The sequence below is a fragment of the Dorea hominis genome, assembly GCF_014287705.1.
GTDB classification, from domain to species: Bacteria; Bacillota; Clostridia; order Lachnospirales; family Lachnospiraceae; genus Dorea_D; species Dorea_D hominis.
This window is the reverse complement of the sequence record NZ_JACOOY010000014.1, coordinates 1-57,671: the sequence shown is the minus strand read 5'-3', so window position 1 is coordinate 57,671 and position 57,671 is coordinate 1. Positions and strand designations below refer to the sequence as shown.

53 protein-coding genes, 1 tRNA gene, 5 pseudogenes and 1 riboswitch (1 of these 60 running past the window's edge) are annotated in these 57,671 nt (G+C 41.1%); of the genes and pseudogenes, 46 read left to right on the top strand and 13 right to left on the bottom strand.

Annotation, left to right across the window (positions count from 1 at the left end; all coding sequences use genetic code 11):
- The 7 genes from H8S07_RS10880 to H8S07_RS10850 all read left to right on the top strand — a co-directional run.
- Positions 1-42 carry the final stretch of a hypothetical protein gene (locus H8S07_RS10880; RefSeq protein WP_021860756.1) on the top strand. The gene continues 126 nt to the left of window position 1, outside the view, so the window shows 42 of its 168 coding nt (coding positions 127-168); the start codon falls outside the window, past its left edge; it ends in the stop codon at positions 40-42.
- Positions 26-682 (top strand): stage V sporulation protein AA, encoded by a 657-nt coding sequence (locus H8S07_RS10875; protein WP_118519545.1) that lies wholly within the window; start codon positions 26-28, stop codon positions 680-682. The genes H8S07_RS10880 and H8S07_RS10875 overlap by 17 nt, the downstream gene beginning before the upstream one ends.
- Positions 642-1,061 carry a stage V sporulation protein AB gene (locus H8S07_RS10870; RefSeq protein WP_118519544.1) on the top strand — a complete coding sequence of 140 codons (420 nt, stop codon included), beginning with the start codon at positions 642-644 and terminating at the stop codon, positions 1,059-1,061. Before H8S07_RS10875 ends, H8S07_RS10870 begins: the two co-directional genes overlap by 41 nt.
- A 4-nt stretch (positions 1,062-1,065) precedes the next feature.
- Positions 1,066-1,545 (top strand): SpoVA/SpoVAEb family sporulation membrane protein, encoded by a 480-nt coding sequence (locus tag H8S07_RS10865; protein WP_118519543.1) that lies wholly within the window; start codon positions 1,066-1,068, stop codon positions 1,543-1,545.
- A 2-nt stretch (positions 1,546-1,547) separates the two neighbouring features.
- A complete protein-coding gene (locus tag H8S07_RS10860; RefSeq protein WP_186856003.1) occupies positions 1,548-2,564 on the top strand; it encodes a stage V sporulation protein AD in 1,017 nt (338 codons plus the stop codon).
- 78 nt (positions 2,565-2,642) lie between these two features.
- Positions 2,643-2,999: a stage V sporulation protein AE gene (gene spoVAE, locus H8S07_RS10855; RefSeq protein WP_118519593.1), complete on the top strand. Its 357-nt coding sequence runs from the start codon at positions 2,643-2,645 to the stop codon at positions 2,997-2,999.
- A gap of 166 nt (positions 3,000-3,165) precedes the next feature.
- Positions 3,166-4,800 (top strand): Na/Pi cotransporter family protein, encoded by a 1,635-nt coding sequence (locus H8S07_RS10850; protein WP_118519542.1) that lies wholly within the window; start codon positions 3,166-3,168, stop codon positions 4,798-4,800.
- 154 nt (positions 4,801-4,954) lie between these two features.
- Here H8S07_RS10850 and H8S07_RS10845 read toward each other — a convergent pair whose 3' ends face one another.
- The gene (locus H8S07_RS10845) at positions 4,955-5,206 is read right to left on the bottom strand and encodes a GNAT family acetyltransferase (RefSeq protein WP_118519541.1); all 252 of its coding nucleotides are present in this window, start codon (positions 5,204-5,206) and stop codon (positions 4,955-4,957) included.
- Positions 5,207-5,220: 14 nt separating this feature from the next.
- Positions 5,221-5,484, bottom strand: a complete 264-nt coding sequence (locus tag H8S07_RS10840; RefSeq protein WP_021860763.1) for a hypothetical protein — start codon at positions 5,482-5,484, stop codon at positions 5,221-5,223.
- A 185-nt stretch (positions 5,485-5,669) separates the two neighbouring features.
- Between H8S07_RS10840 and H8S07_RS10835 the strand changes: the two genes are divergently transcribed.
- From H8S07_RS10835 to mutY, 4 genes are all read left to right on the top strand, one after another.
- Entirely contained in the window at positions 5,670-6,734 is a 1,065-nt protein-coding gene (locus tag H8S07_RS10835; RefSeq protein WP_118519540.1) for a PTS transporter subunit IIC, read from the top strand.
- 68 nt (positions 6,735-6,802) lie between these two features.
- Positions 6,803-7,336, top strand: coding sequence for a cob(I)yrinic acid a,c-diamide adenosyltransferase (locus H8S07_RS10830; RefSeq protein WP_226976675.1), 534 nt, complete (start codon positions 6,803-6,805; stop codon positions 7,334-7,336).
- A gap of 100 nt (positions 7,337-7,436) precedes the next feature.
- Complete coding sequence (locus H8S07_RS10825; protein ID WP_021860766.1) at positions 7,437-8,111, top strand: GTP pyrophosphokinase; 675 nt, start codon at positions 7,437-7,439, stop codon at positions 8,109-8,111.
- Positions 8,098-9,828 carry an A/G-specific adenine glycosylase gene (mutY, locus tag H8S07_RS10820; protein WP_186856002.1) on the top strand — a complete coding sequence of 577 codons (1,731 nt, stop codon included), beginning with the start codon at positions 8,098-8,100 and terminating at the stop codon, positions 9,826-9,828. Before H8S07_RS10825 ends, mutY begins: the two co-directional genes overlap by 14 nt.
- Before the next feature lie 168 nt (positions 9,829-9,996).
- Here mutY and H8S07_RS10815 read toward each other — a convergent pair whose 3' ends face one another.
- The 4 genes from H8S07_RS10815 to H8S07_RS10800 all read right to left on the bottom strand — a co-directional run bounded on the left by H8S07_RS10815 (position 9,997) and on the right by H8S07_RS10800 (position 13,162).
- Positions 9,997-10,665 carry a phosphatase PAP2 family protein gene (locus tag H8S07_RS10815; protein WP_021860768.1) on the bottom strand — a complete coding sequence of 223 codons (669 nt, stop codon included), beginning with the start codon at positions 10,663-10,665 and terminating at the stop codon, positions 9,997-9,999.
- 102 nt (positions 10,666-10,767) lie between these two features.
- A complete protein-coding gene (locus tag H8S07_RS10810) occupies positions 10,768-11,496 on the bottom strand; it encodes a glycerophosphodiester phosphodiesterase (RefSeq protein ID WP_330598561.1) in 729 nt (242 codons plus the stop codon).
- Positions 11,497-11,605: 109 nt separating this feature from the next.
- The gene (locus H8S07_RS10805; protein ID WP_118519538.1) at positions 11,606-12,550 is read right to left on the bottom strand and encodes a diacylglycerol/lipid kinase family protein; all 945 of its coding nucleotides are present in this window, start codon (positions 12,548-12,550) and stop codon (positions 11,606-11,608) included.
- Between the two features lie 3 nt (positions 12,551-12,553).
- The gene (locus H8S07_RS10800; protein WP_021860771.1) at positions 12,554-13,162 is read right to left on the bottom strand and encodes a TetR/AcrR family transcriptional regulator; all 609 of its coding nucleotides are present in this window, start codon (positions 13,160-13,162) and stop codon (positions 12,554-12,556) included.
- 181 nt (positions 13,163-13,343) lie between these two features.
- Between H8S07_RS10800 and H8S07_RS10795 the strand changes: the two genes are divergently transcribed.
- From H8S07_RS10795 to H8S07_RS10765, 7 genes and pseudogenes are all read left to right on the top strand, one after another.
- Positions 13,344-15,500 carry a Tex family protein gene (locus H8S07_RS10795; RefSeq protein ID WP_118519537.1) on the top strand — a complete coding sequence of 719 codons (2,157 nt, stop codon included), beginning with the start codon at positions 13,344-13,346 and terminating at the stop codon, positions 15,498-15,500.
- 56 nt (positions 15,501-15,556) lie between these two features.
- On the top strand, positions 15,557-16,465 hold the full coding sequence (locus H8S07_RS10790; RefSeq protein ID WP_118519536.1) for a YitT family protein: 909 nt from the start codon (positions 15,557-15,559) through the stop codon (positions 16,463-16,465).
- Positions 16,466-16,568: 103 nt separating this feature from the next.
- Positions 16,569-16,693: riboswitch (FMN riboswitch) on the top strand.
- 165 nt (positions 16,694-16,858) lie between these two features.
- Positions 16,859-17,494: an ECF transporter S component gene (locus tag H8S07_RS10785; protein ID WP_021860774.1), complete on the top strand. Its 636-nt coding sequence runs from the start codon at positions 16,859-16,861 to the stop codon at positions 17,492-17,494.
- Between the two features lie 290 nt (positions 17,495-17,784).
- On the top strand, positions 17,785-18,318 hold the full coding sequence (locus H8S07_RS10780) for a helix-turn-helix domain-containing protein (RefSeq protein WP_021860344.1): 534 nt from the start codon (positions 17,785-17,787) through the stop codon (positions 18,316-18,318).
- A 63-nt stretch (positions 18,319-18,381) separates the two neighbouring features.
- Positions 18,382-19,461: pseudogene (locus tag H8S07_RS14785) on the top strand (ABC transporter ATP-binding protein); the annotation flags it as partial.
- 498 nt (positions 19,462-19,959) lie between these two features.
- Positions 19,960-20,796 (top strand): ABC transporter permease, encoded by an 837-nt coding sequence (locus H8S07_RS10770; protein WP_118287943.1) that lies wholly within the window; start codon positions 19,960-19,962, stop codon positions 20,794-20,796.
- Positions 20,797-20,799: 3 nt separating this feature from the next.
- Positions 20,800-22,689 (top strand): extracellular solute-binding protein, encoded by a 1,890-nt coding sequence (locus tag H8S07_RS10765; RefSeq protein WP_118287942.1) that lies wholly within the window; start codon positions 20,800-20,802, stop codon positions 22,687-22,689.
- Positions 22,690-23,038: 349 nt separating this feature from the next.
- On the opposite strand, the gene hydF is transcribed toward H8S07_RS10765, so the two are convergent.
- The 3 genes from hydF to hydE form a co-directional block, all read right to left on the bottom strand.
- The gene (gene hydF / locus H8S07_RS10760; RefSeq protein ID WP_186856001.1) at positions 23,039-24,319 is read right to left on the bottom strand and encodes a [FeFe] hydrogenase H-cluster maturation GTPase HydF; all 1,281 of its coding nucleotides are present in this window, start codon (positions 24,317-24,319) and stop codon (positions 23,039-23,041) included.
- Between the two features lie 103 nt (positions 24,320-24,422).
- Positions 24,423-25,844, bottom strand: coding sequence for a [FeFe] hydrogenase H-cluster radical SAM maturase HydG (gene hydG, locus H8S07_RS10755; RefSeq protein WP_118287940.1), 1,422 nt, complete (start codon positions 25,842-25,844; stop codon positions 24,423-24,425).
- 26 nt (positions 25,845-25,870) lie between these two features.
- Positions 25,871-26,920, bottom strand: coding sequence for a [FeFe] hydrogenase H-cluster radical SAM maturase HydE (hydE, locus tag H8S07_RS10750; RefSeq protein WP_118287939.1), 1,050 nt, complete (start codon positions 26,918-26,920; stop codon positions 25,871-25,873).
- Between the two features lie 254 nt (positions 26,921-27,174).
- On the opposite strand from hydE, the gene H8S07_RS10745 reads away from it, so the two are divergent.
- From H8S07_RS10745 to H8S07_RS10695, 11 genes are all read left to right on the top strand, one after another.
- The gene (locus H8S07_RS10745) at positions 27,175-28,032 is read left to right on the top strand and encodes a DUF5685 family protein (protein WP_118287938.1); all 858 of its coding nucleotides are present in this window, start codon (positions 27,175-27,177) and stop codon (positions 28,030-28,032) included.
- Positions 28,033-28,043: 11 nt separating this feature from the next.
- Positions 28,044-28,709, top strand: coding sequence for a J domain-containing protein (locus H8S07_RS10740; protein WP_118287937.1), 666 nt, complete (start codon positions 28,044-28,046; stop codon positions 28,707-28,709).
- Positions 28,700-29,227 carry a hypothetical protein gene (locus tag H8S07_RS10735; RefSeq protein WP_118287936.1) on the top strand — a complete coding sequence of 176 codons (528 nt, stop codon included), beginning with the start codon at positions 28,700-28,702 and terminating at the stop codon, positions 29,225-29,227. Before H8S07_RS10740 ends, H8S07_RS10735 begins: the two co-directional genes overlap by 10 nt.
- 65 nt (positions 29,228-29,292) lie before the next feature.
- Entirely contained in the window at positions 29,293-29,859 is a 567-nt protein-coding gene (locus H8S07_RS10730; RefSeq protein ID WP_118287935.1) for a DNA-deoxyinosine glycosylase, read from the top strand.
- Entirely contained in the window at positions 29,810-30,625 is an 816-nt protein-coding gene (locus tag H8S07_RS10725) for a protein-ADP-ribose hydrolase (protein ID WP_118287934.1), read from the top strand. The genes H8S07_RS10730 and H8S07_RS10725 overlap by 50 nt, the downstream gene beginning before the upstream one ends.
- A 176-nt stretch (positions 30,626-30,801) precedes the next feature.
- A tRNA-Arg gene (locus tag H8S07_RS10720) sits at positions 30,802-30,875 on the top strand.
- Between the two features lie 467 nt (positions 30,876-31,342).
- On the top strand, positions 31,343-32,851 hold the full coding sequence (gene glpK, locus H8S07_RS10715; RefSeq protein ID WP_118287933.1) for a glycerol kinase GlpK: 1,509 nt from the start codon (positions 31,343-31,345) through the stop codon (positions 32,849-32,851).
- Positions 32,852-32,862: 11 nt separating this feature from the next.
- Positions 32,863-33,030: a hypothetical protein gene (locus tag H8S07_RS10710; RefSeq protein WP_021860356.1), complete on the top strand. Its 168-nt coding sequence runs from the start codon at positions 32,863-32,865 to the stop codon at positions 33,028-33,030.
- A 3-nt stretch (positions 33,031-33,033) separates the two neighbouring features.
- Positions 33,034-34,281 (top strand): 6-phosphofructokinase, encoded by a 1,248-nt coding sequence (locus H8S07_RS10705; RefSeq protein ID WP_021860357.1) that lies wholly within the window; start codon positions 33,034-33,036, stop codon positions 34,279-34,281.
- Between the two features lie 382 nt (positions 34,282-34,663).
- Entirely contained in the window at positions 34,664-36,226 is a 1,563-nt protein-coding gene (locus tag H8S07_RS10700) for a hypothetical protein (protein ID WP_186856000.1), read from the top strand.
- On the top strand, positions 36,211-38,019 hold the full coding sequence (locus H8S07_RS10695) for an Ig-like domain-containing protein (protein ID WP_186855999.1): 1,809 nt from the start codon (positions 36,211-36,213) through the stop codon (positions 38,017-38,019). The genes H8S07_RS10700 and H8S07_RS10695 overlap by 16 nt, the downstream gene beginning before the upstream one ends.
- Here H8S07_RS10695 and H8S07_RS10690 read toward each other — a convergent pair.
- The 4 genes from H8S07_RS10690 to H8S07_RS10675 all read right to left on the bottom strand — a co-directional run bounded on the left by H8S07_RS10690 (position 37,983) and on the right by H8S07_RS10675 (position 42,306).
- Positions 37,983-39,080 carry a polysaccharide deacetylase family protein gene (locus H8S07_RS10690; protein WP_186855998.1) on the bottom strand — a complete coding sequence of 366 codons (1,098 nt, stop codon included), beginning with the start codon at positions 39,078-39,080 and terminating at the stop codon, positions 37,983-37,985. The genes H8S07_RS10695 and H8S07_RS10690 overlap by 37 nt on opposite strands.
- 102 nt (positions 39,081-39,182) lie before the next feature.
- Positions 39,183-40,562, bottom strand: coding sequence for an aldehyde dehydrogenase (locus H8S07_RS10685; RefSeq protein WP_186855997.1), 1,380 nt, complete (start codon positions 40,560-40,562; stop codon positions 39,183-39,185).
- 4 nt (positions 40,563-40,566) lie between these two features.
- Positions 40,567-41,775: an iron-containing alcohol dehydrogenase gene (locus H8S07_RS10680; RefSeq protein WP_186855996.1), complete on the bottom strand. Its 1,209-nt coding sequence runs from the start codon at positions 41,773-41,775 to the stop codon at positions 40,567-40,569.
- 78 nt (positions 41,776-41,853) lie between these two features.
- Complete coding sequence (locus H8S07_RS10675; protein WP_118659477.1) at positions 41,854-42,306, bottom strand: MarR family winged helix-turn-helix transcriptional regulator; 453 nt, start codon at positions 42,304-42,306, stop codon at positions 41,854-41,856.
- A gap of 64 nt (positions 42,307-42,370) precedes the next feature.
- Between H8S07_RS10675 and H8S07_RS10670 the strand changes: the two genes are divergently transcribed.
- From H8S07_RS10670 to H8S07_RS10590, 17 genes and pseudogenes are all read left to right on the top strand, one after another.
- Positions 42,371-42,655 carry a hypothetical protein gene (locus H8S07_RS10670; protein WP_330598560.1) on the top strand — a complete coding sequence of 95 codons (285 nt, stop codon included), beginning with the start codon at positions 42,371-42,373 and terminating at the stop codon, positions 42,653-42,655.
- A gap of 60 nt (positions 42,656-42,715) precedes the next feature.
- Positions 42,716-43,477, top strand: coding sequence for a type I 3-dehydroquinate dehydratase (aroD, locus tag H8S07_RS10665; protein ID WP_186855995.1), 762 nt, complete (start codon positions 42,716-42,718; stop codon positions 43,475-43,477).
- Positions 43,478-43,546: 69 nt separating this feature from the next.
- A pseudogene (locus H8S07_RS14960) lies at positions 43,547-43,678 on the top strand (TRAP transporter small permease); the annotation flags it as partial.
- Positions 43,675-43,824 (top strand): annotated as a pseudogene (locus H8S07_RS14955) (TRAP transporter large permease subunit); the annotation flags it as partial. The pseudogenes H8S07_RS14960 and H8S07_RS14955, both read left to right, overlap by 4 nt.
- Positions 43,818-43,991: pseudogene (locus H8S07_RS14950) on the top strand (TRAP transporter substrate-binding protein); the annotation flags it as partial. The pseudogenes H8S07_RS14955 and H8S07_RS14950, both read left to right, overlap by 7 nt.
- 113 nt (positions 43,992-44,104) lie before the next feature.
- Positions 44,105-45,262, top strand: coding sequence for an FprA family A-type flavoprotein (locus H8S07_RS10650; protein ID WP_186855994.1), 1,158 nt, complete (start codon positions 44,105-44,107; stop codon positions 45,260-45,262).
- Between the two features lie 422 nt (positions 45,263-45,684).
- Positions 45,685-47,136: a sugar transferase gene (locus H8S07_RS10645; RefSeq protein ID WP_118519528.1), complete on the top strand. Its 1,452-nt coding sequence runs from the start codon at positions 45,685-45,687 to the stop codon at positions 47,134-47,136.
- Between the two features lie 79 nt (positions 47,137-47,215).
- Positions 47,216-48,361 carry a glycosyltransferase family 4 protein gene (locus H8S07_RS10640; protein WP_118519527.1) on the top strand — a complete coding sequence of 382 codons (1,146 nt, stop codon included), beginning with the start codon at positions 47,216-47,218 and terminating at the stop codon, positions 48,359-48,361.
- A 90-nt stretch (positions 48,362-48,451) separates the two neighbouring features.
- A complete protein-coding gene (locus H8S07_RS10635; RefSeq protein ID WP_186855993.1) occupies positions 48,452-49,678 on the top strand; it encodes a glycosyltransferase in 1,227 nt (408 codons plus the stop codon).
- 80 nt (positions 49,679-49,758) lie between these two features.
- Positions 49,759-50,508: a capsular polysaccharide synthesis protein gene (locus tag H8S07_RS10630; RefSeq protein WP_186855992.1), complete on the top strand. Its 750-nt coding sequence runs from the start codon at positions 49,759-49,761 to the stop codon at positions 50,506-50,508.
- Positions 50,509-50,558: 50 nt separating this feature from the next.
- Complete coding sequence (locus H8S07_RS10625; protein WP_186855991.1) at positions 50,559-51,500, top strand: capsular polysaccharide synthesis protein; 942 nt, start codon at positions 50,559-50,561, stop codon at positions 51,498-51,500.
- Between the two features lie 87 nt (positions 51,501-51,587).
- Positions 51,588-52,580 carry a glycosyltransferase family 2 protein gene (locus H8S07_RS10620; protein WP_118519523.1) on the top strand — a complete coding sequence of 331 codons (993 nt, stop codon included), beginning with the start codon at positions 51,588-51,590 and terminating at the stop codon, positions 52,578-52,580.
- Positions 52,581-52,597: 17 nt separating this feature from the next.
- A pseudogene (locus tag H8S07_RS14480) lies at positions 52,598-53,704 on the top strand (polysaccharide pyruvyl transferase family protein).
- Complete coding sequence (locus H8S07_RS10605; RefSeq protein WP_118519521.1) at positions 53,682-54,950, top strand: O-antigen ligase family protein; 1,269 nt, start codon at positions 53,682-53,684, stop codon at positions 54,948-54,950. The pseudogene H8S07_RS14480 and the gene H8S07_RS10605 overlap by 23 nt, the downstream one beginning before the upstream one ends.
- On the top strand, positions 54,938-55,912 hold the full coding sequence (locus tag H8S07_RS10600; protein ID WP_207722419.1) for a glycosyltransferase family A protein: 975 nt from the start codon (positions 54,938-54,940) through the stop codon (positions 55,910-55,912). The genes H8S07_RS10605 and H8S07_RS10600 overlap by 13 nt, the downstream gene beginning before the upstream one ends.
- Positions 55,913-55,915: 3 nt before the next feature.
- A complete protein-coding gene (locus H8S07_RS10595; RefSeq protein WP_118659497.1) occupies positions 55,916-57,427 on the top strand; it encodes a lipopolysaccharide biosynthesis protein in 1,512 nt (503 codons plus the stop codon).
- Position 57,428: 1 nt separating this feature from the next.
- On the top strand, positions 57,429-57,671 hold a 243-nt coding region (locus H8S07_RS10590), incomplete at its 3' end, for a 4Fe-4S binding protein (RefSeq protein ID WP_186855988.1).

Sequence of the window (57,671 nt, the reverse complement as noted above, 5' to 3'; positions counted from 1 at the left end):
GTAGATAGAAGGTGGGAGGCAGAAAGTGGCATCGAACAGTGAAACAATCTATATTAAGGCAGGTCGTAATACAGAAGTAAAGAAACCGGACATAACATTGGGAGAAGTGCTGGAGATTACATGCGTGAATCCATCAATGGAAGCAAAAGTCCGGTCTCTTCGCCTGTTAAAAGGAATCAACGGTCGTGTAGTGGTATCGGTGCTGAAAGTTGTTTCTATGATACAGGAAGTGTATCCGAACGCAGACGTGCAGAGTATCGGAGAGCCTGATTTTATTGTAACCTATGAAGAGCCGGGGAAAGGCAGCAGATTCATGCAGAGCATAAAAGTCGTGTTTGTGTCCGTGCTGAGTTTTTTTGGTGCGGCATTTTCCATCATGGCATTTAATAACGATGTGGATGCACCCAAACTTTTCGACCAGATATACACACAGATCATGGGGAATAAACCGGATGGCTTTACCATACTGGAACTGACATACAGTCTTGGACTTGCAGTTGGAATATTGATCTTCTTCAATCATTTTGGAAAGAAGAAATTTACCGTTGATCCGACACCGATGGAAGTAGAGATGCGGCTGTATGAAAATGATATTCAGACAACCCTGATTGAAACATATTCGAGAAAGGAGAGGGAGCTTCATGTGGATCAGACAGATTCTTCTTGCGGTCATAGGAAGTAGTGCAGGTGCGGTGGCAGCAGGTGGTCTGTTTGCATTTATCGCAGAACTTGGCGTAATCTCGGATTTCGCAGACCGGACACACACAGGAGATAAGATCCAGTGGTACGAAACATGCGTAATGCTTGGCGGTATTTTGGGCAATCTGTTCTGGCTCTATCAGATACCGCTTCATGGCGGTGTGATACTGCTGGCGGCAGTGGGGATATTTTCAGGGATGTTTGTCGGCTGCTGGGCAATGGCGCTGGCAGAGATCCTGAATCTGTTCCCGGTATTTATGCGGCGTTTTAATCTGGTGAACTGCCTTGCAGGTATTATTTTAGGAATCGCAGCCGGGAAAACACTCGGATGTATATGGATTCTTTTACAGGAGGCGAAATGACAGAATGTTAAATAATGAGGTAAATGACAAAAAAGCGCAGGAAATGAAAAAAGAAAACTACAAAAAATATGTAAAACAGAAAACACCGGTGCATGCACTTGGAACAAATATGTTCCGCGCATTCCTGACCGGCGGAATCATCTGTACGATCGGGGAATTTTTACTGAACTGGTGTGAAAATATGGGAATGACCAAAGAAATCGGTGGAAGCTGGTGTTCATTGATACTGGTATTTTTAAGTGTTCTGCTGACAGGATTCAATATTTACCCGAAGATTGCAAAATGGGGAGGTGCAGGGGCACTTGTTCCGATTACCGGATTTGCCAATTCGGTAGCAGCACCGGCAATTGAATATAAAAAAGAAGGACAGGTCATGGGAATTGGCTGCAAGATCTTTACAATCGCAGGACCGGTGATCTTATATGGAATCTTCACCAGTTGGGTACTGGGTATTGTTTACTGTATTTTCGGGAAAGGAGTCTGAAGATGCAAAGAGGAAAACAGAGTATTATTTTTAAAGAAGGACCATATCTTATAAGCAGTGCATCTGTTGTTGGGAAAAAAGAAGGAGAAGGTCCGCTTGGGGAGTTATTTGATATTATAGAAGAAACTGATCTTTTCGGAGAAGACAGCTGGGAAGAGGCAGAGAGTACAATGCAGAAGGAAGCATGCCAGATTGCGCTCGGAAAAGCAGGTCTTAAACCGGAGGACATCCGGCTGACATTTGGAGGTGATCTGCTACGGCAGGGAATCGTCACATCTATGGGAGCAAGACAATTTGAAATCCCACTGTTCGGTCTGTATGGCGCCTGTTCTACTTCTGGTGAAGCGCTTGCACTGGGAGCTATGTGCGTGGGGGCAGGCTATGGCGAGTATATGCTTGCTGTAACATCCAGTCATTTTGCCTGTGCGGAAAAAGAATTCCGCTTTCCGCTCGGTTATGCCAGCCAGCGCCCCTTGAGCGCGCAGTGGACTGTGACCGGAAGTGGTGCATTCATCATCGGTGCGGATGGAGCACAGAAGAAAAGTCGTGTGAAGATCACTGGAATTACAACAGGAAAGATCATTGATTACGGCTTAAAAGATTCCCAGAATATGGGGGCTTGTATGGCGCCGGCGGCATGTGATACGATCTGGCAGCATCTTAAAGATTTTGGAAGACAGCCCGAAGATTATGACCGGATCATAACCGGAGATCTTGGCTATGTCGGACAGAGTATTCTATTTGACTTGATGAGAAAAAAAGATATAGATATTAAAAAGATGCATATGGACTGTGGAATGCAGATTTTTGATCAGAGTACGCAGGATACACATGCCGGGGGCAGTGGATGTGGCTGTGCTGCGACAACGCTCAGTGCTTATATTCTGCCGAAAATAGAAAGCGGTGAATGGAAGCGTGTATTGTTTGTGCCGACCGGGGCTCTTATGTCTACGGTTAGTTACAACGAGGGAGCGAGTGTGCCGGGGATCGCACATGCGATCGTACTGGAACATGCATAGCATGTGATATAAATGAACGCTTTGGCAGGAGAGAGTATTTCTCCTTCAATTTTACAAAAAAGAAAGGCAGGAAATAAGATGGAATATATCAATGCATTCTGGGTGGGCGGTTTAATCTGTGCGTTGGTGCAGATTCTGTTAGACCGGACGAAACTGATGCCCGGGCGGATCATGGTTCTTCTGGTGTGTACCGGGGCAGTACTTGGCATACTTGGAATCTATGAACCAATTCAGGAATATGCGGGCGCCGGTGCGAGCGTTCCCCTTACAGGATTCGGAAATCTCCTATGGCAAGGTGTCAGAAAGGCGGTTGACGAAGAAGGCGTGATCGGAATTTTTCTGGGAGGTTTCCAGGCAAGTGCGGCGGGAATTGCCGGTGCTTTAATATTTGGATATCTGGCTTCGCTTATATTTGAGCCGAAAATGAAGGAGTAATTGAAAAAGAGATACCAAAAAGATATAAAAAAATCGAAAAAAAGATTGTGTTCTTCTATAACAAATGGTATTGTAAAAACAGTGAGCTTATTAAGAATAAATTAAGAAATTGTAAAAAAATAAGCTTAAAAAACAGCATAAGGGATATATTTGTAGGAGGAAGACAATGAATTATGTAGATATACTGATACCTTTTGTCGGTGGTCTTGGAATGTTTATTTATGGTATGCAGATCATGGCACAGGGACTGGAGAATGCAGCGGGAAGCAAGATGAAATCACTGCTGGAAGTGCTGACGAAGAACAAAGTGATGGGAGTGTTACTAGGAGCTGCTATCACAGCAGTCATTCAGAGCTCTTCAGCGACAACCGTCATGGTCGTTGGTTTTGTTAATGCCGGAATCATGAACCTGACCCAGGCAATGGGAGTGATCATGGGTGCCAACGTTGGTACAACCGTTACCGGATGGCTCGTATCTTCCGTAGAGTGGGCAGAATTTTTAAGCCCGGAGAAGCTAGCACCGATCGCAGTGATTATCGGTGTGGTTATCATGTTGACAGGCAAGAGACGTACATCCAAAGAAATCGCCAATATTATTGTTGGCTTTGGTTTACTTTTTATCGGTATTTCTACGATGTCATCAGCAGTAGAGCCGCTGAAAGAATTTGACGGATTTGTACAGATGTTTGTTACATTAGGAAAGAATCCAATCCTCGGTATTCTGGCTGGAGCGCTTGTAACGGCAGTGATTCAGAGTTCTTCCGCATCGGTTGGTATTCTGCAGAGTCTTGCGGCAGCGGGATTGGTACCATTCAGTGCAGCTATTTATATTATCATGGGACAGAATATCGGTACTTGTATTACAGCAATTTTATCCAGTGTAGGTGCGAAAAAGAATGCGAAGGCAGCAGCACTTATGCACCTGATCTTTAATATCATCGGAACGATTATTTTCAGTATCATTGCAATCGTTTACTTTACCGTGCTGAATCCACAGGCAGGAACAGGAAATATTACACAGACAGAGATCAGTATGGTGCATACATTCTTCAACATTGCAACGACAGTTATGTTATTCCCGGCATCTAACCTGATCGTGAAAATTGCCAAGAAGATCGGCCGTGTGGATGAAGACGCCAATGATCCGGGAACAGTACTTCTCGATGAACGTATGTTACAGACACCGAGTATTGCTCTGCAGTCTGTGATAAAAGAAACCGTTCGTATGGGCGAGATCGTAAGGAGATCCATTGAAGTTGCAAAAGATGTATTGTATACACAGGATCAGGAAGCAATTGATATTTTGAAAAATGATGAGAGTGATGTTGACAGACTCTGTGCGGGAATTACCAATTATACAATCAAATTATCTTCCTTACAGATCAGTGAGAAAGAGCATCAGGAGGCAGCACATCTGTTACAGGTGCTTTCCGATATGGAACGTGTCAGTGATTACTGTGAAAATATCTCTGAGTTTGCAGAGACACTCCGAGATAAGAAAGCATCCTTCTCTGAGACAGCAAAGAAGCAGTTAAAAGAAATGATTGAGGAGACTGCGAAAAGCTATTTCTATGCACTGGATGCATTTAAAGAGCAGAGCCATGAGAAGGCACTGCGCGTTATTGAAAAAGAGACAAAAGTGGATGACCTTGAGGTGAAACTGCGGAGCCGTCATATTAAGAGACTGTCTAATAATGAATGTAATACAGAAGCGGGTATTGTATTCTTAGATACGCTGGTTTGTATGGAACGTATTTCTGACCATGCAAGAAATATCGCAGAAGAAGTACTTGAAGAGTAATCAGCGGATAAAACTCGCAAAGTGTATTTTATCCGTTGTGAGTAAGACATCTGGACTCGAATAAAAAAATTGGGTAAAAAATGTCATGTATCAGCAAGAACCGGTACATGACATTTTTTGTGCCTTTGTTTACATATTACATGAATATCGAATTTTAATCATTATAAGACTTTTCGTGAACTTCCGACAGCCATTCCAAGGCCTGCGTAAGTCCATCTGCGGAAAATTCAAATTTCTTCCATTCTTTCTTCTCATCAGCAGTCTTCTCAAAACAATATGGTTCCGGATAGGTACATGCTTTTAATGTATCCTCATCTTTTTGCAATAAATAGCGCATACCGTGATGAGAACCGGTATAGACTTCTTTCTTTAAAAATTGTAAAGATAATCCGATTGGTTCCAGCATGATAAAACTCCTTTTTATTCTTCTATAATATGGATTTCCAGATAATCAAAATCAATAGAATCTACAAAATTATCCTGATAAAATCTTGTCTTATCGTGGCGTTTAAATTCATCTATCGTAGATTCCAGCCAGATTGGTTTGCTGAGATCAAATTCATAGCAGATCTCTTCCAGTGCGTGAAAGATCTTATGGGTTCTTGTATCATCTGAATCATCACAGATCACAGTGTCCCGAAGCATATGATTGTCTTTAAATTCTTTGCCCCATAAACGAAACATAAGTGTTCCCTCGCTTTCCTGATAATGAAATGAGTATAGTCGTTTTCTGAGAAAAAGTAAACACTTTTAGAGAGTAAACTTTTTATGGAAGTTGCTTTTTGGCAGAAGCTATGATAGGATTTTCCTAAATGACAAGACACATAACAATACAGATGATGTATTGGGTGTAATTATGAGGTGGGAAAATGGAAAAAGTAAAGAAAGTGTTGGATCGGATTTTTATTGAAGGGCTAAGTGCGATGGCGCAGGGCTTGTTTGCAACGCTGATCATCGGCACGATCATTCAGCAGATCGGAAGTTTTATTCCCGGGCAGGCAGGAACGATACTGTTTGTAATTGGCAAAGTAGCTGCGTCTCTGACAGGAGCAGGAATTGGTGTTGCAGTTGCTTACAAATTTAATGAAAGCCCGCTGGTTGTTGTATCTGCGGCAACAGCAGGTATGACAGGCGCATTTGCAAGTAAATTGCTGGCAGGAACAGTTCTGGTTGACGGAGCAATGGTTTATTCAGGTCCGGGAGAACCATTAGGTGCATTCCTTGCAGCGTATGTAGGGATTTATTTCGGACATCTTGTTTCCGGAAAAACGAAAGTGGATATTCTTGTAACACCAATTATAAGCATCGGAACAGGTTCTGCTGTAGGGCTGATCCTTGGACCGCCGATTTCCGGATTTATGGTGTGGCTTGGTTCGGTTATTAACTGGGGAACAGAACAGCAGCCATTTTTGATGGGAATCATTGTTTCTGTACTGATGGGAATGATACTGACATTGCCGATCAGTTCGGCGGCACTGGGAATTATTTTGAATTTATCCGGTCTGGCAGCAGGAGCGGCGACGATAGGCTGCTGTTGTAATATGGTTGGATTTGCCGTGGCAAGCTACAGAGAGAATAAGATTGGAGGACTGCTTGCACAGGGAATTGGAACTTCTATGCTGCAAGTCCCGAATATTGTAAGAAAACCGATAATCTGGTTTCCGGTGATCCTGTCCAGCGCGGTTTTAGGACCGACAGGCACAGTTCTTCTGCATATGACAGGTAATGCAACCGGATCAGGAATGGGAACGGCAGGATTGGTAGGGCAGATCATGACCTGGCAGACGATGATCGCAAGTGAGACAGGAGCGGTTGTATTGTTAAAGATTCTGCTGATACAGATTGTGCTTCCGGCAGTCGTAACACTGGGAATCAGTGAATGGATGCGAAAAAAAGGATGGATTCAATTCGGAGACATGAAATTGGATTTCTAAATGCACAGGACATGAATTCATGGTATACTGTTAAGAGGTAACGAAAGAAGAGAAAACAGAAAGCGGGGATGTTAGCAATGATAGGAACCGGAAGAATTCATGTATATTACGGAACAGGAAAAGGCAAGACAACAGCGGCAGTAGGACAGGTGATCCGGGCAGCGGGGAGCGGACTTAAGGTTCTGATGTTTCAATTCATGAAGAACAATTCTTCCAGTGAGCGTGCAATCCTGGAGCAGATTCCGAATGTAACGTGCCTTCCGGGCAGGGATAAGATCAAATTTTACAATCAGATGAATTCTGATGAACGGGCAGAATTAAAGCATTATAACACGAAAGCATTAGATGAGATAATCAAATTCTGTAGTCCGTTTGACGTATTATTTTTAGATGAGATACTGTGCGCAGTTTCTCTGAATCTTCTGAATGAAGATAAACTGATGAGTTTTCTGGAGCATAAGCCGAGAGGACTGGAGATCATTATGACCGGACATGAAGTGTCAGACCGGATCATCCGTGCTTCCGATTATGTGACGGAGATGAAAAAAGTAAAACATCCATATGACAAGGGACAGTCAGCAAGAGAAGGAATCGAATATTAATCCTTAAAAATCTATTAAAACAGGAACAATTTCTGGCCGCTTATGTTATACTCTTCGGGTGCCGCAAGAAGCTTCGAAGGACGGAAGGAGAGAGGCAATCGTGGAGAATGCAATTAAGAATTACGAAGATGTGGACAGCTGGAAGACCATTATGTTTCTTTATAATTCCGCGTTAAAGGAAGTAGGAACGAAACTGGAGATTCTAAATGACGAATTCCAGCATGTACATCAGTACAATCCGATCGAGCACATTAAGACACGTGTGAAGACACCGGAGAGTATTGTGAAGAAGTTAAAAAGATACGGGTATGAGACATCCATAGAGAATATGGTAAAATACATCAACGATATTGCAGGAGTAAGATTGATCTGTTCATTTACTTCTGATATATACAGATTGGCAGAGATGATTGGAAACCAGAGTGATTTAAAGGTATTATCGATCAAAGATTATATTAAGAATCCGAAAGCAAGCGGCTACAAGAGCTATCACATGCTTGTATCGGTTCCGATTTTCCTGTCAGACAGTGTTGTAGATACAAAGGTAGAGATCCAGATCCGGACGATCGCGATGGATTTCTGGGCAAGTCTGGAGCATAAGATTTATTACAAATTTGAGGGAAATGCGCCGGAATATATCAGCCGGGATCTCAGAGAGTGTGCAGATATGGTGTCAACACTGGATGAGAAGATGCTGTCGTTAAATGAGGCGATCCAGGCGTATGTAGAAGAACAGGAAGAATTAAAAGGACGGAAGAAAAGTGAAGTATCCTAATATTTATCCGGGCAGTTTTATAGACAGACCGAACCGGTTTATTGCTTATGTGGAATGTGCCGGTCGTACAGAGACTGTCCATGTGAAAAATACAGGACGCTGTGCGGAACTTTTGCAGCCGGAGGTACCGGTGTATATACAGAAAAGCGATAACCCTGAGCGTAAGACAGGATGGGATCTTATCGCAGTAGAGAAAGGCGACAGACTTATCAATATGGATTCCCAGGCGCCGAATAAGGTAGCGCAGGAATGGCTCTGCGCCGGTGGACTGGTGCCGGATCCGGTACTTGTAAAGCCGGAGTACACATACGAGAATTCCAGATTTGATTTCTATGTGGAGACGAAGAATCAGAAGATTCTGGTGGAAGTTAAAGGAGTTACATTGGAAGAAGACGGTGTAGTCCGGTTTCCGGATGCGCCGAGTGAACGTGCCGTAAAGCATGTACAGGAATTAAAGAAAGCAAGAAAAGCGGGGTACGAAGCGTACGTCTTGTTTGTGATACAGATGAAAGGTGTACGCTATTTTACGCCAAACAGGCAGACACATCCGGAATTTGCGGAAGCCTTACAGGAAGCCGCGGATGCAGGAGTAAAGATCCTGGCAAGAGACTGTGTAGTGACGACAGACAGCATGACGCTTGCGGATGAAGTTCCGGTTGTGCTTGGACAGCCTGAGCTTCATGAGATGGCAGAACCATTAACCGGATGGTACAGGAAATACCACCGTGACCTTCCGTGGAGACATCACCCGGATCCGTACAGAATATGGATATCAGAGATTATGCTGCAGCAGACAAGGGTAGAAGCGGTGAAGGGATATTATGATCGCTTTTTACAAGCGTTGCCGACAGTGAAGGATCTGGCAGAGGCGCCGGAAGACAAGCTACTCAAATTGTGGGAAGGTTTAGGGTATTACAACCGGGTACGCAACATGCAGAAAGCAGCAATCCAGATCATGGAAGAGTATGGCGGTGAATTTCCGGCAGATTATGAGAAAATCCTTGAACTGAAAGGGATCGGAAGCTATACGGCAGGAGCAATCAGTTCATTTGCGTTTGGAATTCCGAAACCGGCAGTAGACGGCAATGTGTTGCGTGTAGTAACAAGAGTTCTGGCAGATGATGCAGATATTATGAAGCAGAGCACGAAGAAGAGGTTGGAGAAAGCGCTCGAAGAAGTCATCCCGGCAGATGCGGCCAGTGATTTTAATCAGGGACTGATCGAGCTGGGAGCGATTGTCTGTGTGCCAAATGGCGAACCAAAATGCGAAGAATGTCCACTTAAGAATATATGCCGTGCAGAAAAAGAGGGGCTGACAGATAAGTTACCGGTGAAGAAAAAAGCAAAAGCAAGGCGGATTGAGAAAAAGACCGTTTTTCTGTTTGAAGATCTGCAGGAGATTGCTATCCGCAAAAGGCCGGCAAAAGGATTGCTTGCCGGACTCTATGAACTGCCGAATGTAGAAGGGCATCTGACAAGAAAAGAGGCAGAAAACTATTGCCGTTCTATTGGACTTATGCCGGTAAGAATTAAAAAATTACCGGATGCAAAGCACATTTTCAGCCATGTGGAGTGGCAGATGAAAGGTTATCAGATTCAGGTGGATGAGTTGGAGAAGACAAACGAGAAAGGATTTTTGTTCATACATCCGGGAGAGATCCGGGAGAAATATTCCATCCCATCTGCATTTGCAGCATATACGAAGGACATTATATGATACCAGAATACCAAGTTCGGCACGGAACAATACGCGGGTATCAGAAAAAGAAGAGGAGTGTGATTAGAAGATTACACTCCACGAAAATAAAAAAGAATCGCAATTGACAGATTGGTTTATAGAGATCAGTCAACTGCGATTCTTTTTATTTTAATATTATATTTTATCCTAGATCGGCTGCTGTGACAGCTTCGGTGCCCGCTTTGTCTGTGTTACATAGATCAGCGGATAAATCATAAAGGTAAGTGCCACTGCTGCGATCACATCCGTTACAGAGTGCTGCTTTAAGAACATGGTAGACAGAACAATCAGTCCGGCAAGTCCGTAAGAAACAAACTGGATACCGCGGTGTTTTTTCAGTGCCTGGCTGTGTCCGATGGCGATAGCAGCGCCAAGTGAATTATATACATGAATACTTGGCAGTACATTCGTCGGTGTATCGGTGCTGTAAAGCTGTTGTACCAGTCTTGTAAAAACAGTATCGTTCGCAAATGTGTGCGGACGCAGGTTTAATTCATTTGGAAATACTGTGCAGATGATCAGGAAGATCGTCATTCCAGTGAATAAAAATGCTGTAAGCTGGTAATATCCTTTCTTATCCGTAAAGAAGAAATATGCGATCGTTACAGCAATAAATAAAAACCATAACAGATACGGAACAATAAAATATTCTACAAACGGGATATAATCGTCAAGTGGTGAGTGGATCAGATAGTAATGGCTGAATCTGTGCTTCTCCAGATAACAGAACCAAGGCATGTAGATAAAGCTATATAATAAAACCCATGCATGACGATACCGCAGGATAAATTGTTTGATTTTCGTAATGGATTGCATAATTACGCCCCTTTATATAACAAGTCTTATCTAAAGATTAGCTAAGTTTCTCAACGGATTATAACATGAAAAGATAGAATCAACAACAATGTTCATCTATTCTTAATAATTTTCACCATGTTTTTCGAAAATCTGCATATCATAACAGCGTTTGCCTTCCAGCAATGCCTCAGGTGTACGAAGTGTCCAGACAGCTGTAGGTGTTCCAAAGAATTTCCGTAAGAAAGAAACAGTAAATTTAGGAAGGTTTTTCAGTTTATAAGAAATAAAATCCGGTCTGCCAAGAAAATTAAGAAGCAGGTTTTCGGCAAGAAAACGTAAAAACCAGAGTTCTTTCAGAGGATCCTTCGTAAGTCTGGAAGAAAGCTGTCCACGCAGAACTTCCGGAGCATGCCTGCGATACCAGAAAAGTCCCATCGTATTAAAAGACTGAATCATATAATTTCCATGATAACAGGAAAGGGCCTTATGAACATGCTGACAGATAGCGGTGGAACGACCGGGAATTTTCAATTCGATCAGAAGAGGTACCTGTCCGTTTACCAGTGACAGAACATCTTCAAACAGAGGAATCTGTTCTTCCGTATCCTGGAGACGGCATGTTTTCAGCTCCGGAACTGTCAAATCTTCGATCGTGCCGGATTTTTTACAGACACGGTTCAGAGTATCATCGTGGAAAACAACCAGTCTGCCATCTTTGGTGAGATGAACATCCAGCTCAATGCCATAACCGTGGGAAAGCGCCTGCCGGAACGCGGGCATAGAATTTTCTGGAATTCCATTTTCAATACTGTGATATCCACGATGAGCAAAACAGGTTCCACGATACAATTTTAAAAGTTCCTGCCGTTTGCCTGTCCGGGGGAAAAGTAAAAAGAGAACAAATAAACACAGACAAACAATAAAAATGAGTATTCCGTGATACATAAAATACATCTCCTTAACTTAAAATCAGACGAATTTTCTCAGGTTCCAGAGAACAGGTAATTTCTCGTTTTAAATATACCGGTTCTCCGTCTGTATGGACCGCAAGTGGTTTCGGGCTGGTAAAAGTTGCTTTTTTACATTGATATGTATGGATTCCTTTGAAAAATACATGCCATCCTTTAAAAGCGGTTGGCAAAAGCATAAGAATGACAGCTTTCGGGAATCCTTCTACTACAATAACATCCAGAATATCATCAGAAGGATCTGCTTTTGGACAGAAACGGAATCCACCGCCCTCTGTGCGCTGATTCATAGCCGCAGCGAAATAAACTTTGTGAAAAAGTATTTCTTCTGTATCACCGGACAGCTCCGTAAGCCGAATGTGCATATCACAGGGTGTCATGGTGAAAATCTGGGAAAGTGCAACGCCAACGTAGGATAGTTTTCCAAGATGCAGCTTATTAAGAAATCGTTTCAGCGGAGAGACGATTACCTGATGGCAGACAGCGGCATCAAATCCAAGACCGGAACTGACAGCAAAACGGCGCCGGCAATAAGGCTTGCTGTCTGTTTCATATTCTGTCACTCCGATATTTAAGTATGCAAAACGGGAAGGCTTAAGGATATGTTTAAGTGCTGTGAGTGGATCCCGGGAAAGTCCCATGCTCCTTGCAAAATCATTGCTGGACCCAATCGGAATGTATCCAAGTGTGATGCCGGACAGATCGCTGATGCCGTCAATGACTTCATTTAAAGTGCCGTCACCGCCAAGAACAATCAGTGTTTCCAAAGATGGATCGGCACACAAATGAGCGGCAAGCTTCGAGGCATGCCGCTGATATTTAGTGAAAAAGACCTGATAAGAGATCTCGTTCTCTTTCAGATATTGTTCCAGTGTGTTCCAGACAGTCTGACCGAGGCCGCTTCTAGAACCGGGATTTACAAGAAAAGTGTACATGATTTAAAATGCTCCGTTCAGATAAGTCTCCAGACTTCGCTTCATATTTCCTTCAAAATCCGCATGTCCTTCTTTCAGACACCATTCAAAAACGTTACCGATCACGATCATACGGATATCGGTTGTAAGAGCTTCCAGATCTCCGGATATCTGTAAAATTCCGGCATCCATGCATTTCTGCAGATAATTGTGGACCGTAACGATCGGATAAGGACGCTCCGTACGGATGAGCGGGTTCAGAGACTGGTTCTTTGGTGTATAGTAATTCGACATAAATTCTACGCCCAGATCCTGGCAGTAATGTACATAATTCAGATAGACGTAGATGATCGCTTCTTTAGCTTCAGCCGGAGAAGCCGGAAGATCAAGAAAATCCGGATTGATGCTCGGCTGCTCTTCTATATAATAAGAAAGAAGATCGTCTTTTGTTTTGAAATGATGATAAAAACTTCCGTTGGAAACCCCAGCTTCGTCACAGATATTTTTAATCGACAATGCTTCATATCCGTCTTTTTGTAAAATATTTTTGGCAGCGGCGAAAATCCGAGCTTTCGTTTCCATAGACTTCTGCTGCTGCTTGGACAATGGTTTTGTTTGTACTGTTTGATTCATGATGATCAAGAATCTCCTTTTTCTTTTATGATAACCTTAAGTATAACATAATAAATAGCTGTTTTCAATAAAACAGAGTGAACTCTGTATTTACTGTTCCATTGCAAGAAAGAGACATTTTCGCTATAATAAGAAAGATTGTGGAAAGCCACAGAAAGTAACATTCAGAAAGGATATAATTATGGATATCAATCAGAAGATTACAGAAGAATTAGGCGTAAAAAAGTGGCAGGTAGAAGCGGCTGTAAAATTGATCGATGAAGGTAATACAATTCCATTTATCGCCAGATACAGAAAAGAAGCAACTGGTACACTGGACGACGAACAGCTTCGTAAATTATATGAAAGACTGACCTATTTACGGAATCTAGAGGAGAAGAAAGAACAGGTACTGGCAAGTATAGAAGAACAGGGAAAATTGACAGAAGAGCTGAAAGCAAAGATCGTTGCGGCACAGACACTGGTCGTGGTAGAAGATCTCTACCGTCCGTATCGCCCGAAACGAAGAACCCGTGCGACGATTGCGAAGGAAAAGGGACTGGAGCCACTGGCAGCACTGATTACTTTACAGAAAGCAAAAGAGCCGCTGGAGAAGCTGGCAGAAGACTATGTTAATAAAGAAAAAGGTGTAGAGACAGTCAAAGATGCGCTGGACGGCGCGAAGGATATTCTCGCAGAAGCAGTGTCTGATGAAGCGGCATACAGAAGCTGGATCCGTAAGAGAACCATGCAGAAAGGAACTCTTATTTCCACTGCAAAGGACGAAAAACAGGAGTCGGTTTATGAGATGTATTACGAATTTGAAGAAGCACTCAGCAAGCTGGCGGGACACCGCATCCTTGCGCTGAACCGTGGAGAGAAAGAGAAGTTCCTGACTGTAAAAGTAGAAGCACCGCAGGATGATATCTTACGATATCTGGAAAAACAGATCATCCGCACAGATAATCCGTATACGACTCCGGTACTTCAAGAAGTAGCAGAGGACAGTTATAAACGTCTGATCGCACCGGCAATCGAGCGGGAGATCCGGAGTGAACTGACGGAAAAAGCAGAGGATGGAGCAATCGAAGTGTTCGGAAAGAACTTAGAGCAGCTTCTCATGCAGCCTCCAATCACAGGAAGAACCGTGCTTGGCTGGGATCCGGCATTCCGAACCGGATGTAAACTTGCAGTTGTAGATCCGACCGGAAAAGTTATCGGTACAACAGTCATCTATCCTACTGCACCGACAACACCGAAGAAGATCCAGGCGTCCAAAGATTTATTAAAGAAGATCATTCCGAAGTATCACGTATCACTGATCTCAGTAGGAAATGGAACTGCATCCAGAGAATCTGAGCAGTTTATCGTAGAGTTATTAAAAGAGATTCCGGAAAAAGTAGAGTATATCATTGTAAATGAAGCAGGAGCTTCTGTATATTCGGCAAGTAAACTTGCTTCAGAAGAGTTCCCGAATTTTGATGTCGGGCAGAGAAGTGCAGCGTCCATTGCAAGACGACTGCAGGATCCGCTTGCTGAGCTTGTGAAGATCGATCCGAAATCGATCGGAGTCGGACAGTATCAGCATGACATGAACCAGAAGAAATTAAGCGAAGCACTTTCCGGTGTTGTAGAAGATTGCGTAAATAAAGTCGGTGTCGATCTGAATACAGCATCCGCACCGTTGCTTTCCTATATCTCCGGTATTTCTTCTGCGATTGCCAAAAATATCGTTGTATATCGTGAAGAAAATGGCAAATTTACAAACCGGAAACAATTATTAAAAGTAGCAAAGCTGGGACCGAAAGCATTTGAACAGTGTGCAGGTTTTATGCGTATCCAGGACGGAGATAATCCGTTAGATGCTACCAGCGTGCATCCGGAGTCCTATGCGGCAGCAGAAGAACTGTTGAAGAAGCAGGGATTTTCCGTAGATGATATCAAAGGAGGAAAACTGACAGGATTATCACTTACGATCCGTGATAAAAAACGTCTGGCAGAAGAGCTTGGAATCGGTGAGATCACACTGGAAGATATTGTAAAAGAATTGGAGAAACCGGGAAGAGATCCGCGAGATGAGATGCCAAAACCGATCCTCCGCACGGATGTTCTGGAAATGAAAGACCTGACAGAAGGCATGGTATTAAAAGGAACAGTGAGAAATGTCATTGATTTTGGAGCCTTTGTTGACATCGGTGTCCATCAGGACGGACTGGTACACATTTCAGAATTAAGCGATAAGAAATTTGTAAAACATCCACTGGAAGTAGTAAGCGTTGGTGATATCGTGGATGTCAAAGTTTTAAGTGTGGATCTTAAGAAAAAGAGAATCCAGCTGACAATGAAAGGTATTCAATAAAATAATTTTACAAAAGTAATTTAATAAAAAATACAAAAAAGCGAGAGGTGTTTAGTATGCAGAAAAATTGGGGAAAAACATTGTTCACACTTGCCGGAGTATTATTGGGGAATATCATTCTGGCATTTGCAGTTGCAGCATTTATCGTACCAACAGGTATTGTCATGGGAGGCGCAACCGGTATTGCACTTACGATCACACATTATGTGCCGATGTCCCTATCGGTTGTATTATTAGGTGTAAACGTCATATTGTTCCTGTCAGGAGCTTTTATACTCGGAAAAAAATTTGCAGTTACAACGATTGTAAGTACATTTTTATATCCGCTTTGCCTGTCAGTTGTCCAGAAGATACCGGGAATTACAACGCTGACAGATAATCAGCTGCTGTCCGCAATTTATGCGGGAGTGCTTATGGGAATTGGAATTGGTATCATTGTAAGAGTTGGTGCTTCTACAGGCGGAACCGATATCATAGCACTGATCCTGAACAAAGTGGCACATATTCCACTGGCACCGCTTATGTATGTGGTTGATTTTATTGTGCTTTCTTCACAGATCCTCTTTTCTAATTCAGAACAGGTGATGTACGGTATTTTGAATCTGGTGCTGACAACGGTACTACTAAATAAGGTGATGCTGCTTGGAACTTCACAGATACAGTTGTTTATCATATCTGAGAAATACGAAGAGATCCGGGAAGATTTATTATCCAAGCTCGATCTTGGAACAACGATGATCTATATTGAAAACGGTTATCGTCATGAAAAACAGAAAGGTGTTATGTGCATCATTCCGAACCGGAAACTGTATTCCACAAAAGAAATGATCCACAGCATCGATCCGTACGCATTTATTACGATCACACAGATCAATGAAGTGCGAGGTCAGGGATTTACTTTCGAACGTATCCGTTATCAGGAACTTCCGGAAGACCGGAAGTCGGCAGGTGACAGACAGTCTTAGATTTTTGAAAGTCAGACATAATGGATGTTTGTGTGAGATAATACTTCGGAAAAGTTTCACTTGCAATTTAAGAAGTACAGCACTATAATAAAAAACAAAGAGAAAGATTCTTCGGGGTCGGGTGAAAGTCCCAACCGGCGGTATAGTCCGCGACCCGGTATGATACGTACCGGCTGAATCGGTGTAATTCCGATACCGACAGTAAAGTCTGGATGAGAGAAGAGTTATGCATAGAAAAAGCAATATTATTACCCCGGTATTTTGTTTGATACCGGGGTTTTATTGTTGCAATAGGAAATTGATTTTCTTACTATATAAAAACTTCAGCAAGATGTAATGCATAGTTCCGGAAGTTTTCTTTCTAAATATAAGTATTTTAAAGGAGACCAACATATGAGTACAAGTACAAAAACAATGGCAGCAGCACAGACAAAGAACAGGACAAAGATCCGTGTAATGGCACAGGTTGGAATGTTATCTGCAATTGCATTAGTATTAATGCTTTTCGAGATTCCGCTTCCGTTTGCACCATCTTTTTACGAGATCGATTTCAGTGAAGTTCCGGTATTAGTCGGATGTTTTGCAATGGGACCACTGGCAGGAGCAACGATTGAATTCATCAAGATCATTCTGAACTTTGCGGTAAATGGAACCATGACAGCAGGGGTAGGTGAGATTGCTAACTTCCTGATCGGATGCGCATTTGTGGTACCGGCAGGTCTGATCTACAAGAAAAAGCATAACCGCACAGGCGCTATCGTTGGTATGATTAGCGGAACATTATTTATGACAATCCTTGGATGTTTCCTTAATGCATACGTATTATTACCGGCTTATGCAAAAGCGTTCCAGATGCCGATGGATGCACTGGTTGGCATGGGAACAGCAGTGAACAGCCACATTACAAGCGTTACAACGCTTGTAATCTTTGCAATCGTGCCATTTAACCTGTTAAAAGGTGTGCTGGTATCGTTGATCGTATTTTTGATCTATAAGAAGATCAGCCCGATATTCCATATGGGAAGATAGAAGAAAATATTAGATAATGATGAAAAAAAGAAGGACAGAGCCTTGATTTTTAGGGTTCTGTCCTTGCTTGTATTATAATGCAGTTTTCAGCAAGTTGCCATCTGGTGGGAAATACAGGTTTTAATTTTTTTGAAAAAATATCCAAAAAAACTAGAACCAGGCTTCAAAAAATCTGTGAATCTCTTGAAATATTCCCGTAACCGTGTATAATAAACTTTGTTCGGTAATTTTGAACATAAAGTATAGTAATAGAAAACTCCAGAACGAAAATATATCTCGGAGGTGATAGGGTGGATATCGGAAAGAAATTGAAAGAACTGCGTTTGCAAAATGACCTGACGCTGAATGATCTGGCATCCAGAAGCGAGCTGTCAAAAGGCTTTCTGTCCCAGGTGGAGAGAAATCTGACAACGCCGAGTATCGCAACGCTGGAAGATATTCTGGAAGCGCTTGGAAGTAATCTGTCAGACTTTTTCCATGAGGAAGAAGAGCATCAGATTGTATTCGGACAGCAGGATTTTTTTGTGGATGAACAGGAAGGTTTTCAGATTGAGTGGATTGTGCCTAATGCACAAAAGAACCAGATGGAGCCTATTATTTTAACATTGGCGCCACATCAGAAAAGCCGGGAAGTGTCGGCGTTTCAGGGAGAAGAATTTGGCTATGTATTAAAAGGCAGCATAACAATTGTGCGTGGCAAGAAGAAATATAAAGTAAAGGCGAAGGAAACGTTTTATATGGATGGTTCCAGAAGCCATTATTTATATAATCATGGGAGCGGGGAAGCAAAAGTATTGTGGATCACCAACCCGCCGATGTTTTAAACAGACGAGAACGATAAAAGGCTGAGATATTATAGCTGACAGATTATAGAAGGGAGACGTGAGATGGAAGAGAATAAGATCATTGAATTCCGCAACATTGTCAAAAGTTTTGACAGCCAGGTTGTGTTAAAAGGAATCAATCTTGACATTTATGAAAATGAATTTGTAACACTGCTCGGGCCAAGTGGCTGCGGTAAGACAACACTTCTTCGGATTCTGGGAGGATTCCTGGAAGCAGACGAAGGAAGTGTGATTTTTGATGGCGAGGAGATCAGTAATAAGCCGCCGTATGAGCGGGAACTGAACACGGTGTTTCAGAAATACGCACTCTTTCCACATCTGAGTGTTTATGAAAATATTGCATTTGGGCTTAAGATAAAAAAAGTCGGAAAAGACATCATTGACCAGAAAGTCATGAAGATGTTAAAGCTTATCGGACTGGAAGGATTTGAAGACAAGAATACAACACTGCTTTCAGGAGGCCAGCAGCAGCGTGTTGCAATTGCAAGAGCGCTTGTCAATGAGCCGAAAGTGCTGCTTCTTGATGAGCCGCTTGCTGCGCTTGACCTGAAACTCAGAAAAGAGATGCAGTATGAGTTGAAACGGATCCAGCAGGAGGTCGGTATCACCTTTATTTTCGTAACACATGATCAGGAAGAGGCACTTACGATGTCGGATAAGATCGTTGTTATGAAAAATGGTGAGATCCAGCAGATCGGTTCGCCGCAGGATATTTACAATGAACCGGCAAACCGTTTCGTAGCGAACTTTATCGGTGAAAGCAACATTTTATCAGGAACGATGATTGATGATTATAAAGTCATGTTTGATGATATTGTATTTGACTGCGTGGATTATGGATTTAAGAAGAATGAAAAAGTAGACGTTGTCATCCGTCCGGAAGATATTGATATTGTAGATGTAAAAGACGGTAAGATGACCGGAGAAGTTTTGAGTGTGCTGTTCAAAGGTGTTCATTATGAAATCATGGTGGAGACAGTTCCGGGGACCAGCGTTACGGTAAATATGCGTGTCATCCGCAACCACGAAGTGACAAGTGAAGACGGAAAAGAAAAAATCAGTGCAAACAACTTCTATGTTGATGTTGACGATGTGGAAGAAATGGATGATAAAGAGATTATCGCGTTCTCCAATGCGCAGGCATGGGAAGTAGAGACAGATGATTATATATCCATTGCAAAAGTAGAATACGAACTGGAGAAAGAAGAAGGACAGTATCCGGTTACATTTACAACCGCAGATGGAACAAGCATCGAGAGAACAATCTTTGTAGTCAACCAGCCGTTCGTTAAGAATGAAAAGGCAAATGAAGCGGTTATGGCGTTCAACTTCTTCAAAACAGTAGATGAGATCAATGATTCACAGGCATTGGATACAGATCTGAAAACATGGGCAAATGCACAGGGCTGGAAGTTAAGCGATGAAGATCAAAGTGTGGACATCAGTGTAGATTATGACTTTGAACCGGAAGAAGTGACAGAAGGTGTATATCAGATCACATTTTCAACAACCGGTCGCGAATTTAAGATCCATACGACTGATTATTCGGAGGAAGGACAGGAGGTCGGCCTGACATTCTTCCCGGAAGATATTCATGTCATGTCAAAGGTGGTGTACTAGATGAAACGTTTTCAGCAGCTTGCATGGCCGTATATCGTGTGGGCAGTGATGATGCTTGTTCTTCCGATGGCACTGATCGCACTGTATTCTGTAATGAATCAAGGCAACAGCATCATTTCTTTCTCGTTCACACTGGAACATTATGCCAAATTTTTTACCGATCCGGATTTCTTATTAATCCTCTGGCGTTCCATACTGATTGCGGTGAAGACAACCGTTTTATGTCTGCTTCTCGGCTATCCGATCGCATATTATATAGCAAGAAGCACAGAAAAAGTACAGAATATATTGATTTTATGCATTACACTGCCGATGTGGATCAACATGCTTGTGCGAACATACGCATGGATCGGACTTCTGAGCAACGGTGGTATTTTTCAGAAAATACTTGGATTTTTCGGACTTGGAAATGTAGAGCTTCTCTATACAGAGGGCGCCGTACTGCTCGGTATGGTATATAACTTCCTTCCGTTTATGATCCTGCAGATCCAGACGTCCTTAAGCAAGATGGATTATTCGCTGATCGAAGCGAGTGCGGATCTCGGGGCCAGTCCCGCACAGACTTTCCGCAGAATTACTTTGCCACTTTCCATGCCGGGAGTAATTAATGGAATTACGCTCGTATTCCTTCCGGCAGTCAGCTCGTTCTTTATTCCGAAGCTGCTTGGAGGCGGTCAGTATTTCCTCATCGGAAATATGATCGAAAACCAGTTTATCACAGTCGGAGAGTGGAATTTTGGAAGTGCGGTGTCTATGATCATGGCGATTATTATGATGCTTCTGATGATGGCTGTACGGAAAGTGGAGCAGCATAATCAGGGCGGAAAGGGGGTATAAAAGATGAAACAAAAGAAACGACGGATCGGGAAGATCTTGATGGTACTTTCAGTCATCTTTTTCTACCTTCCGATATTATATATGATTATTTTTTCATTTAACGATGGAAAATCACTGACAAGCTTTACCGGATTTTCACTGCGCTGGTACCGGCATATGCTGGATTCCAGCGATATGATGGAGGCGCTCTCTACAACATTCAGTGTGGCGGTGCTGGCTACAATTATTTCCACAATTGTAGGAACAATTTCTGCAATTGGAATAAGTAAGTCAAAAAAAGTTGTGCGTGATCTGATGGATCAGGTCAATAATCTGCCGCTTATGAACCCGGAAATTGTAACAGCGATTGGCTTTATGCTGTTATTTATCACATTCCGTGTGGAAAAAGGCTATGTGACGATGCTGCTTGCGCACATTGCATTCTGTATCCCATATGTCATGCTTTCCGTGATGCCGAAGATCCGCTCACTGGATCCGAACCTGGCAGATGCGGCAATGGACCTTGGGGCGACACCGTGGCAGGCTCTGACGAAAGTTATTGTGCCACAGATCACACCGGGAATCGTGTCCGGAGCGCTGATTGCATTTACCATGTCCGTAGATGATTTTATCATTTCTTATTTCGTAACCGGACAAGGTGTAAAGAACTTAAGTATTATGGTGTATACAATGAGCAAACGTGTGAATCCGAGCATTAACGCCATTTCTACGCTTGTTGTTATGATTATTACGATCGTACTTCTGGTGATCAATATTATGCCAATGCTGGCAAGCAAAAGAAAGAAGACAGATGTAGTCAGAAGAAGGAGAATGTGGATACCGGTCACAGCCGTCTGTGCGGCGCTGGTTGCGGTCATATGTGTTGCGCAGTTCGGTGGAGCACAGAACAAACGTCCGTTTGAAGGACAGACACTCAGGATTTATAACTGGGGAGAATATGTCGGTGAACATATCATTCAGGACTTTGAAAAAGAAACCGGTGCGAAAGTTATGCTGGAGAACTTTGATTCCAATGAACAGATGTACATCAAAGTCGCAAATAAAGAAGCGTATGATATTCTCGTTCCGAGTGATTATATGATTGAGCGTCTGATTTCCGAAGGATATTTACAAAAACTGGATAAATCAAAGCTGACCTGTATGGATAAGCTGAATAAAGCGGTCAAAGGACTGCCATATGATCCGAAAAATGAATATTCGGTTCCGTATTTCTGGGGAACTGTCGGGATTGTCTATGACAAGACAAAGGTATCCGAAGAAGATTTGAAAAAAGAAGGTTATAACATTTTCCTGGATCAGAAATACAAAGGAGATATTTACCTGTATGATTCAGAGAGAGATTCTTTCATGATGGCGTTAAAGTCACTTGGATATTCGATGAATACCAGTGATCAGGGAGAGATTGATAAGGCTTACCAGTGGCTCCTGAAATGCGTGGGAACGATGAAGCCGGAGATCGTGACGGATGAGATCATCGATAATATGGCACAGGCGAGAAAAGCGCTGGGACTTATCTATTCCGGAGATGCAACTTATGTCATGGCGGAAAATCCGAAAATGGGATACTATCTTCCAGACAGCGGAACAAATCAGTGGTCCGATGCGATGGTTATTCCGAAAAATGCCAAAAACGTTGAACTTGCGCATGCATTTATCAATTATGCAAGTGATTACGACGGCGCATATGATAACTCTAGCTATGTTGGCTATACATCTGCCAACAAAAAGGTTATGGAGGATTTACACGGCAAAGGTGGCGAGTTCGAAGGAATCGACGCATATATTCCGAGAACGGATAATAAAAAAGATGAAGTCTTTGAATACAATGAGAAGACGAAGAAGATCATCAGCAATCTGTGGAGCAAAGTGAAGATTGCAGCAAGTAATAAGTAGATAGGTTTTTGGCACATCCAATATATGTAAGTATTGGCAAGGGGAAAGATTGCTGCAGGTAATAAGTGAATAGAGATTCTCGGATTAAGGAATGGACTGAGAAAAGGAATAAGAGCCTGACTTCAAAGTGATAATCCATAAAATAATGGAAATAGCTTAAGAAAGTTCAGGCTCTTATAGTATGCATTATTAATATAACCGGTCGTTAATGTGCTGAAGAATTTGAAAATTATATTTTAACACAGTTCAAACAGTTTCTGTCATATTAATCCCTCGACTGTGAAGAAAAGTCTGTAAATAAGATTCTTCTATGATAATGAAGAGCGAAAAGCTCCCGGTATCAAGGAAATTACAGATCCTCGGAAAATATCGCCGTACTCCGCTTCAGAATTCCTTTCATATATGCAATTGCAGTTCCGTAGTTTGTGATCGGTACACCGGCATCTTCTGCACATTTCAGACGATATTTCATTTCACGCTCATTCAGTGTGCATCCACCACAGTGGATAATTAATTGATACTTATCCACATCCGGTGGAAATTCTGTTCCGCTCTTGAAATCAAATTCCACATTTTCCCCCGTGTATTCACGAATCCAGTTCGGAAGCTTTACCGTCCCGATATCTTCGCACTGACGGTGGTGTGTACAACCCTCACAGATGAGGATACGGTCACCGTCTGAAAGTTTATCAAGTGCACTGGCACCGCGTACAACCGTATCCAGATTTCCTTTATATCTTGCAAATAAGATTGAAAAAGAAGTAAGCGGTATATCGGCAGGTGTCAGCTTGGAGACTTTTGCAAATGCCTGGCTGTCAGTGATGACAAGCGAAGGCCTTGTCCCGTGTTTTTTTAGGGTTTCTTCCAGTTCGGAATCCCTTGTAACAATCGCCGTAGCACCACAGTCTAAAATATCCCGGATTGTCTGCTGCTGTGGGAGAATCAGTCTGCCTTTTGGCGCGGCCTTATCGATCGGAACGACAAGCACAACAAAATCTCCGGGGTGGATCAGATCTGCTACGATCCGGTGGTCATTGTCATCGGACGGGGCAAGGGAAGCAATCTTTTCTTTCAATTCATAAATGTGATCCATATCAGAGGCACTGACAAAAAAAATCAGATCTTCCTGGATACCGTATTTTTCAGCAGTTTGTCTTCGAAGTGCTGTTATGGAAGTATTTGGTGCGGAAGTGACTCTGTAACCGTCTGTATTTTGGATTTGCGTATCACTGGTAAGCAGATCCGTCTTATTAAACACAAGCAGAAATGGAATCTCTTTCGCCTGGATTCGTTTTAAGATAGCCTCATCTTCCGGTGTCATACCAAGAGTGGCATCCATAACAAGAACAGCAATATCTGTTTTATTCAATATCTGATAAGCCTTCTGCACACGGAGCGCTCCAAGTTCGCCCTCGTCATCAAGCCCCGGTGTGTCAATCATGACAACCGGACCAAGCGGAAGAAGCTCCATCGCCTTTAAAACCGGATCAGTGGTCGTTCCCTTTACATCTGATACAATCGCCAGATCCTGCCCGGTCATGGCATTGATCACACTGGATTTCCCGGCATTCCTGCGTCCGAATATCCCGATGTGTACACGCTCAGCGGAAGGTGTATTGTTCATACTCATAAAGAAATCCTCCTTCTGTGGATAAATTGTGTGGATGAGTTGTGGATAAACAAAAGGTAAAAAAAGGGGACGGGGATTTTCTAGAAAAGCCCCGTCCCCTTTTTTAGAATCTAAAATCGCGGCGGTTATCTTCGCGGATAAGTTTTAAATTCTCCAGTACCGTCTTGCGTACCTGCTCATTCGGAACATTCAGCACTTCCTTATCGATCAGCTTGTCACCGATTGCTTTCGTTACCGGTGAAGCGTAGTCCATTAAGTACTCTTCCAGTGTCATAAGTGCATTCGGGTGGCAGCAGTTCTGGATCTGTCCACTCTTGCACAGAGACATGAAGCGGTCGCCGGTTCTTCCGGCACGGTAACAGGCAGTGCAGAAACTTGGGATATAATCCATCTGCATCAGCCACTGTACGACTTCGTCCAGCGTACGGTTGTCAACGACATCAAACTGTTCGGATTTTGCATCTTCCGGTTCCGGTTCACAATATCCACCAACGCTGGTTTTGGAACCACCACTGATCTGAGAAATACCAAGGTGAAGAACACGTTCACGGGTGTTCATTCCTTCACGTGTGGAAATGATCATGCCTGTGTACGGAACCGAGATGCGGATACATGCAACAATTTTTGCAAATGTATCATCATCGATTCCATTTGTAAATGAGCTGGAATCAATATCATCTGCATCACGCAGTCGCGGCACACTGATCGTGTGCGGACCAACGCCGAATGCAGCTTCCAGATGTTCTGCATGCATCAGAAGTCCGGCAAATTCATAGCGGTATTTATCCAGTCCGAAGAGCACACCGATACCAACATCATCTACACCGCCTTCCATGGCACGATCCATAGCTTCTGTATGATAGTTGTAATCGTGTTTCGGTCCTGTCGGGTGTAACTGCAGATAACTTTCTTTGTGATAAGTCTCCTGGAAAAGAATGTAAGTACCGATTCCGGCTTCTTTTAACAGACGGTAGTTATCGACTGTCGTTGCGGCAATATTAATATTGACACGGCGGATTGCACCGTTTTTATGCTTGATATCGTAAATCGTTTTGATGGATTCCAGATAATAATCCATTGTATTGTGCACAGGATCTTCACCCGCTTCCAGTGCCAAACGTTTGTGCCCCATATCCTGCAGTGCGATAACTTCTCTGCGGATCTCTTCTTGTGTTAACTGCTTTCTGGCAATGTGTTTGTTTTTCATATGGTACGGACAGTAAGTACAGCCGTTGATACAGTAGTTGGATAAATATAACGGTGCAAAAAGTACAATACGGTTTCCGTAAAAATCTTTTTTGATCTGTTCGGCGAGCCGGAAGATTTTCTCATTCAGCTCGTCATCCTGACAGGCTAACAGAACAGAAGCTTCTTTGTGAGATAAGCCCTTTCTTAAAGAAGCTTTTTTGATCAATGATTCGATCAGTTCTTTGTTGTTTTTGTTTTCATCTGCATAAGCAAGTGTTTCTAAGATTTCCTCGTGGTTGATAAAATCATCCGCGCATTTTGAATTTACATCATACATGATATGTTCCTCCATAAAATAAGTTGTTAAATGTTCAACGAGTCACCTCTCGAAGTGACAATATTGTAACCGATAGATTTCATGCGACGTTCCAGACAGAAACGACATTCTGCAGCTTCATCTCCGGTACAGATTTTGTTATCGTACAGTGAATAATCCTTGCGGACACTCACCGGCGACAGATTTGGCATTACGACATTGGCGCCTGCCTGGATCCCCAGTTCCCGTCCCTTCGGATGGATCGTGCCAAGCGCTGTTGTGGCAGGAAGCAGCACTTTCGGGAGCATCAGTCTCAAAAGTCCCAGCATAAAAAGTGTCAGTTCCAGCGTTCCGGCTTTTTCATCGGCAAATGGCGTATCGTGGTGTGGAATAAATGGTCCGATGCCGATCATATGTGGATTCAGCTTCTTAATAAATAGAAGATCCTCAGCCAGATGTTCCGCTGTCTGATACGGTGAACCGACCATAAAACCGGTTCCCACCTGATAACCAATGTCTTTTAAATCCCACAGACATTGCTGACGGTTCGCGGCACTTAGCGAAGCAGGATGCAACTTTGCATAATGAGCAGCATTTGCAGTCTCGTGACGGAGCAGGTAGCGGTCAGCACCTGCGTCATAATAAGCCTGATAGCTTTCACGGGATTTTTCACCGATGGAAAGCGTCAGTGCGCAGTCAGGGTATAATTCCTTGATCCGGGAAATGATGTGTACCAGCTTCTCATCTGTGTAAAATCCATCCTCACCGCCCTGCAGGACAAAGGTGCGGAAACCAAGCTCATAACCGGTCCCGCAGCAGGAGAGAATGTCCTCTTCGCTTAAACGGTACCGTTTTGCGTTAGAATTACTCTTTCGTATACCGCAGTAAAGGCAGTCGTTTTTGCAATAATTGGTAAATTCGATCAGTCCCCGGACGTATACGTCGTGATCGTAATAGTGGTGCCGTTCTTCGCGGGCAAGTGCGAAGAGATATTCGGCAAGTTCGGCATTTCGCCCCTCAATCAGCTCTACCCATTCCTCTTTCGTAAGCGCCTGTTCTTTTTTCAGTTTGTCGATCAGCATTTTCAAATGTTCCATAATTTTACACTAAAAAACCTGACGCACATGGCGTCAGGCAGAGTTAGCTTAAAAAGGGGTTACAAGACTCCTTTCTTTAAACGGCATTGAAAATGCACTTACGTTCTGAACGCCTTTTTGCGCAGGGTTACTCCTTTGCAATTAGTACGAATGTATTGTGATTATACCATGAACATAAAACTTTCACAATGAAAATATAGTCACTTTCCACAAAATCTGTTATAATACCAGTCAGCATAAGCAGGAGAAAAGAAATGTTTGGATATGTAACGGCTTACGAACCAGAGCTGAAAGTAAAAGAATTTCATAAATATAAAGGGTATTACTGCGGACTCTGTCAGCAATTGAAGAGAGATTATGGGCATCTCGGACAGCTTACGCTGACCTACGATATGACATTTTTGATCATTATACTGACTTCTTTGTATGAGAAAGAGCCGGATGTAACCAGAGGCAGATGCAAGGTTCATCCATTTAAAAAGCAATTATTTTTAAATAATGAATTTACTGAATATGCAGCAGATATGAATCTGATCCTGGCATATTATCACCTGGTTGATGACTGGGAGGACGAGCACAAAGCTTCTGCGTTGATCGGGAGCAAGGCATTAAAACGCCGTGTGCAAAAGGCAATTCAAAAATATCCAAGGCAGTGCCGGGTGATCAGAGAAGAACTGCAGAACTTAAGCATTTATGAGAAGAACGGATCGACGATGATTGATGAGCCGGCCGGATGTTTTGGCAGGCTTATGGCAGAAATCTTTATCTATAGAGAAGATCACTGGGCAGAAAAATTAAGATGCATGGGATTTTACCTTGGTAAATATATTTATATTATGGATGCTTATGACGATTTGGATAATGATTTGAAAGAAGGCAGCTATAATCCACTGAAAAATATCTGTAGGGAGCCGGATTATGAAGAACGCTGCCGGAATATGCTTTGCATGATGCTCGGTGAAGCAAGTGCGGCATTTGAACAGCTCCCGCTGCTCGTAGACATAGACATTTTACGAAATATATTATATGATGGAGTGTGGAAGCGTTACAGAAAGCTTCAGAAGCAAAAAGAAAAGAAGACAACAGAAGACCAACAAGACAGGAAAGAATAAGAGGTTAGAAAATGAACAAAAATCCATATGACGTACTCGGTGTATCACCGGAAGCCACGGATGACGAAATAAAAAAAGCATACAGAGAACTTTCAAGAAAGTACCATCCAGATGCGAATGTAGACAATCCGCTCAAGGATCTTGCAGAAGAGAAATTCAAAGAAGTGCAGGAAGCGTATGACACGATTGTAAAAGAACGTGAAAATGGTGGCGGTTATCATTACGGATATGGGAATGCCGGAAGTTATACTACAGGAAGCGGTAGCTATGGAAATAGTGGCTATGGCGGTGCGGGCGGTACGACTAGTGTAGAGCGTCAGGCAGTTTATAATTTTATCAATAATCGTCGTTATCAGGAGGCACTGAACCTGCTGAACCGTATGGAAGATCGAAATGCAGAATGGTATTATTTGAGTGCGGCAGCGAATGCGGGTATGGGAAACAATGTCCTTGCGCAGGAGCATGCAGCAAAAGCAGTAAATATGGAACCAAATAATTTACAGTATCGTCAGCTTATGAACCAGTTAAGCTATGCCGGCAGACAGTATCAGTCAAATCCGTACGGTGGCGGTTATGGCTCTGCGGGAACTTGCAGTACCGGAAATTTTTGCTGTGATCTCTGGCTTGCGGATACTATGTGTGAATGTATGGGAGGCGATCTTTGCACATGCATGTAAGAACGCGAAAACTGGCATTTGCAGGCCTGATGCTTGCAGTGACCATTGTGTGCCTGTATCTGGGCAATATCATAGAAAGCAATACGCTGTTCCTTCTTGCCGGGGCATCGTATTTTGTTGGAATTGTATATCGGGAGGCAGGAGCGAAGATGAGTTTGGCATTTTATGTGGGCGCACTCATTCTTGGCTTTTTTGTGACACCGAATAAATTTTACATCCTTACTTACGCGGCAATGGGATTGTATATTTTATTTAACGAGTGGGCATATTTCAAAATCCGCAAAAAAGAAAATATACGCAGACAGTCAGTGGCTTTCTGGATTGTCAAGTATCTGGTATTTAATGTTATGTATCTTCCGGGTATCTGGTTTTTTCAGAAATTATTATTTGCAAGAACGCTTCCGGTATGGATGTTTGCGGGTGTTGTGGCAGCAGGACAGATTACGTTTTTCCTGTATGACAGAGCTTATGAATATGTACAGGGCAGCTTGTGGAATAAGATAAGAAATCGGTGGTAATAGAGCCGGGCTTTAGCAGAAAAAAGATAAGACCCCGTGGTAAATGTACGAAAGGGGAAGCAATCATGGCAGCAAAAAAAGAAACGGAATACATTACACATGCGTTTGAACCGGTATTTGACAGCCATTCAAAAATATTAATGCTTGGGACGATGCCGTCTCCAAAATCGCGGGAAAATGGATTTTATTACGGACATCCGCGCAATCGATTCTGGAAAGTCATTGCGGATGTATGTAAAGAGCCGATACCGGAGACGATCGAAGAGAAGAAAGCACTTGCGTTGAAGCACGGAATTGCCATATGGGATGTGCTGGCAGGATGCGAGATCCACGGCGCGGATGATGCCTCTATAAAAAATCCGACACCAAACGATATGCACCGGATACTGGATTATGCACCAATCGAACAGATTTATGCAACCGGAACAAAGGCAGCGCAGTTATACAGACGCTACTGTGAAGCGCAGACAGGAATGGAAATCATACAGCTTCCGTCCACCAGCCCGGCAAACTGTAGGACGAGCTATGAACAGCTGTATGAAGCATACGCCGGGATACGACTATATTTACGGAGTGATATTCATGACAAAAGAAGAAAAAGTCAGCCGTTTAATTCAATATTTAAAAAATGAAAACAGAAGCTACGATACCCTTGCAGAACCGGTGGATTCTGTGGGAAAACGCAGACTCTTAAGAAGTCTGATGAATGTCCGTTTCCCAGGACCGGCTTTAAATGGTTATATGGAATTACAGGATGAACTGCTTACAGAAGAAGCACAGGAAAAAGGCCTTGTAAAGGTCGAAGAACTGCCGACGGCGGCAGAAGAATTCGGAATCGGGCAGGTGCGTAATGCAGATCGGATGAGCCTGTGGCGCGGTGATATTACGAGACTTCAGGCAGATGCAATCGTTAATGCAGCAAACAGTCAGCTTCTCGGATGTTTTGTTCCATGTCATGGTTGCATAGATAATGCGATCCATTCGGCAGCAGGAATCCAGCTCCGTAATGCCTGTGCAGAGCTGATGGAAGAACAGGGACACGAAGAGCCGACCGGCAAAGCAAAGATCACACCGGGCTATAATCTCCCGGCGGCGCATGTCATCCATACAGTAGGACCGATCGTCGGACTCAAGGTAACAGAAAAACAAAAAGAAGAATTAAAATCCTGCTATGTAAGCTGTCTGAAACTGGCAGAAAAAGAAGGACTGAAAAATATTGTATTTTGCTGTATATCAACCGGAGAATTCCATTTTCCGAATAAACTGGCAGCAGAGATCGCAGTCGATACAGCAGACCGTTTCCTGACCGGTTCGAAGCTGGAGCGGGTTGTATTTAATGTATTCAAAGAAGAAGATTACAATATTTACAAAAAACTGTTCAAGAAGGCATTATTATAGCATATAAAAGCTGTCTTAAAAGGGCTTATAATAGTTTATAAAAAGCCAGAATGAGAAGCTTTGAAAAAATCAAAAAGAAAATTTGAAAAAATATCAAAAAAGTATTGACATATGAAAGCATATGCAATATAATAAATTTTGCTGTGAGACAGTAACACAGTTACAAAACAGCAAATGTGGGCGTAGCTCAGCTGGATAGAGCGTTTGGCTACGGACCAAAAGGTCGGGGGTTCGAATCCTCTCGCCCACGTTTAAAAGCACTTCAGAGAGAAGTGCTTTTTTTATATAATAGGAAATGCAATTTCCTATTATATAAAAAGCCTCTGGCAGGATGCGCACTGCGGCGTACAATGATGATGTCGCAAGCGGTCTACGTTCCACTTCGGTCGTTGCTAAACGAGCGTCACAGGCGCTCAGCAACGCCGCAGGCGCTAGAATGTGCCAAGGCACATTCTTTGTTCTATTTCATCAGAAACATCACAGGTGGATTCTTCGCCGGTATTTCATAAGAGTAATAAATGAACAGATACAATGGAAACGCACATTGATAATTGTATAAAGGCTTTGTGCTATGGTATAATATCACCATAGCATATATTTAAAGTACATACATCTAAGGTACAAAGTCTTTATGGAATTAGAACTGGTATTGTAGTTGTATTAATATTGGAGAATTCTGTTAACAGCAGGAGCGGAAAATAACGAGAGGCAGAGAAGATGAGTAACGGAAAGAAATATGTCATGGCACTGGATGCGGGGACAACAAGTAACCGGTGCATTTTATTTAATGAAAAGGGCGAGATCAAGAGTCTTGCACAGAAGGAATTTACACAGTATTTTCCAAAACCGGGCTGGGTGGAGCACGATGCGAACGAGATATGGTCCACACAGCTTGGAGTTGCGGTAGAGGCAATGAGCAAGATCAGTGCCGAAGCGGAAGATATTGCAGCAATTGGAATTACGAATCAGAGAGAGACGGTTGTCGTATGGGACCGGACAACCGGAGAACCGATCTGTCCGGCAATCGTATGGCAGTGCCGAAGAACTGCCGAATATTGTGACGGATTGAAAGAACAGGGGCTGACAGATAAGATCAGAGAGAAGACAGGACTGATCATTGATGCCTATTTTTCCGGAACGAAGATTCGCTGGATCTTAGAAAATGTAGAAGGAGCAAGAGAAAAAGCGGAGAATGGGGAATTGCTGTTCGGTACGATCGAGACATGGCTGATCTGGAAACTGACAAAAGGAAAAGTCCATGTAACCGATTATTCCAACGCATCCCGGACGATGTTATTTAACATCAATACATTGTCGTGGGATGAGGAAATATTACAAATACTTGATATCCCGGCATCTATGCTTCCGGAAGTGAAGCCTTCAAGCTGTGTTTACGGTTATGCGGATTCACAGTTCCTTGGTGGGAAGATTCCGATCGCAGGAGCGGCAGGTGACCAGCAGTCAGCACTTTTTGGACAGACTTGCTATCAGCCGGGAGAAGCGAAGAATACATATGGAACTGGATGTTTCCTTCTGATGAATACAGGAGAGAAACCCGTATTTTCCCAGAATGGGCTTGTTACAACAATTGCATGGGGACTGGATGGCAAAGTGAATTACGCATTGGAAGGTTCTATTTTTATCGGTGGTGCGGCAATCCAGTGGTTACGCGATGAGATGCGTCTTATCGATGCGTCCGAAGATTCCGAATATATGGCACAGAAAGTTCCGGACACAGGCGGATGCTATGTTGTACCGGCATTTACCGGACTTGGAGCGCCGCACTGGGATCAATATGCAAGAGGAACGATCGTAGGACTGACACGTGGTGTGAACAAATATCATGTGATCCGTGCCACACTGGAATCTATAGCATATCAGGTCAATGACGTATTAAAAGCGATGGAGGCAGATTCTGGTATTCATCTAAGCAAATTAAAAGTAGACGGAGGCGCAAGTGCTAATAATTTCCTTATGCAGGCAGAGGCAGATCTGACAGGAGCACCGGTAGAACGGCCGGAATGTGTGGAGACAACTGCAATGGGAGCAGCATATCTGGCAGGAATTGCGGTCGGATACTGGAAAGACAAAGAAGATGTCCGGAAAAATCGGGCAGTGGATCATACATTTACACCGGCGATTACAGAAGAAGAACGGAAGAAGAGATTAAAAGGCTGGAATAAAGCAGTCCGCTACGCTTTTGACTGGGCGAGAGATGAGGAGTAGAACGAAAAGATATGGAGAAAAAAGTAGAAGTATTTCATTTTAATTGTGAGGTTTGTAAAAATCATTGCAGTCTGACTGTAGAGGCCGAGGGCGGACAGGTATTTAATGTAACGGGGAACGGTTGTCTGCGCGGATTAGCCTATGCACAGTCTCATCTGCCTGAAGGAAAGGAGAGATAAATTATGAAAGGAAATGTAATTGTAGGACAGTCGGGAGGACCGACAGCGGCAATCAACTCAAGTCTGGCGGGTGTTTACCGCACGGCAAAAGATCGTGGAGCAAAGAAAGTGTATGGAATGCTGCACGGAATTCAGGGATTAATGCAGGAAAAATACATTGATCTGTCGGATCATATCAAGACAGAGCTTGATGCGGAGCTGTTAAAACGTACACCGGCAGCGTTTTTAGGATCCTGCCGTTATAAACTGCCTGCAATACACGAAGATCAGAGCGTCTATGAGAAGATTTTTGCAATCCTGGATAAGCTTGACATAGAAGCATTTATCTATATCGGTGGAAATGATTCCATGGATACGATCAAAAAATTATCTGATTATGCGATCATTACCGGACATCCGACACGTTTCGTAGGCTGCCCGAAAACTATCGATAATGACTTGGCGCTGACGGATCATACACCGGGATTTGGAAGTGCGGCAAAATATATCGGAACGTCTATGAAAGAGATCATCCGTGACAGTTTCTGCCTGGAATACAGCAAAGGGCTGGTATCCATTGTAGAGATCATGGGAAGAAACGCAGGCTGGCTTACCGGTGCTTGTGCACTTGCGGCAGGCGAAGACTGCGAAGGACCGGATATGATCTATCTGCCGGAGCTGCCATTTGACATTGCTGAATTTGGCAGACGTGTGCGTGAACTGCTCGAGAAGAAGCCATCCGTAGTTGTTGCTGTATCGGAAGGAATACGAACAGCAGATGGCAAATATGTATGTGAACTTGGAAACAGCGTTGATTTTGTTGATGCATTCGGTCACAAACAGTTATCCGGTACAGCTTCTTATCTTGCAAGCTATATTGCGGGCGAGATCGGATGCAAGACACGTGCCATTGAGTTAAGCACTTTGCAGAGATCTGCGTCCCACTGTTCATCCAGAGTAGATATTCTGGAAGCTTATCAGGTAGGCGGTGCAGCAGTGAAAGCAGCAGATGAAGGAGATTCCGGTAAAATGGTTGTTCTACAGCGACTTTCCGATGATCCTTATCAGTGTGGAACCGAAGTCAAAGATGTTCACAAGATTGCCAATGACGAGAAATTAGTTCCGAGAGAGTGGGTTACTGAAGACGGAACATATGTCACCGGCGAATTTATTTCTTATGTAAGACCGTTGATCCAGGGAGATGTGTCACCGGTCATGGTAGATGGTATTCCACGTCATTTGTATACACCAAAAGAACTGAGTCAACGCTAGGCATAGATGTATTCTATAAGTAATTGAATATATAAAAATAACTTATTTTATTAAATTGTATGAAAATGCTATAATACAACTAGAATGTGATTGACAATAGCACCTTCTCCAGATGTCTTCCCCGGCATTTGTGAGAAGGCGCTTTTCGTTACTATAGCATCCGGAGGAAGCTGTCGGTAGATTTATGGTTGCGGAAGAAAAAATGCTTGCATTTTAGAAATAAATCCAGTATGATAAGAATCACTCAATAAGTCTTAGAGAGTCAGAGGAAATTCTAAATAATTATTTAGTCAGATCAAAAGAATCAATCAGATTAAAAGAATCAATCAGATTAAAATCCAATACAAAACTCAACATAAAATTTCATAAAAAGGAGAACAACATGGCATATGAACAAGGATACGATGTACTCCGTCTGATCGAACACAGCGAGAGTTGTTATGTCAGTTCAGAGTATGTAAGAGGAAGAACGCTCATCCGTTATATACGGGAAGAAAAAGAGATAGAGAAAGAACAGTTATTTGCATGGATGCGTAAGATGGCAGGAACACTTGCGTGTGTGCACAAGTGCAGGGGTGCACCTTGTTATCAGTATGTGAATCCATACAGCATGATCATAGCAGAAGATGAGGAATTGTATTTCCTTGATCTGAAGGCGGCATCCAACCAGGAGATGTTGATCCGTATGCAGAAGCGGACTATAAGAGAGCATTTCCTGCCGGAGGAAGAAGCCTACTATCAGCGCGCGAGTGTTACATTAGACTTGTACGGACTGGCACGCACGTATCAATATTTACTGGCAGAGACAGAAGTTTTGCCAGATCTTAACAAAAAGGAAATTCTGAAACTGGAAAAGATTATTTCCAGATGTCTGAACCGGCAGTCAAAGAAAGCCTGTCAGTCTGCGCAGGAAATTAAGCGCATGATTCCATCATACAAAAACGAAGAAGAAAAAGAACGATCAAAAGGAAAATATTTTCGTAAATGGCTCTATATAGCTGCAGCAGTAGTTGTAATCATACTTGGGCGAAGTATCTTTGCCGGAAATTCCCATTCTACAAATTCATATTCAGAAAAATCCCATGCTATAAATTCCGGGAACGATGTAAAAGCAGCAGAAACCAAAACAGGGATAGATGAAAAAGAGGCTGCTGCATATACAGCCGGTAAAAAAGAAACCGCAGAACAGATGCAGACTACAGAAATGGAGCTTGGCAGCCTGTATTTTTTGAAACTGGAAGATTATGAGAAGAGCAGACAGCATTTCGAGGCGGCGTGTGCCGGAACAAAGAAGACAGATAAAGAGAGTGGGATCGCCGCAGGGATGGCAGCTGTGTCTGCCTGCCTTGCAGAGAAGACACTTCCGGAGGAAGAACTAAAACAGGCTCTTGAACAGACGGCACTTCTGCTGGAAGAGAAAGAAGATGCCATTTACTACCGGTGTGTACTCAAAGGATATACCTGTCTGGATGCGAAAGAACAGCGGGAAGAATTATTGAGGCTTGGGATACAATATCGGGCACTTGGGGAGAAAGAAGGGCAGGAAGAGGTCACGCAGTGGATGGCAATGGCATATGAACAGAATGGAAAAAAGAGTGACGCTGCAAAAATGTATGAAGAACTGCTTGCAGTGGAAGGGAAAAGAGCAGAGAGAGAAGAATTGTACCGCAAAGTGACAGAGCTTTTTCTGGCAGATAAGAAAAATGATGATGCTATGCGCAGAATCCGGGAAGGAGTGACAGAGTATCCGGATTCCGTGGAATTACAGGTATTAAAATTGCGCGTGACATGCAAAGAGAAAGAAAAAAACCGCAGAGCATGCAGAAAGGCATTAGAAAGAGCTGTGAAAAATCGAACGGACATACAGAAAAATGAAGATTTCCGGAAACTTTTACAGGAACAGGGATTTCAGATGAAAGGAGAAAAAGTATGCGAAAAAGAATAAAAACAATCGGGTGTCTGATACTTGTACTCACGATGATCTATGCACAACAGGCAATGCCGTCTTATGCAGGAGACAAGGCTGTAGGAAAAATCACGATCAGAAGAGAAGCAGAGGCAATAGGTTCAGAATCGGAGCCGTCGCCAGAACCAACGCCGGAACCAGAGCCGTCGCCGGAACCAGAGCCGACACCACCGGAGCCGATTATCAAATTTGAAAAAGAATGTTCAGAGCCGGATGGTGAAAATGGTTATTATGTGACTATTCCGAAAGTGACTCTTCATCATGTCAGTAAACGGGGGGAGACAGTCTTCCGGCTGACACAGGGGGACAAAGTACTGGGAAAAGGAAAACTCACGGAAGAAAATAAGAAATATACCATTCCGAAAGACTGGTTCCGGCAGGGAGAACAGGAACTGGACGTGTGGATGGAAGATGAAAACGGTGAAAAACAAGAGGATTTCCAGTGGCAGAAAACATTCAGAATCGATCTGTCTGCTCCGGAACTTCAAGTATCGGCAGATGGAGGATTTGAAAGCTGGCACAGGAATGAAACGACAGTACATGTAAATGCAAAAGACGAATACAGCGGCATAAAAAACATATCATGCTATGTAAATGGAGAGAAGCAGGCAGAGATAGGAAAGGCAGGTGGAAATTTTGTGATCCGGCAGTCTTCAAGAAATGGCAAACCGGTGCGGGTTCTTTTTGAGACGCGAGATCATGCCGGTAATCAGAACAGACAGGAAAGAAATCTTTATATTGATAATCAGTCCCCAAAAGCTGAAATCAGAGGCGTGACGCCATATATGATCACAAGCAGACCGTTGACTGCTGTGTACAGGGTGCAGGAAGAGAATGTGTTGGATGAATTTCATGCAGAAATAAAATATGAAAATACAAAGGGCAGGAAGCAGTCACAGGAATTACTGGTGTGGGAAGATCATGGAGAGATGAAGAGAAGTGTTCACAGACTGCGTGAAGATGGAATTTACCGGCTGCATATTTACGCAAAAGACGCTGCAGGATACGAAGTAAAGCAGACAGCTCAGGTGATTGTAGATCAGGAGAATCCGGTGATCCGGTATGTGGATACGCTGGATCAGGCAAAACTAAAAAGCTTTGAATGGAATTACAGAAAAGAAGAACTCATACAGGATTTTACCGGTTACGATTATGAAGTAAGGCTGGATGGAAGATTATATTCGATGGGAGAACGAGTGACAAGAGAAGGACAGCACATACTGGAAGTACATGCGACAGACCGTGCCGGGAATACCTCACACGCAAAAGCAGTATTTACAATTGATCATACAGCACCGGAGATTGTGTTTGAAGGCGTAAAGGAAGGAGAAAAGTATGAAGGACATCTTACATTTAAAATTGGAGTTAAAGATGCAGAAGATATACTCCGAAAGGTGCAGATTAATGGAAAAGAACAACAGCATGTTCAAGGGAAAGCAAGGACCAGATTTTCGATTAAGAAAGCAGGTGATTATGAGGTGATCGCAGAGGCAAAAGATCAGACCGGAAATGTGGCAGTGAAAACGATTCATTTTACAGTACAAAAGAAAAAATCTGTGCTGGAGAAGCTGGTTGAGCCATTGATCCGTCCATTTATAAAAGATGATAATGACGATATCAGTTCCAGGCAGATAAAGAAAGAGCAGAAGAAAAAAGAAAGAGAGCAAGCAAAAACACTGCTCCTTCGAAAAGTCGCAGGAACAGTGCTTGGTATTCTGCTTATTGGTGGAGTAATCTACTCAACCAGTTTTTTGAAGCTGTCTAAAGACTGACCTCTTAACATACGTATACGAGGAAGTACAAGTGGATCATCTCCGACTTTGGCACGACCGTATTCGGTTGTAACCGCACATTTGAAACCGGCATCTTTTACAGCCTGGATACAACTGTCATTGTAATCACCGTACGGATAGGCAAAAGCATCGGAATTGCCACCGATGCGGATCGATTTCTGAAGATCAGCAACGGCATCATTGTGGTTCATGACAGGGAAGATTCCGCCGTGTCCGATATTACCGCCACCCCGGTGCATGTTGTAAGAATGGGACTGGAATGTCATATATTCGCTGGCATATTTCTTCACCTTCTTCTTGCCTTCCAGATTACCGATCAGGAAAGAAGTTACCGGGACCTTATATTTGTTGAAAAGCGGTATACCCAGATTTAAGAAACTGTACGCACCATCATCAAAAGTGAGTACAACGCTCTTCTTTGGAAGAAGCAGTTCGCCTTTGACATATTTTCGGACTTCTTCCCAGGTAGGAAAGTAGTAGTTATTTTCTGTCAGGTATTTCAGTTCCGCTTCGAGATCATGAACTTCGATGAAGTTGTTGTTCAACTGCTCTTTCGGTGGATTATTCTTATCATAAACGTAGTGATACATGCAGATCGACAGACCGTTTGTCTTATGATCCTGTTCGGTCGCTGTATTTTCAGCAGTCTGCACATCCTTATTAAAACGTGAGTTTTTCGCTTCTTCTGCTTTCTTTTTAGCAGCTTCCTGCGCTTTCGCTTTTTGTTCTGCAGCCTTAGCCTTTTCTTCCTCTGCTTTTTTTTCTTTGGCTTGCTTTGTGGCTGTAATTTGAGCACGTTCCTGTTTCTGTACTTTCTGTTTATAGAAGATAACAGCACCAAGAACTGCAAGCAGGATCAGAAGAATGACAGTCAGCACACAACGCAGACGCTTCTGGCGGCGCACCTGTGTAGAGACAGCTGATCTGCTATTATGGCGCCTGTGCCCTGAGCTGCTGAGTGAATAATTTTGATTGTGTTGTTTATGGGTGCTTTGCGTTTTATTGCTTTGAATTTTATTTCTCTGGTGTTTGTGTTTCATAAATTTGTCCCCTCTGTCTCCCTGTTTAACCGGAAAAACTCAGCCTAGGAGTGTGTCCACATTATACAATGCAGATATCAATTTTGCAAATGGAGGAAACACTTACCGCAGGAACATATGGATCAGCTTGTCGTGAATCTTGCGGCAAGGCTGGTAGCGCATTGGAAGATCCAACCAGGTTTTCTTATCAACAATACTCTTGTAATGCGAAAAAGTGCGGAATCCATCCAATCCATGATAGGAACCCATGCCGCTCTCACCGAAGCCGCCAAATCCCATATTACTTGTGGCAAGGTGGATGATCGTGTCGTTGATACAGCCGCCGCCGAAACCGCAGTGGGAAGTCACTTTTTTTGCGATAGCTTTATCAGATGTAAACAGATAAAGAGCCAGCGGGTGAGGCATGGAATTTATTTTTTCGATAGCCATATCAAGGTTGTCGTAAGTCAGGATCGGCAGTACCGGTCCGAAGATTTCTTCTGACATGACTGCATCATCGAAAGTAACATTATCCATAAGTGTTGGTGCAATCTTTAAACGACTGCGGTCGCTCTGCCCGCCATATACGACTTTATTCTGTTCAATCAGCCCAAGAATACGGTCAAAATGTTTCTCATTAATAATCTTTCCATAATTTTTATTGGAAAGAGGATCTGATTTGTATTGTTTTTGCATTTGTTTTTTGATCTCGTGGATCAAGTCGATCTTGATGGAGCGGTCACAGTAAATATAATCCGGAGCAACACAGGTCTGTCCGCAATTTAAGAACTTTCCGAAGACAATTCGCTTTGCAGCAAGTTTCAGGTTTGCACTTTTTTCAACAATACATGGACTTTTGCCGCCGAGCTCCAGTGTGACCGGAGTCAGGTTTGCAGATGCCTGGCGCATAACTTCTTTGCCGACAGCCTGACTTCCGGTGAAGAAAATATAGTCAAAATGTTCGCCAAGAAGACAGGTGTTTTCCGCACGGCCACCGGTTACGACAGTCACAAACTGCGGATCAAAGCAGTCAGCAACCATTTTTTTAATGAGTTCGCTTGTATGCGGTGAGTAAGCACTTGGTTTTAAAACGGCAGTATTACCAGCTGCAATAGCGTCTATCAGAGGCTCGATCGTGAGCATGAATGGGTAGTTCCATGGGCTCATGATGAGAGTCACACCGTAAGGGGATGGCTTCTTGTAGCTTCTGGAATGGAACTGTGCGAGTGGAGTCAGGACACGCTTTTCTTTCGCGTAAGAGCGTGTGTGTTTCAACATGTGTGTAAGCTCGCTTAAAACCATACCGGTTTCGCACATATAACTTTCAAAAGAACTTTTCCCAAGATCAAGTGCGATCGCTTTTGCAATCTCAGATTCGTGAGACTGCACATAAGCTTTTAATTTCTTCAGTGCGTTGATGCGAAAATCAATATCTAAAGTTGCGCCGGTGTAAAAATACTCCCGCTGCGCAGTAACAATTTCATGAATCTGTGTTTCAGTCATAATTTCAGTCCTCCTCTGGCATGAGCATATAATAAAATTTTTCCAGTTCTTTTGCATTCATCAGGACCGGAACGGGATAGAGCGGATTCGCCTCTTTGTCCGCATAGTGGGCAAGTTTTGGAATATCTGTTTCCTGAATTTCGGCAACTGTATTGCCGATTCCAAAAGTCCGTTTCATTTCTTTGATCGCATCAATAAATGCAGCGGCAGCCTGCGGGGCAGGAGTTTCTTTTGTTGCAATACCGGCTGCAATGGCAAGTTTTTTCAGCTTTTTGTGAATGGATTCTCCGTATTCTTCCAGAACATGAGGAAGCAGGATCGCATTGGCAAGTCCATGCGGCACATTATACTGACCACCCAGCGAGTGAGCGATTGCATGAACGTAACCGACGTAGGATTTGGTAAATGCACAGCCGGCATAGTAAGAGGCGTGAAGCATATTTCTTCTTGCATTTACATTCTTACCATCGTGGTAAGCTGTATCCAGATTTTCAAAAATAAGCTGTACAGCCATAAGCGCATCTTTCCGTGTTGCGTAAGTAGTTGAGTTCCCGATAAATGCTTCAACCGCGTGTGTCAGCGCATCCATACCGGTTGTTGCAGTGATAAATGGCGGAAGACTCAAGGTGACTTTCGGATCAAGAACCGCATAGCGAGGAATCAGAGGAAAATCGTTGATCGCATATTTGTAACGAGTCTGCGCATCTACAATGACAGCGGCAAGCGTTGTCTCACTTCCGGTTCCGGCTGTTGTTGGAACAGCAATCAAGAGTGGAAGTTTCTTATGTACTTTCAGGATTCCCTTCATCTTCGCAAGTGACTGCTTCGGCTTTGCAATGCGGGCACCGACAGCTTTGGCGCAGTCCATACTGGAGCCACCGCCAAATCCAATCAGGGCATCACAGTTATTCTTTTTGTAGAGAGCCAGTGCTTCCTGTACGTTGGTTGTTGTTGGATTGGCAACTGTTTTGTCGTAGATTGTGTATGGAATATCTGCCGCTGTTAAGGCATTTTCCAATCTTTTCGTCAATCCGAGAGAGCGAATCCCGGCATCCGTAATAATGAGGACGCGGGAAGAGCCATTTGCCCGGATGATCTCCGGGAGTTTCTTCACACTTGGGACAATCTCCGGCGTGCGGTACGGGAGAAAGGGAAGTGCAATCTTAAATACCGTCTGAAATGTACGGCAGTAAATTTTTCTTAAAGTATGCATGAGTGTATCCTTTCTTAAAAAATAGTATTCCAGCTGCAGTTTGCTTTCTGGAAAACTTTTGATTAATAAAAATGATTCTTATTTACAGAGTTCCTGACTTAAATGCTCCAGGTTATCAGCTATGGTAAATAATGTCTTATAAAAAATCTTCCGCTGCGGTTCGGCAATATCTTTGCTTGCTTCTTCTAACGCATGGGAAATAAAGGAGCGCATTTCTCTGGCACATGCCATTCCGGCATCTGTCAGATGGGCACGGGAACGGTATCGGTGCGTTGCTCCGGTCGCTTCATAAGCAATGAAGTTCCGGTTCTCCAGATCATTTAAGATGCGGGAAATACCGGCTTTATCCTCTTTGCATAGTTCACATAATCCGGCAGCAGTTAAGCCGTCCGGATGATCAGACAGATAGTAAAGACACATGACATGGGTACTCTTAAGTCCCTGTGACTGCATATAGATCTTCTTGATTTTCTGAATACTCTTATGAATCTGCGCAACATTTGTTGTTAATTTTTCAAAACGATCATCCATAAAAACACCTCAATGTTGATTAATCAACATTGAATATAACACGAATAGAAAGGAAGGTAAAGAGATGTGCGAAAAAAAGACCAATCAATCAGAACAAAATGCAAAAGCAGGAAAGCTGCCTGCAGTCTCGAGGGATTGTGCAGACGGCTTCCTTCCTATTAAAAGAACGATCACCAGCCTTGTCGTGATCGCATCCAGCCTCTGTAACTACACGATCTTAAGTGCCGCTGCGAAAATGAGCGCGACAGCCGTTATTTTAATGAATGTTGTAATCACTGTGATCGGTGTGGTTTGGGCTTTGTTTGTCAATCTGAGATATGGTAAACTATTAGCACGTACTGAAAAATAAAACAGGTAATGTGTACACGAAAGAAGCAGCAGTTATCGGAAAACAGGAGGAACAAAATACATGAATCCAGTAAAAGTAAGAAATATAACCATTGGCGAAGGAACACCGAAGATCTGTGTTCCAATCGTCGGAGTAACAAAAGAAGAGATCCTGGAAGCAGGAAAAAATATTTGCACAATCGGAGCAGACATCATCGAGTGGCGTGTAGACTGGTATGAAAATGTCTTCGATTTCGATCAGGTAGAAGAGACTGCAAAAGAATTGAGAAATGTAATCGGAGAGATTGCACTGTTATTTACCTTCCGTACCGCAAAAGAAGGTGGAGAAAAAGCAATTGAGACAGATGTTTACGTGGCGTTAAATGAAAGAGCAGCAAAGAGCGGACAGATAGATCTTGTAGATGTAGAAGCATTTACCGGAGAGACGGCTGTAAAACAGATCATCGAAACTGCGCATGCCACAGGTGTGAAAGTAGTTGCATCCAATCATGACTTCCACAAGACACCGGCGCAGGAAGAGATTGTATCCCGTCTCTGCAAAATGCAGGAACTGGGGGCAGATATTCCGAAGATTGCAGTGATGCCGCAGAATAAAAAAGATGTACTGACACTTTTATCAGCAACAAGAGAAATGTCAGAAGAGCATGCAGATCGTCCGATCATCACCATGTCTATGGCAGGAACTGGCGTAATCAGCCGTCTCTGCGGTGAAGTGTTCGGTTCAGCATTGACATTCGGTGCAGCAGGAAAAGCATCCGCACCGGGACAGATGGGAGTAGAAGACCTGAAGACTGTACTGGAGTTACTGCACAAGAGTCTGTAATAGAACTGACAGAAGGTATGTAATTACCGCAGGGTGTCAGCTGAAAAAAGTAAATGATTAGAGTAATTAGCAGGTTTCTTGAGCGTCAGTTACTGTACAAAACGATGTATTCCGATAAAAATCGAACAATTCGTTGCAGCATTCCCGCGAAGAGGAAAAGCAATGTTTAAAGTTGTCAATTATACCGTGGAACTTATCTTGTTATCCTCGGATGTATTTATACCGGTGTGGCATCCCCTACAGAGGCAGCAGTCATCTCCGTATTTTATGCATTATTTATCAGTTTCTTCCTATATAAAAGTATTCAGATCAAAGACCTTTGGGGGATTCTGGTAGAAGGAATCCGACACCGATGAATTTTAGCGAAGTGTATATTGGATTACAGCAGAAAACAATCGATGCACAGGAAAATCCATGCGAAGTCATCGTATCCAACCGGCTGTATGAGCAACAGGACTACGTAATAGAAACAAACCATCTGCCGCATCTGATCTCGTTGATCGTCAGTGAGAAATCTGCTCTTTATACATCTCACTTCCCTATTGCCACTCCACTCCGAATGCGTTATACTACCAACAGAGTAAAAAAGAGCAAACAAAGCAAATCACCAGAAGGGAGATCTTAGCAATGAAAATCACAGACGACATTATCTACGTGGGAGTGAACGACCACGACATCGACCTGTTCGAGGGTCAATACATCGTGCCAAACGGCATGGCATACAACTCATACGTGATCAAAGACGAGAAAACAGCTGTCATGGACACCGTAGACGCTAACTTTGCAGAAGAATGGCTTGGCAACATCGACACAGCACTGGGCGGCGCGGCACCAGATTACCTGATCGTGCAGCACATGGAGCCGGATCACTCCGCGAATATCGCAAAATTCACTGAGAAATATCCAGAAGCCAAAGTCGTAGCAAATGCTAAAGCATTCCAGATGATGAGCAACTTCTTCCGCGGAATGAACCTTGGAGACAAGAAAGTTGAAGTCAAGAATCAGGAGACACTGTCACTCGGTAAACATGAGCTGACATTTGTCTTCGCACCGATGGTACACTGGCCGGAAGTTATGGTCACATATGACAGTACAGATAAAGTCCTCTTTTCCGCAGACGCATTTGGTAAATTCGGCGCCCTGGACGTAGAAGAAGATTGGGACTGTGAAGCTCGCCGCTATTATTTCGGAATCGTTGGTAAATACGGCAAGCAGGCAGAGAATCTCTTAAAAGTAGCCGAAGGTCTGGATATTCAGACAATTTGTGCACTGCACGGTCCGATCCTTAAAGAGAATCTGGAGCATTACATCGGACAGTACAAAACATGGTCTTCTTACGGTGTAGAGACCGAAGGTGTCATGATCGCATACACATCCGTATATGGAAACACAAAGAAAGCAGCCGAGACACTCGCGTCTGCACTGGAAGCCAAAGGCTGCCCGAAAGTCGTACTCTGCGATCTGGCAAGAGAAGACATGGCAGAGGCAGTCGAAGACGCATTCCGTCATGGTAAATTAGTGCTTGCAACTACAACATACAATGGAGATATCTTCCCGTTCATGAGAACATTTATCGAAGCCCTGATTGAGCGCGGTTACCAGAACCGTACGATGGGTATTATTGAAAATGGTTCCTGGGCGATTACAGCAGGTAAAGTAATCCGCGGACTTTTCGAGAAGAGCAAGGATTTAACATGGGTTGACACAACTGTCAGCATCATGTCTTCCATGAGCGAAGAGAACGAAGCACAGATTGAAGCAATGGCAGAAGAACTGTGCAAATAATATATAAAATCTATATGATATATAGATTAAATCAATGAATGAAAAAGAATACGACAGTTGACTATCATACAGTAAAGTGCTATCATACATAAACTGTAAGGCTAATGCATAACGAAGGTATCGAAAAGTAGACTGAAATATAAGCCCTCCTCGCTAAGGTGCCAGAAAAATGCGGGGAGGGACCTTTATGTATTAGTTGCTCTTTTGAAGAAAACAGAGTACAATCTAAACGACAATGTCGGTATGAGTTATATTAACACAAGTCTTAAGCTACATCGTAAGAAATACTAGTTTACTCCATACATCAAAGAAATGATATAGGCAAGACCAAAACTACATATACGCGGATGGACTCTTTAGGGAAATAGAGTTATTTATAATTAAGGAAAAAGAAATAAAGAAATAAGTAAGAGGAATGAGTTATGTACAGGAAAGATAGTGAGGGTTGGCTGAAGCATTTTGACTTTTTAGTGTTGGACATGCTTTGCCTGCAAGTTGCATTTGTGTTGGCGTATGGAATAAGTGGGTATGGATTCTTCCCATATAATCTTTTGATTTATCGAAACATGGCAATATTTATTGAGTTTGCAGATATAGTTGTGCTTTTTGCGTGCGGAACTCTAAAAAGTGTATTGAAAAGAGGACATTACAGAGAGTTTCTGGCAACGTTCCAGAATACAATTATGTTAGGTGCAGTAGCGATATCGTATCTATTTTTATTGCAACAAGGGCAGAAGTATTCACGACTTGCACTGATTCTTAATATGATCCTTTATTTTTTCCTGACATACATAGTCAGAGAAATCCGTAAATATGCATTGTATAAAAAAATGAAAGACAGCGATAATCGTTCACTGCTGATTATTACAACAAAAGAAGCTGCGGAAAAAGTTGTTTCGAACATGGAAGAACATAATTATGCAAGATTTCACATTGCAGGATTAGCGATTATAGATGAGAATATGGTTGGGAACTCTTTTGGTGGTGTTACTGTGGTAGCAAATAGGAGTACAGCACCAGAATATGTATGTAAAGAATGGATTGACGAAGTATTCGTTGTTCTGTCGCCAAATTATGGTTACCCTAAAGAGCTGATGGAAGAACTGGGAGAGACAGGAGTAACAATTCATCTGAACCTTGCTAAAATCACCAATGAACCTGGTAAAAGACAATTTATCGAGAAAATTGGAGATTATACAGTACTTACGACAAGCTTAAATTATTCATCTGCAAAACAGCTTTGCGCAAAACGCTGTATGGATATTGCGGGGGGATTAGCAGGGTGTATACTGACAGGTGTTATTTTCTTGTTTGTAGCCCCGATAATTTATATGCAGTCACCGGGACCAATTTTCTTCTCACAGGAACGAGTAGGGAAAAATGGTAAGAAGTTTAAGATGTACAAATTCCGTAGTATGTATATGGATGCAGAAGAGCGGAAAGCAGAGCTGATGAAAGATAATAAACTGGGCGATGGAAAGATGTTTAAACTGGACTTTGATCCTCGCGTTATTGGAAATAAAGTATTGCCTGATGGAAGCCATAAGACAGGTGTAGGTGATTTTATCCGCAGGACAAGTCTGGATGAATTTCCGCAATTCTACAATGTGCTGAGAGGCGATATGTCGATTATAGGTACTCGCCCACCCCTTATTTCTGAAACAAATTTGTATGAGCTGCACCATCGTGCAAGATTGGCAATTAAGCCGGGAATAACCGGTATGTGGCAGGTCAGCGGACGTAGCGACATTACTGATTTTGAAGAAGTGGTTCGTCTTGACAAAGAGTATATCACAAACTGGAACATTGGGCTCGATATAAAAATATTGTTTAAAACGATATTGGTAGTCTTTAAGAAAGATGGCTCAATGTAAATCCTACAAGTAGCTTATTTTATAGAGGGAATAGGCTGCGAAAGGATAAATATAAAGATTGCATTTAAAAGAGGAAGTTATGAATAAAAGGAAAAATAATAATTCTCCACTTAAAATTGCAGTTCTTGGACATAAGACAATTCCGAGTCGCCAAGGTGGAATTGAAATTGTAGTTGAAGAATTAACAGTTCGTATGGCAAAACTGGGACATAAAATAACAGTATATAACCGTAGCGGACATCATGTAAGTGGTAAAGAATTTGATGGAAAGAAGTTAAAAGAATATAAAGGAATCCGAATGAAATATGTACCGACAATAGATAAAAAAGGATTAGCAGCAATGAGTGCTTCCTTTTTTGCAGCGGTGGCAGCAGCATTTGGAAAATATGATGTGGTACATTTTCATGCAGAAGGGCCGTGTGCAATGTTATGGTTGCCAAAATTATTCGGAAAGCGATGTATAGCTACGGTGCATGGATTAGATCATCAGAGAGCAAAATGGGGTAAATTAGCCAGTACATATATTATGTTGGGAGAAAAATGTGCGGTTAAATTTGCTGACGAAATTATTGTGTTAAGTGAAGGGGTTCAGGAATATTTCCTTGATACATATGGGAGAGAAACACGTTTTATACCTAATGGTGTAAACAGACCAATCATCCGAAATGCTGAAATTATTAAGAATAAATTTGGTTTAGAAAAAGATAGCTACATCCTCTTTTTGGGCAGACTGGTTCCAGAAAAAGGGCTTAGATATTTGATAAAAGCCTTTAAGCAGGTAGATACTGAGAAAAAACTGGTTATTGCTGGTGGAAGTTCAGATACAGATGAATTTACAAAAGAATTAAAAGAACTGGCAAGGGATGATTCAAGAATTATTTTTACTGGGTTTGTTCAAGGAAAAGAGTTAGATGAACTTTATAGTAATGCTTATGTATATACTTTGCCGAGTGATCTGGAAGGAATGCCGCTTAGTTTATTAGAGGCAATGAGTTACGGAAATTGCTGTTTGGTTTCCGACATTCCAGAGTGTGCAGAGGTCGTGGAAGATAAGGCGTTGATTTTCAAAAAGTCGGATGTAGAGGACTTGCAAGAAAAACTGCAAGATGCTTGTGACCATCCAGAAATGGTTATGAAAATGAAGAACCAGGCAGCTGACTTTATCTGCAAGAAATATAACTGGGATGAAGTTGTAAAGAAAACGATGAAGTTATATAGAAAATGATGAAAAAATTTGTTGATAAATATTTCTGCTATTTTTTATCTGAACAGGAGATATGAAATAAAGCAAACTCACAGAAAAGGAAGTTAGGATATGCGGATTTTACTTGTAAATAAATTTATATTTCCCAAGGGTGGAGCGGAAACGTATACATTCGATGTAGGAAAAATGTTAGAAGAACATGGGCACGAAGTCCAGTACTTTGGTCTTGAAAATGAAAAAAATACAGTAGGAAATCGAATCGGTTCATATGTAACGAATATGGATTTTTCTCAAGGAATAAAGGCAAATTTAAATGCACCTTTTCGCATTATCTATTCAAGAGAAGCACGTAAAAAAATTCGTGCAGTTTTAGATGATTTTCAGCCAGATGTAGTGCATCTCAATAATATACAGTATCATCTGACCCCTTCTATTATTCTGGAAATTAACAAATGGCGCAAAGAAACAAAGAAAGAATGTAAGATTGTTTACACGACACATGACTATCAGCTCGTTTGCCCCAGCCATGGAATGTTTGATGTAAACATGAAGCCTTGTGAATTATGTTTGGATGGTCATTATATTCATTGCTTTCAAACTAAATGTCTAAAAAATTCCAGAGCAAAGAGTTTGCTCGGAACGTTGGATGGATATATGTGGAAATATAGTAAGGCATACTCGTATGTAGATGCCTATATTTGCTGCAGCTTTTTCCTTAAATCAAAGTTGGACACGCAGAAAAGATTCCGTGATAAAACCATCGGGTTGCATAATTTCAAAAAAGAGATGCCGCACTTGGATAACATTCAAAAAAAGGGTTATGTATTAGAGTTTGGCCATCTTTCGCGAGACAAAGGAACGGATACTTTGCTTGAAGTAGCCAAGAAGATGCACAATACCGAATTTGTGTTTATTGGCTATGGTCCGTCGGCTGATAAAATGAAGGATATTCCAAATGTGAAGTATCTGGGATTTAAGACAGGAGAAGAACTTTATCGCATTATTGCTGAGGCTGCAATCAGTGTCTGCCCGTCTGAGTGGTATGAGAACTGCCCGTACTCCGTTATGGAGTCTGTACTTTTGGGTACGCCTGTTGTTGGATCTAAAATGGGAGGCATCCCCGAATTGATTGAGCCGGGTAAAACCGGAGAATTGTTTGAAGCAGGTAATGTGGAAGATCTGATGAAGGCGATAAAGAAAGTTCTTCAAACACAAGACGTATTGGAAAGATATACAAAGAATTGTAGTCAGGTGAAATATGAAACGACAGAGAGCTACTATATAAAACTGATGAAAATTTATCGAGGAGAAAAGAATGTGGAACAAATTTCTTCGTAACCCACTTCATATTGTCAAGGATTATGAGCTGAGAAAACTGCTTTGGCAATCGGGGGGGCACAGCGGTTTGCAAAAAATATTTGAGGTTCAGAGATACCGTTCCTGAAAAGCTGACATTCCCAGAAAACCAAGTGGATGAGCCTATTTGGTTATTTTGGAATACAGGGTTGGAGCAGGCACCTGAGATAGTGAAGACTTGCTATCAATCTATAAAAAAATATGCCGGCAGACAAGTTGTTTTGCTTACGGAAAAAAATGTGCAGAACTATATAAATATGCCGGATTATCTGAATGAGAAATTAAAAAGCGGAGTCCTTCCATTGGCGATTTATACAGATTTGATGCGTGTAGCATTATTGGAGCATTATGGTGGGACATGGATGGATGCAACAATACTGCTAACAGATGAAATCCCACAGGAAATATTAAATAGTGATTTTTTTGTGTTTCATAATTCACTCGGCGAAATTGATAATCCCGTATTGTATCCGGTCTGGTTTATTCACGCTAAGCGACATAATAGAACGATTTGTGAGATTCGTAATGTTCTATTTGCCTACTGGGAACGAAATAATCATGTACCAGAATATCTCTTTTCAAATATTGTAATCACACAAATAATGAGGTCATCACCAGAGGTTGAGAGAAAGATGCCTTATTTGAATAGTGACTACAGCGAATATCTGGTTAGAGTATTAGGAGATAAATTTACAGAGGAAGAGTTTAATTGGATTAAGCGGCTTACTGGGATACATAAACTAACCTATAAATTAGAACCATCAATTGATAAGGAGGAAACAGTTTACCATTATCTGGTGCGGAATCTATGAGCTTTTTGAATAGTAGTTTCTGCAAGATAAAGGGAGACAATTAAATTATTATGCTGAATGACTACTATCAAAATATTGGCATGAAAGGCTTTATTCAAAGATATGGAATTGTGAATGCCGTCAAACGAGGGGCATTTATGTTTGTAAAACTGCATTTCGTAAAGGATTATGAGGTGCGGAAGGTATTGTGGCAGGAACATGCTTCATCCAAGATAAAACCATATTTAAAGTATAAAGACACAGATGTTCAGGGGCTTAGCTTTCCCAAAAATGATGTGGAGAATCCGATCTGGATTTATTGGAACAAAGGTATTGAACAGGCACCGATCATTGTTCAGAAATGCTATGAATCTGTATGTAAACGTTCCAATCAAAAAATCATTTTGCTGAACGATCAAAATCTTGCAGATTACATTCGATTGCCAGATTACATTGAAAAGAAAAAGGATGCTGGCCAGATTCCGATGGCTGGATATGCGGATCTGATGAGATTTGCATTATTGGAGCATTATGGTGGAACATGGATTGATTCAACGGTATATCTTACAGATCCGATTCCAGATATGATTTTAAATAGCGACTTTTTTGCAGTTCGAAATTCGTTGTTGCTGATAGATAACCCTGTGCTATATCCTGCATGGTTTCTTCATGCAAAAAAGGGAAACAAAACAATTCGAGAGATAAGAAATGTTGCTTTCACATATTGGCTCAAAAACGAACATGTAATTGAGTATCTGCTGCCGAATTTGATTATCACTTTGGTGGTGAAGAGCAATCCGGAAGTTGAGAAAGCAATTCCATATATGAACAGTGATTATAGCGAGTATCTTGTTAAGGTTTTAGCCGATGATTATTCAGAAGAGAAATGGAATTGGATCAAAAAACTTACAGGTATTCATAAGTTGACATATAAATTAGATGCTGATATTAAACACGGACATAACTTTTATGATTATTTAATTACATCAAGTGACGAGAAGAATACAAAATAATTATTTGATACCAGAATCAAATTAAAAAGAAGAATATGATGATATTAAAAGAAACTAGAATTTGTGATAGTGGATGGGGAATGATGAATGAGACCAAAAATTAGTGTAATTGTACCAATATATAATGCGGAACTTTATCTGGAGCAATGTATTGAGTCCGTATTGAATCAAACGCTGCGAGATATTGAACTATTATTAATCGATGATGGTTCAACAGATAATTCTTTTCTGATATGTGAAAAATATAAAAAAAGAGATAATAGGATTCAATTATATACTAATAAAAATGTGGGGCAAGGTTTAGAAAGAAATTTTGGTATAAAAAAATCTACAGGTGAATATATTGCATTCTTAGATTCGGATGATCAGTATAAGGAGAATATGCTTGAAAAACTGTATCAAAGAGCGATTGAAACAAATGCAGATATGGTTTCTTGTAGAATAGTTGATATGCATGATGGAAAGATCATAAAGGAACATCCACTAAATGATAAAGTTTTAATTGGCTGCAAAGAGATTAAGGCTGCAATGGCTGATATGATTTCTTACGAAGAGAAAGATGGATACTCTGGATGTATTGCGATATGGGATAGCATTTTCAAAAGAGATATAATTGAAAATGAGGGTATACAATTTTTTTCCGAACGAGATGTTTATTCTGAAGATTTGTTATTTAAGCTGATGTTTATGACACATGCTAAAAAAATAGCCTTTTGCACTGAAGCTGTATATTTATACCGTGTTAATGACACTTCGTTTACGCATCGAATTGATGTATCCGTCTTAAAAAGAATTGTAAATTTATATAATGAAGTTTGCATACTGTTTGGAGATGTTTTGAAAGACTATAATTTGAAACGAAGAATAATTAATCGGACTTTTTTTACCTTGAGATTCAATATAAATAAGATTTCTAAAACGAGAAATGCTAAAGACTTTTATAGAATACTTTTGAATGATCAGGAGATAATGAGTGTTATTGACTTATATCAGCCGACAAATTTGAAAAATATTGTTGTATATTATTCGCTTAAATGGAAATTGATACGAGTTTTTGAGATACTATCTAAAATAAATTGATTTATAGAGGGATATTTATGAGAATAGGAATTATTACGTTTCACAGAGCAATTAATTATGGGGCAGTTTTGCAAACATATGCATTACAGAAATTTTTAAATGTTTCTAACTATGATGCAGAGGTTATAGATTATCGATGTGAACATATGGAAAATTTTTATAAAACATTCACAATAAAGGACAAGTCTGTAAAACAGATTATTAGAGGAATGTTGAATTTAAAAAACACATATAAGAAAAAAAGAGAATTTTACAGATTTTTGGATCAAAATGTCCGAATAAGTACAGAAGTTTATGATAAGGTTAATATAGATAAGGCGAATCTTCGCTACGATAAGTTTATAACAGGAAGCGATCAGGTTTTCAATTTTGCATGTACAGATTTCGATAAAACATATTTTTTACAATTTGTAAAAAATTGTGATAACAAACTTTCCTATGCTGCTTCGTTTGGCATGAAGGAGATTCCAGACAGCTATGTAAATGATTAGAAAAGTTTGCTATCAACTTTTTCTGAATTATCTATCCGTGAAAATGCAGGACAACAGATTGTAAAAAAACTAACCGGAAAAGATTCGGAATTATCTGTGGATCCAGTCTTTTTATTGACCGCAGAAGAATGGGAAAAACTTGCAAAGAAACCTAAACTTAAGAATTATATATTAATTTACAAATTGAATACTTCGAATTTGATTTTTGACTTTGCAAGAAAATTATCTAAATTAACGGGCAGAAAAATTGTGGCGTTGAATTTTGATGTAGTAGATCAAATGAAAACTCCGGATATAAAAGGAGTGTATTCGGCATCAGTAGAAGAGTTTTTGGGATATATAAAATATGCTGACTATGTTGTGACTAATTCATTCCATGGAACAGCCTTCTCTGTTATTTTTCATAAAGATTTTTATGTGGAAGCATTACAAAAAGATTTTAAGCCTAATGATAGAGTCGAATCTTTGTTATGTTTAACAGGGTTAGATGAATGTAAGGTGAAAACATTAGAGGATTGTAGATTAAATGTTAGTAGAGATTTTAATTTTGCCGATGATCAGATCAGAAAACAATATATAAAAACAAATCAGTATTTTGAGAGGGTTTTGAATGAAGATGGAAGGTCATTCTAATTTAACTGGTACTAAAACATTAGAAATAATAATTGCTTTACTTATTAATCTGGTTATTTTTTCTACCAATAACAAGTTGATGATGTACACAAAACACCTATCGCTCTTCATAATCGTTTTGTGTTTTGTGTTGTTCGTTTCAAAAAAAGATTATACAGTAAAAATGAATAAGTTTATAGGTCTATATGTTGCATTTGTTTTAATTCTACTTCTCGGTTGCATTTGGTTTTCTAGCTCTGATGGATCTATAGATTATAGTATATACTTTATTTCGGGCATAAGTATTGTCCTTTTTAGGTTTTCAGAAATATTTTATCGCTATTTATTGAAAATCTTCAGGGCTTTATTTTGGATATTTATTTTTTCTATGTTTTTAGAAGCGGCATCGCCGGATATTTTTCATAGATTGTTTAGATTTGCGTCATTCGGAGATGAAACTATGCGTGCGCTTACATCAGGCGGAGCAATCGCAGGTCTCGCTTTTGAAAAGGCATATGCGGCATTTATCTGCAATTTAGGACTAGGGATGATTTTTGCAGAATATATCTGTCATAAATCACATAAATATATTATTCAGAGTCTTATTGTAATGGTAGCGCTAATGATGACGGGAAAAAGGACGCTTTTTATTATACCAATAGCAGTTTTGCTAATTTATGTTATACTTTTTTCCAAAAACAATAAGTTTATAAAATTGGCAGGTGTTGGTTTAGGAATTACAATATTCATTATAGGTGCATATGTACTGGTTCCTGGTGCGTCTTTAATCATCAATCGCATTGTGAATAGTGAAGGAGACGTACTTTCGGGTAGAGAAGTGTTTTGGAATTATGCAATGGAAATGTTTCGGCAAAACCCATTGTTTGGAAAAGGATTTGTATCGTTTAATGATTATGCCTTTTATCGAGGATTTCGATATTATGGAGAACGTTGGAATTATCAGGCACACAATGTATACATTCAGCTTTTGGCAGAAACTGGAATCGTTGGTTTTCTATTAATGACATTACTTATTATCTTGATGCTGTTTAAGATAATATCTGCAGTTAAAGAAAAGCCTGTTTTTTGGAATATACTTTTGATTTATTGGATTATTTTGTTTGGAGTTTATAGTTTTACTGGAAATACATTATATTATCCATGCCAGCTAATTGTTTTGATTATTATTATCCTGTTGGTTTCAAATATAAAAGTAGCGGATTCTTCTTATATGGTCAGTAAAAGAACTATTAAATGGAAGTTTTAGATTTGAGTGGAGGTGTTAAAGTGGAACCGTTAGTGAGTATTATTACTCCGTCATATAATTCTGAAAAATATTTAGATGCATTTTTTATCTCAATTTTGGAACAGGATTATGAAAATTATGAAGTGATTTTTATTAATGATGGCTCAACTGATAGAACTGAAAATATTGTCTATAAGTATAAGGAGAAATTCGAAGAAAGAAACATTCGTTTTGTGTATTTAAAGCAGGAGAATGGTGGACAAGCAAAGGCTATGAATTTGGGCTTTCCATATATTCAAGGAAAATACTTTATTTGGCCAGATTCAGATGACGAATTGTATCGAAACAATATTAGCGAAAAGGTGAAATACATGGAACAACATCCAGATATTCCATTGGCAATGTCTTGGGCTGATTATGTAGATGAGAGTGGAAATGTTATAAAGCGTTTACAAAGAATTAAACCTGAAAAAGATAATTTTTTTGAAGATTTATTATTCAGTAAAAATGTTGTATTTTGTCCGGGTATCTATATTATGAGAACAGATATATTTTTTAAGTATGTGCCAAGTAGACATATAAATGAGAGCCGAATTGGGCAGAATTATCAGATTTTATTGCCAGTAGCATATCACGAAAAAAAAATTGGATACATTGATAAAACATTATATAAGTATATTCTACATAAAAACAGTCATTCTAATAAAGATAATAATAATTATGAAAAAACAATCCGAAGATTTCAAGAACATGAAAATACATTATATGATCTTGTAAAGAATATATGTGATGTCAATGATCAGAATATATACACTCGAAAAGTATTTGTACACTTTAATCGTTTTTATCTCCGATTGGCAAATGAATACGGAATGAAAAGTGAAGTAAAGGTTTATTATAACAAATTAAAAGTAGTTGGGGAAAACGGAATTAAACAAAAAATATACTATATTATGGGAATGTTAGGAATAAAGGCAAGGTAAAATATGGGACGCTCAAAAAAATTTATATTGAATTCGGTTACGACAGCATTATTACAGGTCGTAACAATGATTGCAGGGTTTATAACGCCTAGATTTATGTTGACAGCATATGGATCTGAAATTAATGGCTTGATATCATCTATTCTACAGTTTATTAGTTACTTCAATCTAGTAGAGGCTGGTTTGTCAAGTGCAGCGGTTTATTCTTTGTACAAACCTATCGCAGAGAAAGACTACAATAGGATCAACCGGATAATAGTTGCTGCGAAGCACTTTTATGTGAAATCAGGATTCATTTTTGTAGGTCTGGTTGTAATCTTGGCTATATGTTATCCTTTTATTACAGATTCAACTGTTTTAGATCAAACTAGTATTTTCGCTTTAGTTCTTGTGTTGGGAGTTAATGGCTCGTTAGAATTTTTTACTTTGGCAAAATACAGAGCATTGCTTACTGCTGATCAAAGGACATATGTAATTTCATTGGCTTCGATTGTGTATACAGTTTTAAATACTATCATTGTCGTGGCCTTATCAATAATGCATATTAATATTGTCTTGTTGAGAATTATTGCATTGTTATCAATATTTGTGAGAACATTAATATTGTATGTGTATGTTAAAACTAATTACCACTTTATATGTTATGACGTGGAACCTGATTATGGTGCGATGGATAAGAGATGGAGTGCGTTATATTTACAGATAGTTCAAACTGTACAAAATGCATCTCCAGCAGTTATGACAACCATTTTTTCATCTCTTAAAATGGTAAGTGTTTATTCAGTTTACAATATGGTGATGGCTGGGATTAATGGAGTAATGTCTGTATTTTCTACGGGTGTCTCAGCAGGTTTTGGGGAATTAATTGTTAAGAAAGATAAGACAGCATTTCAAAAGGCATATAGTGATTTCGAATATCTTTATTATTTTATGGTTAGCGTTATATATTCTATTACATTAGTTACAATCCTACCGTTTGTAGGGGCCTATACAAGTGGAGTTAATGATATTCAATATACAAATCTTACACTTGCTATTTTATTTGTAGCTAATGGAATCTTATACAATCTAAAAACACCTCAAGGAATGTTGGTGATAGCGGCGGGGTTATATAAGGAAACAAGAGTTCAAAGTACGGTTCAAGCAGCTATTTTATTGATAGGAGGTATTTGCTTTGGAATAAAATGGGGATTAGCTGGAATCATGTTAGCTTCCTGCTTATCTAATTTATATCGTTGTATTGATTTGTACTTTTTTATACCCAAAATGGTAACACATATGACTAGAAAAAGTACTTTGTTAAATATTTGTACTGCAATTTTAATGATTATAGTAATATATGTTACGGCACCAATGCTAATAAAGTTTACGCCAACAAGTCTTATTACATGGCTTTTTTACGCAATCTGTGTTGGAACTTATAGTTTAGTTTTTATTTGTATTTTTCATATTATATTTGCAAGAGACAATTTTAGAACGATACTTATAAGATTGAGAAATATGAAAGGAAAATAAGATGGAAAAGTTATATATAAATAAAGAGGACTGTTGTGGATGTTCAGCATGTTTGAATATTTGTCCTAAACATGCAATTTATATGAAACATGATGAAAAGGGATATTTGTATCCTGAAATTAGAAAAGATCCGTACCGCTATGAACATCCATATCAGTTATTTGCGCTTAGTAAACATATGGTTACATCCATGATACAGCTGGCGAAAGAAAATCAGATCAAGATCGAAGAGTCCATGGAGCTG

Excerpts from the sequence above, each read along its gene's own strand:
- hydE (WP_118287939.1), bottom strand. The coding sequence starts at position 26,920 with ATGGAACATTTGAAAATGCTGATCGACAAACTGAAAAAAGAACAGGCG.
- H8S07_RS10690 (WP_186855998.1), bottom strand. The coding sequence starts at position 39,080 with ATGAAACACAAACACCAGAGAAATAAAATTCAAAGCAATAAAACGCAA.
- H8S07_RS10675 (WP_118659477.1), bottom strand. The coding sequence starts at position 42,306 with ATGGATGATCGTTTTGAAAAATTAACAACAAATGTTGCGCAGATTCAT.
- H8S07_RS10785 (WP_021860774.1), top strand. The coding sequence starts at position 16,859 with ATGAGTACAAGTACAAAAACAATGGCAGCAGCACAGACAAAGAACAGG.
- H8S07_RS10800 (WP_021860771.1), bottom strand. The coding sequence starts at position 13,162 with ATGAATCAAACAGTACAAACAAAACCATTGTCCAAGCAGCAGCAGAAG.
- H8S07_RS10600 (WP_207722419.1), top strand. The coding sequence starts at position 54,938 with ATGGAAGTTTTAGATTTGAGTGGAGGTGTTAAAGTGGAACCGTTAGTG.
- aroD (WP_186855995.1), top strand. The coding sequence starts at position 42,716 with ATGAATCCAGTAAAAGTAAGAAATATAACCATTGGCGAAGGAACACCG.
- H8S07_RS10695 (WP_186855999.1), top strand. The coding sequence starts at position 36,211 with ATGCGAAAAAGAATAAAAACAATCGGGTGTCTGATACTTGTACTCACG.
- H8S07_RS10805 (WP_118519538.1), bottom strand. The coding sequence starts at position 12,550 with ATGTACACTTTTCTTGTAAATCCCGGTTCTAGAAGCGGCCTCGGTCAG.
- glpK (WP_118287933.1), top strand. The coding sequence starts at position 31,343 with ATGAGTAACGGAAAGAAATATGTCATGGCACTGGATGCGGGGACAACA.
- hydF (WP_186856001.1), bottom strand. The coding sequence starts at position 24,319 with ATGAGTATGAACAATACACCTTCCGCTGAGCGTGTACACATCGGGATA.
- H8S07_RS10870 (WP_118519544.1), top strand. The coding sequence starts at position 642 with ATGTGGATCAGACAGATTCTTCTTGCGGTCATAGGAAGTAGTGCAGGT.
- H8S07_RS10680 (WP_186855996.1), bottom strand. The coding sequence starts at position 41,775 with ATGCATACTTTAAGAAAAATTTACTGCCGTACATTTCAGACGGTATTT.
- H8S07_RS10740 (WP_118287937.1), top strand. The coding sequence starts at position 28,044 with ATGAACAAAAATCCATATGACGTACTCGGTGTATCACCGGAAGCCACG.
- H8S07_RS10685 (WP_186855997.1), bottom strand. The coding sequence starts at position 40,562 with ATGACTGAAACACAGATTCATGAAATTGTTACTGCGCAGCGGGAGTAT.
- H8S07_RS10705 (WP_021860357.1), top strand. The coding sequence starts at position 33,034 with ATGAAAGGAAATGTAATTGTAGGACAGTCGGGAGGACCGACAGCGGCA.
- spoVAE (WP_118519593.1), top strand. The coding sequence starts at position 2,643 with ATGGAATATATCAATGCATTCTGGGTGGGCGGTTTAATCTGTGCGTTG.
- H8S07_RS10735 (WP_118287936.1), top strand. The coding sequence starts at position 28,700 with ATGCATGTAAGAACGCGAAAACTGGCATTTGCAGGCCTGATGCTTGCA.
- H8S07_RS10595 (WP_118659497.1), top strand. The coding sequence starts at position 55,916 with ATGGGACGCTCAAAAAAATTTATATTGAATTCGGTTACGACAGCATTA.
- H8S07_RS10840 (WP_021860763.1), bottom strand. The coding sequence starts at position 5,484 with ATGTTTCGTTTATGGGGCAAAGAATTTAAAGACAATCATATGCTTCGG.
- H8S07_RS10830 (WP_226976675.1), top strand. The coding sequence starts at position 6,803 with ATGTTAGCAATGATAGGAACCGGAAGAATTCATGTATATTACGGAACA.
- H8S07_RS10770 (WP_118287943.1), top strand. The coding sequence starts at position 19,960 with ATGAAACGTTTTCAGCAGCTTGCATGGCCGTATATCGTGTGGGCAGTG.
- H8S07_RS10645 (WP_118519528.1), top strand. The coding sequence starts at position 45,685 with ATGTACAGGAAAGATAGTGAGGGTTGGCTGAAGCATTTTGACTTTTTA.
- H8S07_RS10765 (WP_118287942.1), top strand. The coding sequence starts at position 20,800 with ATGAAACAAAAGAAACGACGGATCGGGAAGATCTTGATGGTACTTTCA.
- H8S07_RS10835 (WP_118519540.1), top strand. The coding sequence starts at position 5,670 with ATGGAAAAAGTAAAGAAAGTGTTGGATCGGATTTTTATTGAAGGGCTA.
- H8S07_RS10625 (WP_186855991.1), top strand. The coding sequence starts at position 50,559 with ATGCTGAATGACTACTATCAAAATATTGGCATGAAAGGCTTTATTCAA.
- H8S07_RS10700 (WP_186856000.1), top strand. The coding sequence starts at position 34,664 with ATGGCATATGAACAAGGATACGATGTACTCCGTCTGATCGAACACAGC.
- H8S07_RS10670 (WP_330598560.1), top strand. The coding sequence starts at position 42,371 with ATGTGCGAAAAAAAGACCAATCAATCAGAACAAAATGCAAAAGCAGGA.
- H8S07_RS10795 (WP_118519537.1), top strand. The coding sequence starts at position 13,344 with ATGGATATCAATCAGAAGATTACAGAAGAATTAGGCGTAAAAAAGTGG.
- H8S07_RS10815 (WP_021860768.1), bottom strand. The coding sequence starts at position 10,665 with ATGCAATCCATTACGAAAATCAAACAATTTATCCTGCGGTATCGTCAT.
- H8S07_RS10865 (WP_118519543.1), top strand. The coding sequence starts at position 1,066 with ATGTTAAATAATGAGGTAAATGACAAAAAAGCGCAGGAAATGAAAAAA.
- H8S07_RS10725 (WP_118287934.1), top strand. The coding sequence starts at position 29,810 with ATGACAAAAGAAGAAAAAGTCAGCCGTTTAATTCAATATTTAAAAAAT.
- H8S07_RS10635 (WP_186855993.1), top strand. The coding sequence starts at position 48,452 with ATGCGGATTTTACTTGTAAATAAATTTATATTTCCCAAGGGTGGAGCG.
- H8S07_RS10640 (WP_118519527.1), top strand. The coding sequence starts at position 47,216 with ATGAATAAAAGGAAAAATAATAATTCTCCACTTAAAATTGCAGTTCTT.
- H8S07_RS10620 (WP_118519523.1), top strand. The coding sequence starts at position 51,588 with ATGAGACCAAAAATTAGTGTAATTGTACCAATATATAATGCGGAACTT.
- H8S07_RS10710 (WP_021860356.1), top strand. The coding sequence starts at position 32,863 with ATGGAGAAAAAAGTAGAAGTATTTCATTTTAATTGTGAGGTTTGTAAA.
- H8S07_RS10650 (WP_186855994.1), top strand. The coding sequence starts at position 44,105 with ATGAAAATCACAGACGACATTATCTACGTGGGAGTGAACGACCACGAC.
- H8S07_RS10745 (WP_118287938.1), top strand. The coding sequence starts at position 27,175 with ATGTTTGGATATGTAACGGCTTACGAACCAGAGCTGAAAGTAAAAGAA.
- H8S07_RS10845 (WP_118519541.1), bottom strand. The coding sequence starts at position 5,206 with ATGCTGGAACCAATCGGATTATCTTTACAATTTTTAAAGAAAGAAGTC.
- H8S07_RS10790 (WP_118519536.1), top strand. The coding sequence starts at position 15,557 with ATGCAGAAAAATTGGGGAAAAACATTGTTCACACTTGCCGGAGTATTA.
- H8S07_RS10730 (WP_118287935.1), top strand. The coding sequence starts at position 29,293 with ATGGCAGCAAAAAAAGAAACGGAATACATTACACATGCGTTTGAACCG.
- H8S07_RS10605 (WP_118519521.1), top strand. The coding sequence starts at position 53,682 with ATGAAGATGGAAGGTCATTCTAATTTAACTGGTACTAAAACATTAGAA.
- hydG (WP_118287940.1), bottom strand. The coding sequence starts at position 25,844 with ATGTATGATGTAAATTCAAAATGCGCGGATGATTTTATCAACCACGAG.
- H8S07_RS10850 (WP_118519542.1), top strand. The coding sequence starts at position 3,166 with ATGAATTATGTAGATATACTGATACCTTTTGTCGGTGGTCTTGGAATG.
- H8S07_RS10860 (WP_186856003.1), top strand. The coding sequence starts at position 1,548 with ATGCAAAGAGGAAAACAGAGTATTATTTTTAAAGAAGGACCATATCTT.